The sequence below is a fragment of the Microvirga sp. VF16 genome (assembly GCF_016864375.1).
GTDB lineage: Bacteria > Pseudomonadota > Alphaproteobacteria > Rhizobiales > Beijerinckiaceae > Microvirga.
This window is the reverse complement of sequence record NZ_CP069358.1, coordinates 399,993-457,663: the sequence shown is the minus strand read 5'-3', so window position 1 is coordinate 457,663 and position 57,671 is coordinate 399,993. Positions and strand designations below refer to the sequence as shown.

The 57,671-nt window shown below is 61.1% G+C and carries 47 protein-coding genes and 5 pseudogenes (1 of these 52 only partly in view); 29 read left to right on the top strand and 23 right to left on the bottom strand.

Going from position 1 to position 57,671, the window contains the following annotated elements; genetic code table 11:
- Positions 1-252: 252 nt before the first annotated feature.
- The 4 genes from JO965_RS44985 to JO965_RS44970 all read left to right on the top strand — a co-directional run bounded on the left by JO965_RS44985 (position 253) and on the right by JO965_RS44970 (position 2,842).
- Positions 253-669, top strand: coding sequence for a hypothetical protein (locus JO965_RS44985; protein WP_203447604.1), 417 nt, complete (start codon positions 253-255; stop codon positions 667-669).
- 231 nt (positions 670-900) lie between these two features.
- Positions 901-1,677: a response regulator transcription factor gene (locus JO965_RS44980; RefSeq protein WP_203447603.1), complete on the top strand. Its 777-nt coding sequence runs from the start codon at positions 901-903 to the stop codon at positions 1,675-1,677.
- 167 nt (positions 1,678-1,844) lie between these two features.
- Positions 1,845-2,522, top strand: coding sequence for a hypothetical protein (locus JO965_RS44975; protein WP_203447602.1), 678 nt, complete (start codon positions 1,845-1,847; stop codon positions 2,520-2,522).
- A 56-nt stretch (positions 2,523-2,578) separates the two neighbouring features.
- Positions 2,579-2,842: a hypothetical protein gene (locus JO965_RS44970; RefSeq protein ID WP_203447601.1), complete on the top strand. Its 264-nt coding sequence runs from the start codon at positions 2,579-2,581 to the stop codon at positions 2,840-2,842.
- A 156-nt stretch (positions 2,843-2,998) separates the two neighbouring features.
- Here the strand turns inward: JO965_RS44970 and JO965_RS44965 are convergent, their stop codons facing one another.
- A complete protein-coding gene (locus tag JO965_RS44965) occupies positions 2,999-3,259 on the bottom strand; it encodes a PilZ domain-containing protein (protein ID WP_203447600.1) in 261 nt (86 codons plus the stop codon).
- Between the two features lie 1,354 nt (positions 3,260-4,613).
- On the opposite strand from JO965_RS44965, the gene JO965_RS49940 reads away from it, so the two are divergent.
- Complete coding sequence (locus tag JO965_RS49940) at positions 4,614-7,379, top strand: DNA translocase FtsK (RefSeq protein WP_371827037.1); 2,766 nt, start codon at positions 4,614-4,616, stop codon at positions 7,377-7,379.
- A 641-nt stretch (positions 7,380-8,020) separates the two neighbouring features.
- Complete coding sequence (locus tag JO965_RS44955) at positions 8,021-8,812, top strand: lytic transglycosylase domain-containing protein (protein WP_246777295.1); 792 nt, start codon at positions 8,021-8,023, stop codon at positions 8,810-8,812.
- 215 nt (positions 8,813-9,027) lie between these two features.
- Here the strand turns inward: JO965_RS44955 and JO965_RS44950 are convergent, their stop codons facing one another.
- The gene (locus tag JO965_RS44950) at positions 9,028-9,507 is read right to left on the bottom strand and encodes a hypothetical protein (RefSeq protein ID WP_203447598.1); all 480 of its coding nucleotides are present in this window, start codon (positions 9,505-9,507) and stop codon (positions 9,028-9,030) included.
- A gap of 400 nt (positions 9,508-9,907) precedes the next feature.
- A pseudogene (groEL, locus tag JO965_RS44945) lies at positions 9,908-10,714 on the bottom strand (chaperonin GroEL); the annotation flags it as partial.
- A 129-nt stretch (positions 10,715-10,843) separates the two neighbouring features.
- Between groEL and JO965_RS44940 the strand changes: the two are divergent.
- Together JO965_RS44940 and JO965_RS44935 are read left to right on the top strand one after the other, a co-directional pair.
- A complete protein-coding gene (locus tag JO965_RS44940; protein WP_371827035.1) occupies positions 10,844-11,491 on the top strand; it encodes a Crp/Fnr family transcriptional regulator in 648 nt (215 codons plus the stop codon).
- A 93-nt stretch (positions 11,492-11,584) separates the two neighbouring features.
- Positions 11,585-11,803: a dodecin gene (locus tag JO965_RS44935; protein ID WP_203447597.1), complete on the top strand. Its 219-nt coding sequence runs from the start codon at positions 11,585-11,587 to the stop codon at positions 11,801-11,803.
- 275 nt (positions 11,804-12,078) lie between these two features.
- Here JO965_RS44935 and JO965_RS44930 read toward each other — a convergent pair whose 3' ends face one another.
- Positions 12,079-12,690, bottom strand: coding sequence for a TetR/AcrR family transcriptional regulator (locus tag JO965_RS44930; RefSeq protein ID WP_203447596.1), 612 nt, complete (start codon positions 12,688-12,690; stop codon positions 12,079-12,081).
- A 275-nt stretch (positions 12,691-12,965) separates the two neighbouring features.
- Between JO965_RS44930 and queC the strand changes: the two genes are divergently transcribed.
- The 3 genes from queC to JO965_RS44915 all read left to right on the top strand — a co-directional run bounded on the left by queC (position 12,966) and on the right by JO965_RS44915 (position 15,493).
- Entirely contained in the window at positions 12,966-13,682 is a 717-nt protein-coding gene (gene queC, locus JO965_RS44925) for a 7-cyano-7-deazaguanine synthase QueC (RefSeq protein ID WP_203447595.1), read from the top strand.
- A gap of 46 nt (positions 13,683-13,728) precedes the next feature.
- Complete coding sequence (locus JO965_RS44920; protein WP_203447594.1) at positions 13,729-14,295, top strand: VUT family protein; 567 nt, start codon at positions 13,729-13,731, stop codon at positions 14,293-14,295.
- Between the two features lie 124 nt (positions 14,296-14,419).
- Positions 14,420-15,493, top strand: coding sequence for a DMT family transporter (locus tag JO965_RS44915; RefSeq protein WP_246777294.1), 1,074 nt, complete (start codon positions 14,420-14,422; stop codon positions 15,491-15,493).
- A 248-nt stretch (positions 15,494-15,741) separates the two neighbouring features.
- On the opposite strand, the gene JO965_RS44910 is transcribed toward JO965_RS44915, so the two are convergent.
- On the bottom strand, positions 15,742-15,948 hold the full coding sequence (locus JO965_RS44910) for a cold-shock protein (RefSeq protein ID WP_203447593.1): 207 nt from the start codon (positions 15,946-15,948) through the stop codon (positions 15,742-15,744).
- Between the two features lie 330 nt (positions 15,949-16,278).
- Between JO965_RS44910 and JO965_RS44905 the strand changes: the two genes are divergently transcribed.
- Both JO965_RS44905 and JO965_RS44900 read left to right on the top strand, forming a co-directional pair.
- On the top strand, positions 16,279-16,740 hold the full coding sequence (locus tag JO965_RS44905) for a MarR family winged helix-turn-helix transcriptional regulator (RefSeq protein ID WP_203447592.1): 462 nt from the start codon (positions 16,279-16,281) through the stop codon (positions 16,738-16,740).
- Positions 16,737-18,038 (top strand): multidrug effflux MFS transporter, encoded by a 1,302-nt coding sequence (locus tag JO965_RS44900; protein ID WP_203447591.1) that lies wholly within the window; start codon positions 16,737-16,739, stop codon positions 18,036-18,038. Before JO965_RS44905 ends, JO965_RS44900 begins: the two co-directional genes overlap by 4 nt.
- 228 nt (positions 18,039-18,266) lie before the next feature.
- On the opposite strand, the gene istB is transcribed toward JO965_RS44900, so the two are convergent.
- From istB to JO965_RS44885, 3 genes are all read right to left on the bottom strand, one after another.
- A complete protein-coding gene (gene istB, locus JO965_RS44895; RefSeq protein ID WP_203447590.1) occupies positions 18,267-19,073 on the bottom strand; it encodes an IS21-like element helper ATPase IstB in 807 nt (268 codons plus the stop codon).
- Complete coding sequence (istA, locus tag JO965_RS44890; RefSeq protein WP_246777293.1) at positions 19,070-20,551, bottom strand: IS21 family transposase; 1,482 nt, start codon at positions 20,549-20,551, stop codon at positions 19,070-19,072. The genes istB and istA overlap by 4 nt, the downstream gene beginning before the upstream one ends.
- A 111-nt stretch (positions 20,552-20,662) precedes the next feature.
- Positions 20,663-21,196, bottom strand: a complete 534-nt coding sequence (locus JO965_RS44885) for a hypothetical protein (protein WP_203447588.1) — start codon at positions 21,194-21,196, stop codon at positions 20,663-20,665.
- Between the two features lie 263 nt (positions 21,197-21,459).
- Between JO965_RS44885 and glgC the strand changes: the two genes are divergently transcribed.
- Positions 21,460-22,719 (top strand): glucose-1-phosphate adenylyltransferase, encoded by a 1,260-nt coding sequence (gene glgC, locus JO965_RS44880; RefSeq protein ID WP_203447587.1) that lies wholly within the window; start codon positions 21,460-21,462, stop codon positions 22,717-22,719.
- Between the two features lie 215 nt (positions 22,720-22,934).
- Here glgC and JO965_RS48825 read toward each other — a convergent pair.
- The 3 genes and pseudogenes from JO965_RS48825 to JO965_RS44865 form a co-directional block, all read right to left on the bottom strand.
- Positions 22,935-23,207: pseudogene (locus JO965_RS48825) on the bottom strand (HU family DNA-binding protein); the annotation flags it as partial.
- A 506-nt stretch (positions 23,208-23,713) separates the two neighbouring features.
- Complete coding sequence (locus JO965_RS44870; RefSeq protein WP_203447585.1) at positions 23,714-24,052, bottom strand: hypothetical protein; 339 nt, start codon at positions 24,050-24,052, stop codon at positions 23,714-23,716.
- A gap of 51 nt (positions 24,053-24,103) precedes the next feature.
- On the bottom strand, positions 24,104-25,096 hold the full coding sequence (locus JO965_RS44865) for a tyrosine recombinase (RefSeq protein WP_203447584.1): 993 nt from the start codon (positions 25,094-25,096) through the stop codon (positions 24,104-24,106).
- Between the two features lie 411 nt (positions 25,097-25,507).
- On the opposite strand from JO965_RS44865, the gene JO965_RS44860 reads away from it, so the two are divergent.
- The 5 genes from JO965_RS44860 to JO965_RS44840 all read left to right on the top strand — a co-directional run bounded on the left by JO965_RS44860 (position 25,508) and on the right by JO965_RS44840 (position 31,626).
- Positions 25,508-25,855, top strand: coding sequence for a hypothetical protein (locus JO965_RS44860; protein ID WP_203447583.1), 348 nt, complete (start codon positions 25,508-25,510; stop codon positions 25,853-25,855).
- Between the two features lie 378 nt (positions 25,856-26,233).
- Positions 26,234-27,529: an ISNCY family transposase gene (locus JO965_RS44855; RefSeq protein WP_203447582.1), complete on the top strand. Its 1,296-nt coding sequence runs from the start codon at positions 26,234-26,236 to the stop codon at positions 27,527-27,529.
- Positions 27,530-27,852: 323 nt separating this feature from the next.
- Positions 27,853-29,040: a tyrosine-type recombinase/integrase gene (locus JO965_RS44850; protein ID WP_203447581.1), complete on the top strand. Its 1,188-nt coding sequence runs from the start codon at positions 27,853-27,855 to the stop codon at positions 29,038-29,040.
- On the top strand, positions 29,031-31,277 hold the full coding sequence (locus tag JO965_RS44845; protein WP_203447580.1) for a tyrosine-type recombinase/integrase: 2,247 nt from the start codon (positions 29,031-29,033) through the stop codon (positions 31,275-31,277). Before JO965_RS44850 ends, JO965_RS44845 begins: the two co-directional genes overlap by 10 nt.
- Positions 31,168-31,626, top strand: a complete 459-nt coding sequence (locus JO965_RS44840; RefSeq protein ID WP_246777292.1) for a DUF6262 family protein — start codon at positions 31,168-31,170, stop codon at positions 31,624-31,626. The genes JO965_RS44845 and JO965_RS44840 overlap by 110 nt, the downstream gene beginning before the upstream one ends.
- A gap of 344 nt (positions 31,627-31,970) precedes the next feature.
- Here the strand turns inward: JO965_RS44840 and JO965_RS44835 are convergent, their stop codons facing one another.
- Positions 31,971-32,339, bottom strand: coding sequence for a hypothetical protein (locus JO965_RS44835; protein WP_203447578.1), 369 nt, complete (start codon positions 32,337-32,339; stop codon positions 31,971-31,973).
- A gap of 461 nt (positions 32,340-32,800) precedes the next feature.
- Between JO965_RS44835 and JO965_RS44830 the strand changes: the two genes are divergently transcribed.
- The gene (locus JO965_RS44830; RefSeq protein ID WP_203447577.1) at positions 32,801-33,721 is read left to right on the top strand and encodes a sensor domain-containing diguanylate cyclase; all 921 of its coding nucleotides are present in this window, start codon (positions 32,801-32,803) and stop codon (positions 33,719-33,721) included.
- Between the two features lie 68 nt (positions 33,722-33,789).
- Here the strand turns inward: JO965_RS44830 and JO965_RS44825 are convergent, their stop codons facing one another.
- On the bottom strand, positions 33,790-34,440 hold the full coding sequence (locus JO965_RS44825) for a hypothetical protein (protein ID WP_203447576.1): 651 nt from the start codon (positions 34,438-34,440) through the stop codon (positions 33,790-33,792).
- Positions 34,441-34,775: 335 nt separating this feature from the next.
- Here JO965_RS44825 and JO965_RS44820 point away from each other — a divergent pair, with 335 nt between their 5' ends.
- The 6 genes and pseudogenes from JO965_RS44820 to JO965_RS44795 all read left to right on the top strand — a co-directional run bounded on the left by JO965_RS44820 (position 34,776) and on the right by JO965_RS44795 (position 42,892).
- Complete coding sequence (locus JO965_RS44820; RefSeq protein ID WP_203447575.1) at positions 34,776-35,414, top strand: plasmid pRiA4b ORF-3 family protein; 639 nt, start codon at positions 34,776-34,778, stop codon at positions 35,412-35,414.
- A 63-nt stretch (positions 35,415-35,477) separates the two neighbouring features.
- Positions 35,478-36,881 carry an ISKra4 family transposase gene (locus tag JO965_RS44815; RefSeq protein WP_203447574.1) on the top strand — a complete coding sequence of 468 codons (1,404 nt, stop codon included), beginning with the start codon at positions 35,478-35,480 and terminating at the stop codon, positions 36,879-36,881.
- A gap of 297 nt (positions 36,882-37,178) precedes the next feature.
- Positions 37,179-38,801: pseudogene (locus tag JO965_RS44810) on the top strand (AAA domain-containing protein); the annotation flags it as partial.
- Positions 38,798-40,180: a hypothetical protein gene (locus tag JO965_RS44805; RefSeq protein ID WP_203447572.1), complete on the top strand. Its 1,383-nt coding sequence runs from the start codon at positions 38,798-38,800 to the stop codon at positions 40,178-40,180. The pseudogene JO965_RS44810 and the gene JO965_RS44805, both read left to right, overlap by 4 nt.
- Positions 40,181-40,423: 243 nt before the next feature.
- Positions 40,424-41,479 (top strand): type I restriction endonuclease, encoded by a 1,056-nt coding sequence (locus tag JO965_RS44800; RefSeq protein ID WP_203447571.1) that lies wholly within the window; start codon positions 40,424-40,426, stop codon positions 41,477-41,479.
- A 408-nt stretch (positions 41,480-41,887) separates the two neighbouring features.
- On the top strand, positions 41,888-42,892 hold the full coding sequence (locus JO965_RS44795) for an SIR2 family protein (RefSeq protein ID WP_203447570.1): 1,005 nt from the start codon (positions 41,888-41,890) through the stop codon (positions 42,890-42,892).
- A gap of 93 nt (positions 42,893-42,985) precedes the next feature.
- Here the strand turns inward: JO965_RS44795 and JO965_RS44790 are convergent, their stop codons facing one another.
- The 5 genes from JO965_RS44790 to JO965_RS44770 all read right to left on the bottom strand — a co-directional run bounded on the left by JO965_RS44790 (position 42,986) and on the right by JO965_RS44770 (position 47,774).
- Positions 42,986-43,624, bottom strand: a complete 639-nt coding sequence (locus JO965_RS44790; RefSeq protein WP_203447569.1) for a hypothetical protein — start codon at positions 43,622-43,624, stop codon at positions 42,986-42,988.
- A 547-nt stretch (positions 43,625-44,171) separates the two neighbouring features.
- The gene (locus JO965_RS44785) at positions 44,172-44,810 is read right to left on the bottom strand and encodes a hypothetical protein (protein WP_203447568.1); all 639 of its coding nucleotides are present in this window, start codon (positions 44,808-44,810) and stop codon (positions 44,172-44,174) included.
- Between the two features lie 146 nt (positions 44,811-44,956).
- Positions 44,957-46,024, bottom strand: coding sequence for a competence protein ComEC (locus JO965_RS44780; RefSeq protein ID WP_203447567.1), 1,068 nt, complete (start codon positions 46,022-46,024; stop codon positions 44,957-44,959).
- Between the two features lie 444 nt (positions 46,025-46,468).
- Positions 46,469-46,705 carry a hypothetical protein gene (locus JO965_RS48820; protein ID WP_246777291.1) on the bottom strand — a complete coding sequence of 79 codons (237 nt, stop codon included), beginning with the start codon at positions 46,703-46,705 and terminating at the stop codon, positions 46,469-46,471.
- 781 nt (positions 46,706-47,486) lie between these two features.
- Entirely contained in the window at positions 47,487-47,774 is a 288-nt protein-coding gene (locus tag JO965_RS44770) for a hypothetical protein (RefSeq protein WP_203447566.1), read from the bottom strand.
- Positions 47,775-48,724: 950 nt separating this feature from the next.
- Here JO965_RS44770 and JO965_RS44765 point away from each other — a divergent pair.
- The 3 genes and pseudogenes from JO965_RS44765 to JO965_RS44755 form a co-directional block, all read left to right on the top strand.
- Positions 48,725-48,862 (top strand): annotated as a pseudogene (locus JO965_RS44765) (IS6 family transposase); the annotation flags it as partial.
- Positions 48,863-49,023: 161 nt separating this feature from the next.
- Entirely contained in the window at positions 49,024-50,499 is a 1,476-nt protein-coding gene (locus JO965_RS44760; protein WP_203447565.1) for an IS1182 family transposase, read from the top strand.
- 155 nt (positions 50,500-50,654) lie between these two features.
- Positions 50,655-51,221: pseudogene (locus JO965_RS44755) on the top strand (IS6 family transposase); the annotation flags it as partial.
- 216 nt (positions 51,222-51,437) lie between these two features.
- Here JO965_RS44755 and JO965_RS44750 read toward each other — a convergent pair.
- The 5 genes in view from JO965_RS44750 to JO965_RS44730 are tightly spaced (at most 40 nt apart) and all read right to left on the bottom strand, a layout consistent with a single transcriptional unit that may run on beyond the window.
- Positions 51,438-52,130, bottom strand: coding sequence for a thermonuclease family protein (locus JO965_RS44750; RefSeq protein ID WP_203447564.1), 693 nt, complete (start codon positions 52,128-52,130; stop codon positions 51,438-51,440).
- Positions 52,131-52,170: 40 nt separating this feature from the next.
- Positions 52,171-53,574: a hypothetical protein gene (locus JO965_RS44745; protein WP_203447563.1), complete on the bottom strand. Its 1,404-nt coding sequence runs from the start codon at positions 53,572-53,574 to the stop codon at positions 52,171-52,173.
- Positions 53,571-55,466, bottom strand: a complete 1,896-nt coding sequence (locus tag JO965_RS44740; RefSeq protein ID WP_203447562.1) for a hypothetical protein — start codon at positions 55,464-55,466, stop codon at positions 53,571-53,573. The genes JO965_RS44745 and JO965_RS44740 overlap by 4 nt, the downstream gene beginning before the upstream one ends.
- On the bottom strand, positions 55,466-56,311 hold the full coding sequence (locus JO965_RS44735) for a hypothetical protein (RefSeq protein WP_203447561.1): 846 nt from the start codon (positions 56,309-56,311) through the stop codon (positions 55,466-55,468). The genes JO965_RS44740 and JO965_RS44735 overlap by 1 nt, the downstream gene beginning before the upstream one ends.
- Positions 56,274-57,671 carry the 3' portion of a hypothetical protein gene (locus JO965_RS44730; protein ID WP_203447560.1) on the bottom strand. The gene runs 72 nt beyond the window's last position, so 1,398 of the gene's 1,470 nt are visible here — the last part of the coding sequence; the start codon falls outside the window, past its right edge — the gene reads right to left on this strand; it ends in the stop codon at positions 56,274-56,276. The genes JO965_RS44735 and JO965_RS44730 overlap by 38 nt, the downstream gene beginning before the upstream one ends.

Below are 57,671 nucleotides of genomic sequence, written 5' to 3'. Positions count from 1 at the left end.
GAGAACGCTCCCGAAGCCCGAGCACCGGACCTCCCAAGGCGCCTGCGATAGGTACCGATATCGCCGGAGGAATATGATCGTAGGATCAGGAAAACGGCAGTGTGGCTGATCACATCGCGGTGGAATGATGGCAGGCCATTGTTGTGTTGCCTTCCTCCGCTGATCGAAACTGTTGGTTAACCATGCAAGCGCATGCTTTCACCTGCGAACGCAGAGCTGGGCGGGCTTCCTCTTACCTGGAGACGGTTGCTCATGGCGGAGAAAAGTTTCACCGATACGCTTGAAGAAAAGTTGGCCTTCATCTCCCCGACTGTGAAAGCCATCGAGTTCGGGGGAGACCAGCCCTATCTTCGTGACTTGCAGACGCTGCTCAGACAACACCTGGCAAGCCTTGTCGTTCTGTTCGAGCGAGATCCCGGGTTAGATGCCGCAACCGCCGATTTGTACGCGGCAGCTGCCGCCGTTGTGAACGACACCTCAATGGCCTCTCAACCCCTTGCCCGAAAACGCCGTCTGCTTAAGGAGGCCCAAACACGCTTCCACGAGCGCATTTCGACAGCACGCCCAAACGGAAGACGAGCTTGCGGAGTGGCGACAGAGCGAACTCTTCCTTGCAAGTTGGATTCGAGATCGGGTTCCGCATCAGCACCGCTGCATGGCTGGCCCTAAACCCTGTCCTTCTCGGCAAAGAGATTAGCACCCCTGTGTCTATGCGAACTTTCGACAGAGGCCTCACCAATAACCGTCCTCAGACGAGTCTAACGCTTCAGCATTCTTACGGAGTAACGTTTACTCCTTAGTGGCTAAACCGGGCAGCCTACCTCTTGATCCGGTCCCGGTTCTTCATCTTCATAGATGAACGTGCCGCGCGTGCGCGAGGTGGGCTTCAGGGGGCGGGGAATGTTGAGAGATGAATACGGCTGCGCCGCGGATCCGGTTGTGGAAACAGCCGCCGCTTCCGGCGCGTCAAATCCCGTTATTGAAACTATGTTGCTCGGCGGCAGTTCGTTGCTGCGCGCAGGTCTCACCCATCTGCTAGCCGGTACACGCTTTGCCGTGGTTGATCGCCACGAGGATGCCGCTCTGTCGGATGAGATTGGCGCAAAACTGGCGCTGTTTATTGTTGATGCCAGCGGATCGTCTGACCAGACGCTGGCGTTTCTTGACGCAGCCAAGCGCCAGAATCCGACGGCCCGTGTTGTGCTGATCGCCAACAGCTTTGATCTTGGCCTGATCCGTCTTGCGGTCTCGAGGGAGGTCGATAGTTTCTGCGCCGCGACCGGAGAGCGCGAGGTCCTGATAAACATCCTTGAACTGACAATGTTGGGCGAACAGGTTTTGCCTGGGGCAACGCTTCAGGCGCTTCTCAATCAGGTACCTGCGACTTCAAGTGCGGCTCAGGGCTCATCGGCAACGGAGTTAACCTCTTCTGATCCGAGAGCAGGCAAACTCTCACCGAGAGAGATGGTGATCCTCCAGTCTCTCATGGGGGGTGAGGCGAATAAGGTCATCGCACGAAAGCTCGACATCACGGAGGCCACCATCAAGGTCCACGTGAAATCCATCCTCCGCAAGATTGGAGCGGCCAATCGAACTCAGGCTGCCATGTGGGCAAGCGAGAACCTCCGGACCGCCGATCGCCCCCTCATCAACGCCCAACACCTGATCAGAGGCTGACTCAGGAGGCATCCAAGGTAATCAGGGGCGCTCATCGAAGCGCTCTGTTAATCGCCAGCGTGTGTCGGACGCAGATCGGGATGAACTGTCTATCCCTGCCCGACGTTGCACCCTAACCTGGTATCCGCTGGATCGACCAGCAGCACCCTTTGTGGAGGGCTGACCCGATGAGCGCCACTCGTGTCTTTCTGCTCGCCTCCGCCCTGGCTCGACTGATCGAGAGGGAGAGGGGAGGTCAGCTCGTCCGGCAGGGCTACTTCCCCGAAGGACCAAGCCGCAGCACCCACGTCCTGCTGGAAGGCGATGCAGGGCATCTCGTCTTAGTCTCCCAGCCGTCAACCGAACCGCTCAAGGACCTGGCTGCGATCTCCCGTCTGCAGGCCGAAGCTCTGCTCGAGCTGGCCACCGGACAGGTCGAACTCCAGAATGTTAGTGTGGACATTGGTTCCCACACCGCCGCCATTCATCGCTTCATCAGTCCGGGACCGCTTGATCTGATCACCATTGTGTTCAAGCAAGACAAGGCAGCGCGAAAGTTCCAGCCCCCGGCTTGGTTCGGGCCTGAGGTCACCACTGATCCCAGCTACAAGTCCCGCGTCATCGCCCTCGCTGGTCTGCCATCACTTCCAGAAGTGGAGGTCACGGATGCGGCCCTCAACAGCCTGCTCGATACCTTGGATAACCGCGCTGGCGAGCCCCAGCCGCGTCCATCTCCGGCGGCGCGTGCGCCCGAGACATTCGAGCCGGCCCTAGATCCTGAGGCCGAACAGGAATTCGACCGGCTTAACATTGAGGACAGTGTGATCCGGGAACTCGCCCGTTCGTTGCAGCCACAAGGGCGCTGATATCGCAAGAGCCTATGAGTGGATTGATTGACAGCCTGCCTCTGATATGAATCCGGATGACCTACAGCCTGATCCAGCTGGCGCCCGGCGCCTATGACCTCCTCCTGAACGGAGAGGTTGTGGGCAGTGTGGTGCGCAATAGCTCCTACCAGCCTTACACCTGGACAGCCGAACTGCTTGAGGATGTCCCTCCAGCCCGCAGGCCAACACCCTTCGCTGAGCTCGAACATGTCTTCGCCTCGTTGGAGGATCTTTGTGCTTGGCTCGGCGATCCACCGATAAAAACCAACAATCGGCATGGCGACGCCTGGGAGCGCTGACACCCCCTTCACTGAACTCCGCACGGGATGCTGATCGGCATTCACAGATGGTTCAGTCGTCGCCCTGCACCTTAGAACACCGGTTGCCCGACCGTACTCCCGGCCAAGCCCAGGACCCTCAACCCTCTCATCGTTGGACTTGGTCGGGTTCTCCCCTCAATCCGTGAATGTCGCCCCATAATGGACCCCGTCTGTCCAGACCAAGCGCACCCGAGCGGTTGCCTCGTGGTCTGGGATCTGTAGCTGAAACTCCAAGGGAATGGCGGCTGGCTCAGACACCACGAGACGCACGCCAGTCGTCGACAGGTCCCAAATGGCGCATTCAATTGGTGCCGGAGTCGTCTTGTCCGCGATCCATCCTTTCAGGTGGGTGGGGAAGCGCTCACTCGAACGACGCTCGGGCGGTCCAAAGGGCATGCACACGATCCTACTACGGCGGAAGGCCTTTTGTAGGAGAGCAGGCTGGCTTGGGGCTTTGCGGCTGAGAAAGCCGGCAAATCCGGTATCGCGCCAAGTCGACGAGGAGCCCGGGAGGGCAGTCCATCCGTGCCAACTCCCGGGGCTCGTCGATAGCTGTCGCCGATAGGCAGCTGTGATCAGACTGAGCTGATTTGCCGGAGTGACAAGCGCTTCGAGCGAGGCGTGGCAGCATGGCGCACTGCTCGGCAGGTCGAGCCTAAAATGAAACGCCCCAGCCGAGAGAGGTTCGCCTTAACTCTCAGCTGGAGCGCCGTAACTCCCGTAGGGGCAACTACTTGAGCCACGTCTCATAGACTAAGCGGTCCCTGCCCATCCGCAACTGAGCAAGAGGGGAGGGTCGTTGGTCCTGAACCGCGCCCTCTCTGCTTTCAGGAGTAGCCCCGAAATAGAAACGCCCCGGCGATAGGTCGCTCGATCCATCAGCCAGGGCGTCTGCGTGCCAAGGGAATGACATCACGCTTTGGATCTAGGCCTGCCAACCAGAGCGTCAACGCCGCCCGATGAGGCGACTTTCCAGCTGAGGGATGGTCACAGGCTTTTGCTCATTCTCGAGCGAACGCTCCGAAGGCTGTCGATCCCAAGGGCAAAAGCCACCGCAAATCCAGCAGTGAGTACAGCGATAGCAAGAGCGACGGACAGGGACAGCATTGGACAGAAACTGGAATTCGAGCGATGCATAGGCGCAGACCGGCTCGGGCAGATCAAGTCTGATTCAGCACGCGCATTAACGCAGCGCCGGGCTGAGACTTTCCTGCATCACCTGACTTGCAAGAGATCGCTTGCAAGCGTCGAGCACAGCCACTTCAAGTGCCGCTTTGGCGCTGTACCATACTCCTCAAGCCCTTGATGCTTCAGCCGATGATTTTTGAAAGCTGTTGCAGCCGATTAACGAAACGCGAGTTCGCAACGGATCCAGTTCGCTAGGCCCCTTGTGCCGGTCGCGTCGTATGCGATCAGGACGCGTGACAGATTGAGCTGCCTCACTCTCCCGATCCCGTACAGGACGAGACCAATGGCAGATCTCGAAGTGAAGCACCGACCCGGGAGTGCGATCAAACAAAGGTGACAGGCCTAAAAGCGCTTGGCCTCAATCCGCCCGATCGAGAACTGCCGTAGTCCCCATTTCCTAGATTTCAATCCAATTGGGATCCCGAGACAATTTCTTCAGCAAGACCGACCGGCAGGATGGGTCGCCGCAAAGCCTAACCCTCTGTTTAGAGTTTCCCCCCAGAGTCATGCCAATGCCGGAATCATCACGGCTGATCATCTCTCAGTAGCAGCGTTCGAGATCATGCATTCGACCCGTAAGCCGCCCTTCTGCCCGCCACCTCTGCCCGGAGAGGAAGATGCCCCCGAGATGACCAACATCGTGCGGCTGAGGCAAGCTCGAAGGGATGCTGAAACTGATCCGATCTCGGAAGGTGACGAGCCGCCATGGCGTCAGGCCTTTGTTCTTGCCGAGGGCGTGAAGGCCACGCGTACGCCGGACAAGGTCATCCGGGCCCGCAACGGCCACGGCGAACCCGCGTCCCCGGAGCCGGGGCACGCAGCTCCTGCCGTCAACTCACCTGGCGAGCACGTCCGCTCCGTTATCGGCGAGGAGTCGATCGGGGCTCCCGAGCCGGCAATCAGAAGCCAGATCGCGGAATTGCGGTCGGCGCTGGCGTCCAAGGATCCGGTTTCAGAACGGCTGGCATCGCTCGCCGACAGGGAAGCTGCCTTGGCTGACGCAGCAGACCGTGGAGAGACGACTGGTTCCGCACGTCGGACGATCGAAACGGCGACACGGCTTCCGTTGCCACAGCAGGTCCCTGCCGCGGATGAGGCGCCTCACGAGAAACAACACCTGGAGCTTCATCTCGAACCGGCCGCCACGCCCTTCAGCTTGACGTCCGCGGCCGTTTCGTTCTCGTGGCAGGGCCTTGCATATGGCATGACTGGAGTCCGCCCGGTGGAGGATCTGCAAGCCCTGGCAGCCGCCCCTGCTGAGGGGCAGATGCTGGAGACCACCGTCGTCGCCGCCGAGCTCCCCAACGAAGGCCGAGTCAATCCGGATGGGGCTTCCGCAGTGGAGAATGCCGTCATCGAAGCGGCACCGCCATCCGAGCAAATCCAGGAAGCGGCCATCGAGACCAGGATCACCGCCGCAGCGGACGAGGAAGCGGCTCCTGCGGTTCCGGGTGCCAGCGTGTCGGATCCTATCGAGGAGGAGGTCGATTTCGGATACCTCGCTCTCTACGAGGAATTTCGGCCGACGGCGAGCAAGAAACCGCAGACGGAGGAGGTTGCCCTTCCACCCCAACCCGCATCGTCAGTCGCCCCTGTCCCTGTTCCGGCACCGGATCAGGCGGCTATCCTGGCTCAGGAGCAGATGGAGGAGGTGCCCATGCCAGACGCTGCGACAGGGCCGGGCCAGACCGAGATTGCCCTGATCCAACCGCTTCAGGTGGACGGTCCCATCGTGGACCTTCCCAAGATCGCTCCGTCGACCTGGGGGCATCCGATCTCCCACGCCGGTGCACCAGAGGGTTGGTCGTACCAGAAGCCGGACATTGCGTTGCTGGCTGAGCCGCCGGAACGCGAAGGACCGGAGCTGACCGAGGACATCCTGGAAGAGACGGCGGGACGGTTGGAGAAGGTGATCCGCGACTTTGGCGTCAAAGGCGAAGTCATCCATGTCCATCCAGGCCCGGTGGTCACGCTCTACGAATTCGAGCCGGCCCCCGGCATCAAGTCATCTCGCGTCATTGCGCTCTCGGAGGATATCGCGCGCTCCATGAGCGCCGTGTCCGCGCGCGTGGCGGTGATCCCAGGCCGCAACGCCATTGGCATCGAGCTGCCGAACGAGACCCGCGAAACGGTGTACCTGCGCGAGCTGCTTGCCTCAGAAGATTTCGAGGTCTCGAAACACAAACTACCCCTCTGCCTTGGCAAGACCATCGGCGGAGAATCCGTCATCACTGATCTCGCCCGCATGCCGCACCTCCTGGTCGCCGGCACCACCGGCTCGGGCAAGTCGGTGGCGATCAACACCATGATCCTGTCGCTGCTCTACCGCTTTACGCCGGAAGAATGCCGCCTGATCATGGTCGATCCCAAGATGCTCGAATTGAGCGTTTACGACGGCATCCCGCATCTGCTCACGCCGGTGGTCACCGATCCCAAGAAGGCGATCATCGCCTTGCGTTGGGCGGTGCGCGAGATGGAAGATCGCTACAAGAAGATGGCGAAGCTCGGGGTCCGCAACATCGACGGCTTCAATGCCCGTGTGAGCGAGGCCAGGGAAAAGGGTGAAGTCATTACGCGAACGGTCCAGACCGGTTTCGACAAGGCCACAGGCGAACTGACGTACACGGAAGAGGTCATGGATCTCACGTCGCTGCCCTACATCGTGGTGATCGTAGACGAGATGGCCGACCTGATGATGGTGGCCGGTAAGGAGATCGAGGGCGCGATCCAGCGCCTGGCCCAGATGGCGCGCGCCGCCGGCATCCACGTCATCCTGGCGACGCAGCGCCCGTCGGTGGACGTGATCACCGGCACGATCAAGGCGAACTTCCCGACCCGGATCTCGTTCCAGGTGACGTCGAAGATCGACAGCCGCACGATCTTAGGGGAAATGGGCGCCGAGCAGCTCCTGGGCCAGGGCGACATGCTTCATATGCAGGGTGGCGGACGCATCGCTCGCGTGCACGGCCCCTTCGTCTCGGACGTGGAGGTGGAGAAGGTAGTGGCGCACCTGAAACGTCAGGCCAAGCCCGTTTATGTGGAGGCGGTTACGGCTGACGATGAGGAGCAAGAGGAGCCTGTGGAGGCGCCGGTCTTCGACGAGAGCGAGATGGGTCTGGGATCGGGCGAGCTGTTCGATCAGGCGGTGTCGATCGTGCTGCGTCACAAGAAGGCGTCGACGAGCTACATCCAGCGTAGGCTGCAGATCGGCTACAACCGCGCCGCCTCGCTGATGGAGCGGATGGAGAACGAGGGCATCGTCGGACCTGCGAACCATGCGGGCAAGCGCGAGATCCTCATTGGAACGGGTGGAGCAGACGAGGACTGAGGCTGGCAGCTAGCCAGACTGGCACACGCAAACGAGCATCGGCTCAGCCTCTAGCAGTTGGTGCAGCCTGTCGGCCTCATCTCATCTCCACACCGTGCCCCCGGGGAGCGCCTCGTGCTCCCCGGGGGCTTCCATTTCAGGGCTCCCTTCACAGGCCATCCGGTGCTTGCGTCACGTGCACACTGCGCAAAGCCCGTTTCTCTGGGACATAGAGGTAAGGGCCATACGTGGTTGCCCCAAGTGAGGCGACGCAGCTAAGCCGACCTCACAGTCTGGACGATGTTGCAGAGTGACGAAGCCGTTCCCACAAACTCGGAGACAGGCGGGACGAAGATAAGACGGTCGGGCAACGGAACCGACGTGAGCCGCGAATCACACGTCGTTCGCCGACAGCTTGACGATGCCATCAGGGGCCTGTCGTGTGCCGAGTTCTCGTCGAACTCAGCCTGTTTGCCTCTACGGTTCGGAATACCACTATAAACGATCCCTCAACACATTTGCGAAAAGCTGAGTAGAGCGCCACCCTCAAGGGATCATGGCCTATGTTCAGTTTGTGTCTTGTCGCCTGCACGACAGTGCTCCTCGTGCTATTTCCAAATTCAGGATCAGCCGAGCCTGACTTTAATGTCCTTGAGATTGATGTGGATTGGCAGCTTGCGTCGCTTCCCCTGCCTCCCGATCTTGAGCCGATCGAAACACCCACCGTACTGGAGATTTCTTCTCCTTCCCCTGCACTCAAAGATCGCTCCGCGTACTTGCCTGCGATTGCCGAGGAGGCTGCAGCCAACAGGGTGCCGCCGGCTCTTGTCGATGCAGTGGTGCGGATCGAGAGCCGGTACGATTCGACCGCCGTTGGCAGCATCGGCGAGATCGGGCTCATGCAGGTGAGACCCAAGACCGCCGCGTTGCTGGGCTTTCAGGGAACCTCCGCCGAATTGGCCGAGCCGAGAACCAATCTCCGCTACGGCGTGGGGTACTTGGCGAAAGCGTGGCGCCTCGCTGGAGGCGGCCTATGTCGCGCGCTGATGAAGTACCGCGCGGGGCACGCCTCGGAGCAGATGAGCGCCCTCAGCATCGAGTACTGCAGAAGGGCCCGCCTGCATCTTGCCGCTATTGGAATAGAGATTGAAAATCCAACTAGGATACTTGCACAGCCAGTGATCCAGACGCGCGGCCAAGACGTTGAACGCAAGCGCCTGGCGAAGCGTACAAGCGCGCCTGCCACGGTCCCTCGGCTCCGCTCCCACAGGCGGATCGGTTTCAGCAGGCTGCAACAGGATGTGGGAAGAGCCAACAAGACATGGCATATGCAGGATCGCGCCGGCGGATCGGCGCGTCAGAAAGCTCGCCTCGCCCAGATTGGATCCCGAACGCCATCTCGAGCAATCCGTCAGAAACTGGCAACGCCGAAACATTGGATCGCCTTCCGTTAGTGCAGTGGCGATCTCAAGCGGTGGCCTGCTCCTTCATAGGTTGTACCAACACAGATCATCGGCAGCGCAACGGAGCTCGCATGCCTCGCACCATCGGCAGTTCCAAGGCGCTCCTGCATGATTCTGTTTGAAGTCAGAGTTCGTGACGCGAGCAATAGAAGAGCGCTGCCTAATCATGGCAGCGCTCGCTTTGATTTGTCCGACCCGGACTCAGGCTATTGAACTGACCCCTTCATCAGCTCAGGAATTTCTTCGGCAAGCGGTTCAGCTCCTGGAGGAGGGGAAGTGTCCTTCGCGGCTTTCAGGAGGCCAGATGTCTCAAGCGAGCGGCTGAGAGCGACAATGACGTCGTCAGCAGCAGACCCATTGTTTGCCTTCGTGACTGGCTGGGATTGATCCAGCAGATCGAGCACCGCCTCGACCTGCTGGCTTGAGAGCGGCACCTCGTGATGCGTCTGCAGGCCATTCAGCGCGATATAGCGCCATTCGTACGTGTACTCGGCGGTCACCTCGGGGCCGAACCAAGTCGGAACCTCAAAGGCTTCTGCCTGCTGAGCGTCGGCGAACTCGATGGTGATAAGATCAAAGGGGCTCGGATACACGACACGGTCAAGCTGTATCGCATGGCTGAGGCCGCTTTGAAGGGACAGGTGGAGGCGGTCGTAGGAGATCTGCCCGATGCAGAGACCAAACAAGGCTTCGGCATGATCGCGCGGAAGGGGAGCAAGCTTTTCCTCCAGGTCCCCTGACTAATCCTGCCCTGACAAGACAAAATGAGCTTGATCAGCCTCCAGCCGAATCAATTGGTCTTTGCCGGGCTGGGACGAGAGATAACTCTCAACGATCTGACGGTCGACTCCGCGCTCTCTCGCAATAAGACGAGCGATGCATGGAGACACAAGGAAGCGTCGAACATTCTTCATGAAAGCACCTGGGAACAACATGACTCTGGGAACACATGACGCATCGTCTGCTCCAAACGGTTTACAAAGAATGAGCGCATCGTTTTCCGGGGATCAGCGCCGTGTGATCCAACGCAAATGAAAAGCCCCGGATCGCTCCGGGGCCCTTCTTGTGTCGTGCTGGAGACGAGGCTTAGAAACCGCCCATGCCACCCATGCCGCCGCCCATACCACCGGGCATGGCCGGAGCAGCGTCATTCTTCGGCGTCTCGGCAACCATGGCCTCGGTGGTGACCAGAAGACCAGCCACCGACGCTGCATTCTGCAGAGCCGTGCGGACGACCTTGGCCGGGTCCACGATGCCGGCCTGAAGCAGATCCACGAACTCTTCCGTCTGGGCGTTGAAGCCGAAGGTGTCGGACTTCGTGTTGTCGTTGATCTTGCCGACGACGACCGATCCTTCGACACCGGCGTTCTCGGCAATCTGGCGGATCGGGGCCTCAAGGGCGCGCAGAACGATGCTGATGCCCGCTTTCACGTCGGCATTGTCGGAGGTCAGCTTCTGAACGGCAGCCTTGGCGCGCAACAGAGCCGTGCCGCCGCCGGGAACGATGCCCTCTTCCACCGCAGCGCGGGTCGCATGCAGCGCATCGTCAACGCGGTCCTTCTTCTCCTTCACCTCGATCTCGGTCGCGCCGCCGACGCGGATCACCGCGACGCCGCCTGCGAGCTTGGCCAGACGCTCCTGCAGCTTCTCACGGTCGTAGTCCGAGGTGGTCTCCTCGATCTGCGCCTTGATCTGCTGCACGCGGGCTTCGATGTCCTGCGTAGACCCAGCACCATCGATGATCGTGGTGTTCTCCTTCTCGATGCGGACGCGCTTCGCGCGGCCGAGCATGTCGAGGGTGACGTTCTCGAGCTTGATGCCGAGGTCTTCGGAGATCGTCTGGCCGGCGGTCAGGATCGCGATGTCCTCGAGCATGGCCTTGCGGCGGTCGCCGATATCTGCGCCATTGCTCCCGCTCCAAAGGTCGATTACCGGGCCAACCGGCTCCTGGCGGCGCTGGAGCCGGACGACTTTGCAGCGCTCGAGCCCCACCTGCACGGGATCAGCCTGCGCCAGGATCAGGTGCTGTACGAGGCCGGCGATCCCCTGCGCCATGCCACCTTTCCTCATAACACGGTGGTGTCGCTGGTGGCCGTGTTGAAGGATGGCCGCTCGGCCGAGATGGCGGTCTATGGCCGGGAAGGGGCCTTGGGTCTCGTCAGCTCCATGACAGCCCGCCAATCCTTTGGGCGCTACATCGTACAAGCCGGCGGCACCGCCTCGCAGATTGAGTTAGATCGCCTGCACGAGGTGATCGGCACCCGTCCGAAGGTGCGCCAGCTTGTGCTGCACTTTGCCGAAGCGATGATGGCCCGGGTGCTGCAGAATGTGGCCTGCAACGCGGTCCACAGCGTCGAGGCCCGGTGCTGCCGTTGGATCCTGAGCATGCACGACCGGCTGGATCGGGACACCGTGCCGCTCACGCACGAGTTCCTGGCCGATATGCTGGGGGTGCAGCGCTCCACCGTCAGCAGCATCACGCGAGCACTGCAGGCGGCGGGGCTGATCCGGCAGGGCCGGGGCGTGATCACCGTGATAGATCGGGCCGGCCTCGAGCAAACCTCCTGCGAGTGCTACGGTACGGTGCGCCGCAGCTTCGAGCGACTGCTGCCTCACACCTACAGGAACACCTCGACCCCTGACCTGCGCCAGCCGCGCCGGTGCTCCTGATCATCATGGTACCTTGATTGTTGGGAGCCGGCAGGCCTCGCAGGCGACGGTGTCTGCGCTACCTGGGATCTGGATAGGAGAGGGGAGCGTGTGATGTCCGATCACGTCTACAAGATTGTTGAACTCGTGGGCTCGTCGCCGAATAGCATCGAGGATGCGATCCAAACCGCGATCAAGCGTGCCGATCAGACCTTGCGCAACCTGCGCTGGTTTGAGGTGGTACAAACCCGCGGGCACGTGGAGAACGGCGAGGTTCACCATTATCAGGTCGTGCTCAAGGCCGGTTTTACGCTGGAAGGCGAAGGGCCATAGCGGGGTGCAGCGAGCGAATGCTTTTCGCCTATTAAAGCGATGGCGCTCGGCGGGTTTTTTTACCGTCGATAATCAGTGGGTTTGCGTTTATCGATGATGTTGGAGGACTCTGGTGTATTGAGAGCCACAACTCCTCTTCCGCCAAAGCGCATTGACATGATCGGGACCTGGCGCAGCCCCTGCAAGCGTAGGCTCATGGATGTGCTACCTCGAGCAGCACGAAGGATGGATTCCGCGCCTCCAAATCCGGCTCGTCCGCCCTGCGCCTGGAGGCTCTACTCAGCGATTCCTCTGAGGAGCAGGCGCTTGACCGCCTGGACGATCCGCTCGTGCTCCTCCTCCGAAAAAGGGCTGAGGTCATGCATCTCGAGGCTGTTCATACCCTCAATGGCCAGCCAGCCCAGAAGCGCCGCATCCAAATCGTCCGATGTGGCTTTCAGGTTCTCCAGGGTCGCCTTGATGACCTCGCGCACGGGATCGAGCAGGTGCGGGTTCTCGGCCGAGGCGGCCAGCATGCCATTCGCGACCTCCTTCGTCCTGCCCTGACGTAGCTTGAGCAGCGCCGCCGTGCACGGGCGGGCTTCCAGGTTGCGCCCGGGCTCGGCCTGAGCGCGGAGGGACTCCCGCTCCGCCGACACCTCATCCACGAGGCGCTGGACCATGGCCTGAAGCAGCGCCTCCTTGGTGGGAAAGTTGTAGAGAAGCCCACCCTTGCTGAGCCCGGCCCGTTCGGCCACGGTGTCGAGCGTCAGCCGCCCCGAACCCATCTCGCTTACCAGCTCCGCAGCCGCGTCGAGAATTTTCTCACGGGAGCTCTTTCGGCCTCGAACCCGTCCCGCCATGCACCACTCTTGCCCTGAAGCGTCCAGCCGAAAATCCTTCGCCATATCGGTGTCCCTCCTGCCAGCGTCAAGACGAGAGCATGACTCCGCGGCGGAGGGTCTCGGCGCGGTCCTGTCGTGCAATCGAGGTCAGGCTTTTGGAAGAGCGTATGCCGGAATGTATTCTCGTTGACACGTGCACCCGCCTCGGTCCTTATGCCGTGACGCAGATGGGGTGAGAGCTTGGTGAAGCCACGCATTCACGTCTTCCCTCTGCTCAACGTTCGTCGGCACGTGAGCCGACCCGGTCGCAGCCTACCCGGTCAAAACAAGGAGTTCTGGTGAAGACCCTCGTCGTCTGTTCCGGCGGATTGGACTCCGTCACGCTCGCGCACAAAGTCGCGGCTGAGCACACGCTCACGCGCCTGGTATCCTTCGACTATGGCCAGCGCCACAAAAAGGAACTCGACGCCGCGCGGGCCTGCGCGGTTTGCCTCGCTGTGCCGCACGACACCGTCGACATTACCGCAGTCGGGCACCGATTAACGGGATCGGCCCTCACCAGCGGGGAGCCTGTTCCAGAGGGGCATTATGCCGAAGAGACGATGCGGATCACGGTCGTGCCGAACCGCAACGCCATCATGCTGGCGATTGCCTTCGGCGTCGCTGCTGCCGACCAGGTCGAGGCGGTGGCGGCCGCGGTCCATGGTGGCGACCACTTCATCTACCCGGATTGTCGCCCGGACTTCATCGAGAGCTTCGAGACCATGCAGCGCCATGCGCTGGAGGGGATCGCTCGCATCGCGCTCTACACTCCCTTCGTGCGGCTCAACAAAGCCGACATCGTGCGTGAAGGCGCCCGGTTGGGCGTGTCCTTTGCCGATACCTGGTCCTGCTACCAGGGTGGCGAGCGTCATTGCGGGCGTTGCGGCACCTGTGTCGAGCGGCGCGAGGCCTTTCATCTCGCCGGTATCGAGGATCCAACCTCGTATGAGGATCCGGACTACTGGATCGAAGCCTGTCGCGAGCACCAAGCCGGGCAGCCGCCTCAGGCTTAGCCAGAGCAACCACACTGGTGACATGAATTCTGTGGAGGACACGACCATGACGCCTGCTCAACGGCGCCGGATTGAGGGGATCGCATTTCTCGCGGGCTTTACGGCCTGCATCCCGGCGGCCAACTGGCTCGTCGGCCATGTCGGAACGGCCTGCGTTCCGGACGGCCCATGTCTCATCCCCATCGCCCCTGGCCTGGCAGCCCCCAGTGGTGTGCTCGTGGTTGGCCTGGCCCTCGTACTGCGCGACCTCGTGCAGCGGCGTCTGGGGCGGTACTGGGCGCTGGCGGCCATCGGCGTTGGTGCAATTCTCTCAGCTGTTCTTGCGCCTCCATCCCTTATTCTCGCATCGACAGCGGCGTTTCTGTTGTCCGAATTGGCGGATTTGGGTGTCTACACGCCGTTGCAGCAGCGGGGCCTGATCCTGGCAGTGGTCGCGAGCAGTGTCGTGGGGCTGATCATCGACAGTGCCGTTTTCCTGTACTTGGCATTCGGCAGCCTCGAGTTCCTGCTGCCGCAGATCCTTGGCAAAGTCTGGATGGTGCTGCTGAGCATTCCGATGATGGCTTGGCTGCGCGAGCACGACGCGCGGATCGGCATGCCCGTGCGGACCTGATTGGGCATGGCAGGAACCTTTGCCACGTCATGCGGCTGGCGCAGGTGTGCCCCGCGCGAGGCTAGAAGCCCAGTTCACGCAAGATTCAGCAGCGTCGGTCCATCGTGCCGGCGCAACAGAGCGCGTGAAGCCCCATGCTCTCGCCGAGATCTTCCACGCACCCATGAGCCCTCCTTCCTCAGTCTCCGCCGTCGCCGACTGTCCCGCCATCACTGAGGTCGTCCCCGCGAGACCGAGCACGAAGAGCAGCGCTCCTGCCAGGGACGCGACCTTCGCCGCCATCGGCCTGGCCCTTCTATCGACCGTCTTCTTCGCCATGGGCGATGTTGCTGCGAAGGTGCTGACAGGCACGCTGCCTGCGATCGAAGTCGCCTGGCTGCGCTACCTCATTTTCGGCTTGGTGGTCGTTCCAACGGTGTTCGTCGCACGCGGCACGGGGGCGATGCACACGCCGCGCCTGCGCCTCCAGATCATTCGGGCGCTGGCGGTCGCAGGCTCAGCCGTGCTCTTCATCCTCGGACTGAGCTACCTCCAGGTGGCCGAGGCAACGGCGATCAACTTCATCTCGCCGATCTTCATCACCGCCCTGTCGATCCCGCTTCTTGGCGAGAAGGTGGGTATCCGGCGCTGGGCCGCGGTGGCAGTGGGCTTCCTTGGCGTGATGCTCGTCGTGCAGCCTGGCGGCTCGGCCTTCCAGGTGGCTGCCCTGCTGCCGATTGGCGCAGCGCTCGCCTGGGCTTTGGCCGCCATTGCCACCCGCCTGATGAGCTCTGAACGGCCTGAGGCGACCCTGGCGTGGTCGGCTGTGATCGGGCTAGTTGCTCTGACAGCCTTTGTGCCGTTCCACTGGCGCACACCCACTGCTGGTGAGATCGGCTTGGCCGTCCTGATGGGCAGCTGCTCGACCATGGGCCACTGGCTCATCATCCTGGCCTATCGCAAGGCCGCGGCGTCTATCATCGCGCCCTTCTCCTATGTACAGCTCCTATTCGCCGGGCTGCTCGGCTTCGCCGTCTTCGGCACAATCCCGGGGGTCATGACCCTCGCCGGCGGGCTCGTCATCGCGGCGAGCGGTCTCTACACGGCCCACCGGGAGCGCATCCGGGCCAGGGAGGCAAGGCTTGCGGCTGCCGGGATCCGCCGCCCCTACGTTGCTCACAAGACTCCGTCCAAGAGCTTGCCCAAGGATGCTGCTTGAGACTGCTGGTACCGATCTCACTTCTCTGATTGCGAGGACACGATGCTCGGCCGCTCCTCGTCTCGACTCCGGATCGTTGCACCGTCGGCATTCTTGGCTGCGCGCGCTCAGCATCGCCGATCAGTTCAGGCTGTTTGTGCCTGTCAAGTAACCAAGTATAGCAACAGGGTCGGGCGCAGCAAAAAAGCCGCCCCCAAAACAGGAGCGGCTGATCAGCAAGCGGGGCGGCCCACTCCATATGGGAGGCCTTAGACCTTCAGGTCGACAGCCGATTCCTTGCCGGTCCGGCGGTCCGCCTGAACCTCGTAGGAGACCTTCTGCCCGTCATTGAGGCCTCGAAGGCCGGCGCGCTCGACAGCGCTGATGTGAACGAAGACATCCTTGCCGCCCGTATCAGGCGTAATGAAGCCGTAGCCCTTGCTCTCGTTGAACCATTTAACAGTGCCAGTCGCCATTCTCGTCTCGAGTCCCTCGTGTTTCCCTCTGGTGGAACAGCATGCGCCACCCTTCGATGATCGATCATCACGTGAGGAAGGCTAGTTGGGCAAGGGAACCGTGGCAATAAAGTGGCGAGCTCCGGATTAATGAGAGGCAGCGCAGCGTCCCGGAGCGCCGCCGAAGAGGCTGCACGTTCAAATCAGATCAGGTAGGGCCAACCGAGTGCCGCTGGCCCGAACACCCATCCGGATTTGGTTGGCTCGGAGCATACAATCATACTGGTGGCGCAGGTCAGGGTTGTGCGCCGGCAGCCTTCTCGATTTAGTAAGGATCCTCGATAATAAGAGATGCTTACTAAATATACTGAAGAGACGATCGGCCTCCTGCTGGTGGACGGGGCACGGCTTCTGCGCCTCCAGATCGATCGGGCCTTTGAGGAGGCTGGTCTGGGACTGACGGCCGGCGAAGCCCGTACCTTGGCGTATGTTGCCCTCTATCCAGCCTCACGCCAGACCGCTCTCGCGGCTCAGATGAATGTCGAGCCCATGACGCTCGTCATCTTTCTCGACAGATTGGAAAGCCGGGGCCTGATCGCGCGGGAGCCGGATCCCACAGATCGACGCGCCAAAATCGTGCAGCTTGCCCCGGATGCACAATCGACCCTCAAGCAGATTCAGAGGATCACGAGGCAGGTCCAGGATGGGGCTCTGCAGGACTTCCATCCCGAAGAGGTTGAGATGCTCCGGACCCTGCTGAAGCGCATGCGGGCGAATCTTGCTAGCCGCGAGCCGGGGAGGGGGCAGGCATGAAGCCCCTCATGTCCGAGACCCGTACCGCTGTAATTGGGGCGCTCATCGTGGCCCTCGGCTCCGTCAGCATGGCGCTCTACACACCCGCGATGCCCACGCTTGTTGAGGTGCTGCACACCACACCGGCGGCCATCAAGATGTCGTTGTCGGTCTATCTGTTTGGCTTTGCCTTTGCCCAGCTGGTCTGCGGGCCCCTCTCTGATGCCTTTGGCCGGCGGCCGGTCGCCCTCGGATTCTTCTCCGTCTATGTCGTGGGCAGTGTCATTGCCGTCTTTTCGCCTTCGATCACCTGGCTGCTGATCGGGCGAGCCCTGCAAGGCATCGGCGTCGCCGCGGGCGTGGCGATCTCACGCGCGATCGTGCGCGACCAGTTCACCGGTCAGAGCTCAGCGCGCATCATGAACCTGATCGGTTTGATGCTGGCGGTTGGACCCGCAGTCTCGCCGACCATCGGTGGCGTGCTCCTGAGCACCCTGGGCTGGCATGCGATCTTTCTCATCATGGTGGTCTACGGCCTCGTCGCCCTGCTGGTGATGGGCTTGTGGTGCGTCGAGACCAATGCCGCCCCTGATCCCACACAAGCCTATCCGGGCCAGGTCCTGCGGAACTATGCCATGCTCCTGATGGACAAAGGCTTCATGCGCGGGAGCCTCGTCCTCGGGTGCGCGGTCGGCGCGTTCTATACCATGGCGGTCATTCTTCCCTTCGTGCTGATGGAGAAGATCGGACTGACACCAACCCAGTTCGGTCTGGTGATGCTGATGCAGACCGGCTCCTATGCTCTGGGGGCAACGGTCACGGGCCGACTGCTGCGTCGGATTGAGGTGATGCGCCTGGTCCCAATCGGGCTGATGCTCGTTGCGGTGTCAGCCTTGGGGTTTGGCCTTGGCCTGCGCCTTCTGCCGCTCTCCCTGTATACGGCCATGGGCCCAGTTCTGATCTGGGCCTTCGGCAGCGCGCTGGTGATCCCAGGTGCGACCACGGGCGCCCTGGCGGGCTTTCCGAAGGTGGCCGGTGCGGCCTCGGCTCTGGCCGGCTTTCTGCAGATTGGCGTTGGGCTCTCTGGCACTGCCGTTGCGGCTCTGCTCTTCAGCGATCCCCTGACGGCGTTGGCGACGGTGATGCCCGGCATGGCTCTCCTCGCGCTGCTGGCGCACTTTGCGCTCGCCTCAAAGCGCAAAAGCCCATTGTTCGCGGTTGCCGCAGAGGAACTGGAAACGGCAGTCGATCCGGCGGGAGTTGTCGGCGCTGGCGGTGAGGAGATCGAACGGGTGGTGCACCGGGGCAGGCGGGGATGAAAGTCTCGGAAAACAGAAACATGCCCTCACAAGCGGTCTCGGGACTGGCACAAGCCACCCGTTTGTCAATCCAGTGAACTTTGACGTTCGCGTCGCAACTATTGCGCGACAATCTGGATTGGGAGCGCGCGGCGATCAGGATGGTGATTGGCTGTCGCGGCGGGCATGATGATTGTCGCGCCGCGACACAGATGCAAGCGCTTTCTTGATTGTCGCTGCGAGCGTCAATCAGGATGAGGTCTTGATTGTCGCGCGCGTCGGCGGGCGTCCCGGTCCCCGTTTACGCTCGATGGCGGTTCGGCGGCGATAGCTCTCGACATTCATCTCAAAGATCGTCGCGTGGTGCACCAAACGATCGACCGCGGCGAGTGTCATCGCCTGATCCGGAAAGATCTTTCCCCATTCGCCGAAGGGCTGATTGGCCGTAATCAAGAGCGAGCGACGCTCGTACCGGGCGCCGATGAGTTCAAAGATGACGCTGGTTTCTGCCTGATCCTTGCTGACATAGGCGAGGTCATCGAGGATCAGCAGATGGTACTTGTCGAGTTTGGCAATCGCCGCCTCGAGCTGAAGATCCCGCCGTGCTGTCTGGAGCTTCTGCACCAGGTCGGTGGTGCGGGTGAACAGCACCCGCCAGCCGTTCTCCACCAGAGCCAAGCCCAGCGCGGCCGCCAGGTGCGATTTGCCGCCGCCGGGCGGGCCGAACATCAACAGATTGGCGCCCTTCTCGAGCCAACTGTCCCCGGCCGCCAGCGCCATCACCTGGGCCTTGCTGATCATTGGTACCGCGGAGAAGTCGAAGCCGTCGAGGGTCTTGCCGGGAGGAAGACGGGCCTCGTCGAGATGGCGCTGGATGCGCCGGCTGGCGCGCTCGGCCATCTCGTGCTCGGCCAGAGCCGCCAGGAAGCGGGCCGCCGGCCAGCCTTCCTTGTCGGCGCGGGCGGCGAAGTCCGGCCAGATCGTCTTGATGGCCGGAAGCCGCAGGTCGTTGAGCGCCAGGCTCAGGCGGCCGGCATCAATATCGGGGCTCGTCATGCGATCTCTCCCTGATGCCCGCCGGCAAGCTCCTCGTAGGCGCTGAGCGGGGCATAGGAGACCACAATGTCGGGCACGGCACCGGCATCCGGACTGAACAGCACGCGCAAGCTCTTGAGATCCGGCAGCCGGCCGGCCGTCAGATCCGCATCGAGGCGCGCGGCGAGTTCGGCCTCGCAGGCGCGCTCGTGCGCCAGGGCGAGCAGATCCACCATGGTGCGGCAGGCGACCCGGGCAGGCAGTTTGGCGCACATCGCCTCGAAGGCACGGACGTAGACCTGTCGGGGGAAGAGCTGGTCACGATAGACCAGCCCCATCAAGGCCATGGGCTTGCGTCTGAGCGAGTGGATCACGTGCCGGTAATCGACCACATGCCCGTGCCGGCCGTTGGGATGGGCCCGCCCGCGCGGCAGCGTCATCTGGTGCGTGCCACCGAGATAGACCTCGAGGCGATCGTCAAAGAGCCTCACGCGTAGCCGATGGCCGATCAGGCGCGAGGGCACGCTGTAGAACACCTTGCGCAGGACAAAGCCGCTGGTCGAGGTCACCGTGACGATGGCATCCTCGTAATCGGCGGTGCGCCGGTCCGGCAGGTCCTGAAGGGCAGCGCGCTCGACCTCGATGCGCGGAGTATTGCGGGCATTGCGGCGCCCGACCACCTCGTCGACGAAGCGGCGGTAGGCACAAAGATCGGCGAAGTCGCGTGAGCCGCGCAGCAGCAGGGCGTCCTCGATCACCTTCTTGAGATGGCCGTGCACGCTCTCGATGGCGCCGTTCTCGTGCGCGATGCCCGTATTGTTGCGGCTCGGCTCCATGCCGTAATGGCTGCACAGGGCATCGTAGCGCCGGGTCAGGTCGTCGCGGGCGTCACGATCGAGATTGCGGAAGGCCGCCGAGAGGCTGTCGCTGCGGTGCTCGCGTAGAGCGCCGCCGAGTGCCCAGAGGGCATTCTGCAGCCCCTCGGCCAGCGCGACATAGCTCTCACCGCCGAGCACCACGTGGGCATGCTCGAAGCCGGAATAGGCGAGCCGGAAGTGATAGAGCCGGTGATCGAGGGGCTGGCCGGCGACCGCGACGGCCAGATCGGCCATGTCGGTAAAGTCGGACAGGCCCATGCGTCCGGGCTCGTGCACCTGGCGGAAGATGACTTCCTGCTCGGGGCCATGCAGGGCGCGCCAGGAACGGACGCGGCGCTCCAGAGTGCGGCGGATACCGGTGCCGAGCTCGGGATGGCGGCGGATGATCTCCTCGAAGAGAGCCACGGGGCGCAGGCTCGGGGCTGATTGGAGCAGAGGAACGATCTCGCTGTCCCAGACGCGTGCGAGCGGGTCGGGGCGCCGGCGCCCGCGTGGGGCTTTCCTGTGCGAGGGCAGGCGCGGGTCCTTGTCGATGCGAGAGGCGGTGGAGGGACTGAAGCCGGCTTTGGCAGCGGCGATCGGGGCGGTGTTGGTTTGGCGAAACTTCATGTACAGCCTCATCTGGCAGTCGGTGATATGGCGGCCGGGCAAAGGGTGGATTCCTCATTGGCGTGAAGACATCCAATCCTTAGCCGGTCGGCCACGACTGCCAGACGGTGTGGTCCTGACGGATCACACCGTCGCCGCTCTCGCTCCCCTGAAGAAGCGACAGCGGCCTCGCACCTCATCCTGATTGCCGATCAACTGCCATCCTGATCGCCGCGCGGCACGCAACGCCGCTATGACGTCCACCGGCGGTACGCCGCGATGCCACAGGACATAGACGGTGCGGTAGCGCGGTGGTGCAAGGCCAGCAGCGCGGCACGCAGCAACAGCCTGATCATGCGCGTTGCGAATGCTGCCAAATGGCGCTGCATCGCCCTGCTTCCAACCCGAGGGGCGATGGCTCAGGATGGCCCGCCAGATAACCACCAGTTTCAGGTGCGGAAAGCTGCGGCCTTTGCGTGTGGTCTTTGGTCTGGAGGCGAGTCTCGACCCATGCTTTGCGCGTCCTCGGGCCAGCACGAAGCGACGCTGCAGGGCACGGTGGGTGAGATCGTGACCCTCATCATCCGGGGTTGCGCCACGCTGTTCCGCATCGCGCAAGGCCGCCCTTAACCGTGCGATCCGCCACGCCGGAATGATGTCGAAGGGTGCTGCGTTCATCTCATTCCGCCCTTGGCTCGTTCCTCTCCTACCATGCCGGGTCGAAAGTCGCTCCACTCCGTTTTTCGATTATCGACAACTCCATCCAGAGGAGTTCCGCAAACGGCTTTGGCATGTCTGGGTGGAACTCACAATGAACCCCTGATGGCGTAAGGCGCCGGCTCTGGCGGATATCCTCCCTTGCTCCTGAGGAACTTCCGCTCATTTCTGAGCATAGAAGCTGAGCGGGCCAGAAGAGCCCTGCTTGAATGGGAGGAATGCTGATGCCGACGAGCCTTGCCTCTGTCCCGCTCGCACGCCGTACCATGGCCTATGTTCTGGCCGGCGGGCGCGGTAGCCGCCTCCTTGAGCTCACCGACAAGCGGGTCAAGCCGGCCGTGTACTTCGGAGCCAAGTCCCGCATCATCGACTTTGCCCTCTCAAACGCGCTGAACTCCGGCATCCGTCACATCGCGGTGGCCACCCAGTACAAGGCCCACAGCCTGATCCGCCACCTGCAGCGCGGCTGGAATTTCTTCCGCTCCGAGCGCAATGAGAGCTTCGATATCCTGCCGGCCAGCCAGCGCGTGTCAGAGACGATGTGGTATGAAGGCACGGCCGATGCGGTCTACCAGAACATCGACATCATCGAGAGCTATGCCCCCGAGTACATCGTGATCCTGGCCGGCGATCACATCTACAAGATGGACTATGAAGTCATGCTCCAGCAGCATGTGAGCCAGGGCGCCGATGTGACCGTCGGCTGTCTCGAGGTGCCACGCATGGAAGCGACCGGTTTCGGCGTGATGGCCATCGACGAGACCGACCGCATCATCTCGTTCCTGGAAAAGCCCGCCGATCCGCCGGGCATGCCGGACAAGCCCGACATGGCGCTGGCCAGCATGGGCATCTATGTCTTCTCCACCCGGTTTCTGCTGGACCAACTCCAGCGAGATGCCGCCGAGCCGGGCTCCAGCCGCGACTTCGGCAAGGACATCATTCCGTACCTGGTGGAGCATGGCAAAGCGGTCGCGCACCGGTTTACGCACTCGTGTGTTCGGTCGTCCGCTGAGGCGGAGGCCTACTGGCGGGATGTCGGCACGCTCGATGCCTACTGGGCGGCCAACATCGATCTGACTCAGGCGGCTCCGGGCTTGGATCTGTACGACACGGACTGGCCGATCTGGACCTATGCCGAGATTACCCCACCGGCCAAGCTGACGCGGAATGGGTCCGGCCAAGGGGAGGCGATCGACAGCATCCTATCCGGCGGCTGCATCGTATCAGGAGCAGTCTTGCGGCGGTCGCTCCTGTTTACCGGAGCCCGTGTTCATTCAGGCGCCCATCTGGAGGAAACGGTGGTGCTGCCCGGGGCTGAGATCGCCCACTCGGCCCGGCTGTCCAAGGTCATCGTTGATCGTGGCGTGCGCATCCCAGAAGGGCTTGTGGTGGGAGAGGCTCCGGATCGTGACGCGCGACGCTTCCGGCGCACGGACAGTGGTGTCTGCTTGATCACCCAACCCATGCTCGATCGGCTCGAATAGCAATCCTGGGCTTACCCTCTGTCTGTTGATCGGCCGCAGGCGCTATCGGGCCCAGAATCTCGTATGAGCTGCAGCCTGACAATTCCATCGTCATGGCTCGCACTCGCTGTTGTGGCGACGAAAGTGACAGAGACTTGAGCGTCGACGTGACGAACATTGTCAGCAGCAGTCGATGACCTTGCTTCTTTTATGTTCTGCCGCCGGAGCGATATGGGATTGAGTCGCTGATGCATCTCCTTGGCAGCCTTGAACGCAGGGACGAGTTTCTCTGAAACAGAAACTGGATTTTTGGTGCGCGGGTTGCAGCCTATTCGAGCCGCATGCTTGCGCAACGCGAACGTTCCGAAGCCACGCAGCTCAACCCGGTCGCCTCGGGCAAGCCCATCGCGAATGGCGTGAAGGATGGCATCCACAATCTTTTCGAAATCATGGCGAGACAAATGTGGATCGTGCTCGGCGAGCTTCTGGACCAGTTCGGACTTGATCATGGTGGCGGACTTCTTCGTTGTGGCGTCGCCCTTTCGAAAGGCTGTCAGCACACTGAGGGGCCGTCAAGTCATCTTCCGTAGCCATCAGATCTCATACCACCCAGCATTAGCCCGGTTGATGTGTCTGATCTCCGTGCCATGAGGCTTCATCCCTACGCATGTCTTCTGTCAGGATTTTTGACTCAGTCTAAGCTTCGTGAAACATGCCACGCGGCTGACTCGGTAAACTAAAGACCCTGTCTGGCGCCGGCAGCTAACGTCAAACGGGAAGCAATGCTGATGGCATTATCGGCATGCCTCGATACTAAAACGGTGAAAGACGAGAATGGGCAGCGTGTCGACAAGCATCTTCTCCTCGCCCGCTCATGTCCAGCTGTGGGCGCGACGCGGTGAGATCACGGAGATGGAGGACATGCTCGAAATCCCTTTCATTCAGGTGACAAGCCCTGTGTGTTCCGTTGGGTGTTGAGCCGCAGAGGCACATAGACCTGTCTACCTGCAGCGGATCACCGTTGCGCGTGTTGGCCTTGGATCATCGCCGCAATCTCCGGCCTGTTCTCAGCCAACCAGTGCATCGCGTCAGACTGGTTGACGCTGCAATCCAGCGCAGCCCAGGTGGGGTCCTCCAGTGACTCCTCCCGCAGCCGCGTGGCTGCATATTTTACAAGCTGATGCAGACCCTCATAGCCGGGGTGCGCTTCAAGACCGTCCGCAACCCACGCACTGGACCAACCGTCCTTAGCAAGGTGCAGGATGCTCTGCCGGTCAGCCTCAGCAAACCATGGTGTCGCGTCAAACTCGAGAGCCAGAGCGTTGTCGGCGGTGTGGCACGAGGCTCGGATCATCACGCACCTCCTGGATCAGCTATCTGGCACCTATTCTACCACAGGCCAGCGTCAGGACTGCACTGACGCAGCTGTGTTCCCAAGCCGGGGTGGGGGATCGTCCTGCTCCTGCTCATTGAGCGGGTGGAGGTCGCGGACCATGTGGTGGAGGCGGGCGGTGTCAAGATGGGTGTAGATCTGGGTGGTCTCGATGCCGGCGTGTCCCAGCAGTTCCTGCAGCACGCGCAGGTCGGTACCGCCGGAATGCATATGGGTGGCAAAGGCATGCCGCAGCACGTGAGGGGAGACCCGCTCGGGGCTGGCCAGCCCTGCCGCCACACCGGCCTCCTTGATCTCGAGCAGGGCCGCCTGGCGTGTCAGCGCCTTGGCGCCGTTGCGCACCGGGTGGAATAGCCAGGGGGAGGGGGCTTCCCCGGAATAGGTGCGGGCCAGCCTCTGCCACTGGGCAAGGGCCTCGATCGCCCGCTCATGCAGCGGCACCAGCCGCTGTTTGTCGCCCTTGCCACGTACCACCAGCATGCGGGTGCCCGCCGGTGCGGCATCGGCGGGCAAGGACAGGGCCTCGCTGATGCGCATGCCGGAGGCATAGAGGGTCTCGAACAGGGCAGCCCTGCGGGCATAGCCGGCCTGCCGGTACAACCCGACCGAGGAATCGGCCGCCAGCCGGTGCGCCGTCTCCAGGAGCGCTTCGGTCTCAGCCACAGACAGGACGAAGGGCAGCTTCCGCGCCCGCTTCATGGTCGACAGATGAGCTGTCGGGTCTCGGGAGCCGAGTTCCTCGGCGATCAGGAACTTGTGCAGGCCGCGCGCCACCGTGATCCTGCGGGCCACGGTCGAGCCGGCGTAGCCGCGCCCATCGAGAGCAGCGATGTAGTCCCGGATCTGCTCCAGGCCGACCTCGTCCAGGCCAAGGCTGTTCTCATCAAGCCAGGCAAGGTAGCAGTTCAGATCATCGGTGTAGGTGGCGATGGTACCCGCCGAAGCCCCGAGCTCCGTGGCCAAGGCATCGAGCCAGAGTTGGGCCAGCCGTCGATTGGTGCGCATCCTGTCCTCCTGAAGAGGCGCACCATGCCACAGCACCGGTTACAGACTTCTTGTCAAAATCAATGTCGACGAAATTTTCGGCCCAATCAGGCGCATGATCGGTGGCATCATGCCCGGTGGCAACGTCGCTGATCTGGACAGCGGGGAGCCGCGCCCCTCTATCCACATGCCCGCTGGGCCTCATGCTTGACGCTGATCGTATCCGATGTGAAGTTGAAGCAACTGCAGGACATCAACGGGGCCGATGCCGAGGCAGAAGGGGTCGAATGTGAGACCGCCGACCCGCCGTTCTGGTATGTGCCCTAGAGTCAATCGCACAGCCTGACCGCAGTTGGTATCGAAGAACCCAACGATCATCGCGGTCACCGTCACTGTCTACCAGTGCAACATCGACCAGATGGAGCAGGCGGCATGACGCCGGAGCGCTTCGCCTTGATGCAGCAACTGCTGTACAATGCGAAATTCGACTGGACCGATGGCGACACGGCGTATCTGCATGAGCCGGTCGATTTCATTCCGCGCTATCCCAAGAACAGCGTCGTGGCGGATCTGCCGCGGATCAGAAAGATCGCTTTCACCTTGCATAAGGACCGTGTCGCAATGGTCGACCGCTCCGGCTCCCCGCTGACACCCTCGTTCATGATCGCCTGGGTGGAAGCGGAAGGCTACGTGATCCAGGCTTCCGCCTTCGATGACGATGGGAATGGCGTGGCGCAAGATATGATCGGTTGCCCATGCCCAAAGTGCCGGGATCGATGAGCAAATATGTCCCTGAAATCATTACAGCGCCCGATCTTCCTTAAGAGGAATGGACTGCCGAGCCATATCTGCTCAAAACCGATATCGTCCAAGCAGAGGCTATTCTCGTCGAGAAAAACCAGCCAGATCGTCGATGTAGATATCGATGGTACCGGCAGAGGCTCCGAACTCGGTTGCCAGAGCTGAGCCAGCCGCTGGTTGGTCCGCATGAAATCCTCCCGATCGGGAGCAACATGGCACGGCATCCGTTACGGACTTCTTGTCAAAACAGATGTTATGCGATTAGCTCTTGTAGAACACCGTTAGAAAGGTCACCACCTTCCCCGTTACAAATGTCACTCATCCTGTGTGGCGAGGTTCCGCGGAGTTTGGCGAGTGATGACGGTGTTGACGATGAGTCGACCAGAGATCGACCGGGTTCATGTTCTCAAGGATTTGGTGGCGGAACGAATTACGGTACGGGAGGCAGCCCAGTTGCTCCGGATCACACGACGGCAGGTTTTTCGGCTCCTGAAGGCTTACCGTGACCAAGGGCCGGCAGCTCTCATCTCGAAGAAGCGTGGCAAGCCGAGCAACCGCTCCTACCCGCCGGTCCTGCGCAGCGAGGCTCTGGCGCTGATCAAAGCGAACTACGCCGACTTCGGGCCAACGCTGGCCGCCGAGAAGCTCTCCGAGCGGCACGGCCTGCATCTAGGCGTCGAGACGGTGCGGCGCTGGATGATCACCGATGGCATCTGGCAGGATCGGCGCCAGCGGCTCAAGCCCGTGCACCAGCCGCGCTACCGCCGGGAATGCGTGGGTGAGCTCGTTCAGATCGACGGCTCCGAGCACTGGTGGTTCGAGGACCGCGGTCCGCAATGCACCCTGATCGTCTTCATCGACGATGCCACGAGCCGGCTGATGTACCTGCGCTTCGTCGAGACGGAATCGACCTTCGACTATTTCCATGCCGCCCGCACCTATCTGGAGCAGTACGGCAAGCCGGTGGCGTTCTACTCGGACAAGCATGCCACGTTCCGGGTCAACAAGGTCGGCGCCACCCAGGGCGATGGCATGACGCAGTTCGGGCGAGCCCTGCATCAGCTCAACATCGACATCATCTGCGCCAATGCTCCGCAGGCCAAAGGGCGCGTCGAGCGTGCCAACGGCACCCTGCAGGACCGGCTGGTCAAGGAGATGCGCCTGGAGGGGATCTCGACCATGGAGGCGGCCAATGCGTTCCTGCCGGCCTTCATAGAGGATTACAACCGCCGCTTTGCCAAGGCGCCGTTCAGCGACAGGGATCTGCACCGTCCGCTCAACGAGCATGACGATCTCGACGACGTGTTCGCCTGGAAGGAGGAGCGCACGGTGACCTACAACCTGACGCTCCAGTACGACAAGGTGATGTTCATCCTCGAGCCCAACGAGATCACGCGGCCTCTGGCCCGCCAGCGGGTGACGGTCTACGACTATCCAGACGGACGGTTTGAGATCAAGCACAAGGGCATCTGCCTGCCCTACCGGATTTACGACAAGCTGCGCCAGGTCGACCAGGCGGCGATTGTCGAGAATAAGCGGCTCGGGCCGATCTTGGCCTATGTCGCCGAGCGGCAGAAGGAACTCGACATGAAGCGCAGCCAGAAAGCACCGCGCCGGCAGGGGCAGGGCAAGAGCATCTTCAAGGTCGGCTGAAGCCTCCTGCAGCCCTCCTGTTTACAGCAACAAACTCGAGCAGATTTAATCCTTTTCCGAGTTAAGCTGGATGTTCTCAGAACCCTGCCCTGCAAACCTGACCAGCTGTGCAGGGTTCTGAGAACACCGTTAGCGCCATACGACAATGACTATACTGGTGATATCTCTAACGGGGCCAAGCAGAGACTTGTCTAACGAGTTCTGACAGCTCTAGGATCTTTCTTCATGTCAACGACGTAATCCACGCACCACCTTAGGGCATTTGCTGCCCGTTGTGGACGAGATTAGCTTCAGGCTGTCCACAACGTGGTTGGAGCGCGCTCATGCATCTCCAGCGCATCGTTCTGCCCAGTGGCCGGATCACCTGGACCGCCTATGACGGCGACGCGGTTGTCGCCGAGATCCGCGACTTCGTCATCTATCTCGAAGCCCGGCACTACGCGCCTCGCTCCGTCAGCCATTACGCCCGGCACGCTGTCAGGCTCGGCAACTATCTCGCGGCCCTCGGCAAGAGCTTCCGCGAGATCACGGCCACGGATCTCGACCGCTTCATTCCAGCCGTCGCCAAGGCTGGCCGGAAGCTCGATGCCCGAACCGCCATGACGATCATTCCACTGCGGCCAGAGCATGTGGAGGTCTCGGCCAGCCTGCACAATCAGATCCTGTTTGGCATCAAGGCCTTCTACGCCTTTCTGAAGCTCCGGGATGCAACGGTGCTCTTCGACACGATCGCGAAGCCACGTGCCTATGCTCCCGAGGCTTATCAGCCGTTTCTGGCGCATGTGGCCGCCCGCAAGGCCCGTCGCAAGGCAGAGAGCCGCTCCGATGCTGACGCTATGGCGGCTGCCGCCAAGCGGGCCGCCGACCACCGTTTGAAGCCGGAGCAGGTCGTGCGGATCATCCAGGCGGCTGCGTTGATGCGCGATGCGTTCCTCGTAGTCGTCCTTTACACAACCGGCATGCGGATCGGCGAGGCGCGGGGTTTGCTGCATGAGGATATCCGCCTCGATGAGAACCTGATCTGGGTCACGCCGCGCGCTCTCGAGAACCGCGCCAGGGTCAAGAGCGGCCATCCCCGGCCGATCCCGGTGCCGGACTTCCTCATGCGGATGTACGAGGACTACGTCGCCAGCGACGAGTACCTGCCCGCTTTTGAGGCCGGAACGGACTACGTGTTCTGCAATCTGGCCGGCGGGTTGATCGGGCGCGGGCTGTCCGAGAGCAATGTCTACGACATTCAGGGGCGGCTGGCGAAGGCCTCGGGCGTTGCATTCACTTGGCACATGTTCCGGCATTCCCATGCCAGCGAAGCCATCGCCCAAGGCTACAGCCTGCTCGATGTCGCCGACCGGCTCGGCCATGCCAGTCCGCAGACCACGAACGCGATCTACAAACACCTGTTCAACGCCGAGTACCGCAAGATGCGCCTCAGGAGCCATGAGGAACTCGAGGGACGGCTCAGCGATCTGCGGCGTCGAACGCTGACGCAGGAGCAGGTCAAATGGCTATGAAGATCGTCGTCACGAACGAGCCGCAGGACGCTTACCTCGGCGGCCTTCAGGCCTTCATTGCCAGCGTCAGCCCCCTCCTCCTCAAGCGCGATCGCTGGGGCTATCACACCCTGGAAAAGTGCTTCGGCATTGACGGCGTCTCAGCGCTCTACACGCCACCCAAGTTCCCGCCACGGACGCGGCAGAGACTGCGTCAGGAGGCTCTGGCGCTGGCCGCCGATCCGCGCTCGGACGATCGCTTCCTGGGCGGCGTCGGCTTCGACTTCACGAGTGTTCCCGAACCGTATCGGACCGAGCTCAAGGCTTATTTTACATGGCGGCTGGCCCGCTCGCAGAGCCGGCACTACGACTGGTACGCCCGGGCCGTGCGCCTCATCCCGTTCTGTGCCGATCTGGCCGATCCAACCCGACGGCCCGCAACAGTGAATGTGCGCCCGTGCCTGATCGACTTCGGGGATCCGCTTGAGGATGGTGACGGCAACGGCAGCACGCGGCTGGCGCAGGTGATGCGGGAGTGGTTCCAGTCTCAAGGATACAGCACACGAGAGTACATCGGGGAATGGCGCCTCCGGGGCGGCGAGGGCACGTTGGCTAAGAACGTCTATCGCAACTTCACGCCAGCAAACTCCCTGGTGCGGACGCTCCTGATCCTGCGGGAGAAGGCCAAGCCCCTCGAGACCAGGGATCTCATCCTGTTCGAAGATGTGTATCCGGCCGACGAGGTTCCGGAGAGCAAACGGACGGAGCCCTACTTCCACTTCTACAAGCTTCGCTCTCTCTGGCTGCGCGATGCCGCGCGGCGCTATATTTTGAGCAAGATCGCGTACAAAGAACTCTCTGCCACGACCCTGGTGAGCTATGTCAAAAGGTTGTCGCAACTCGACGAGTGCTTGCATGAGCTGCACTCTGCGCCGAAGCCAAAGCATGTGACGCAGGAGTTTGTCGATCACACCTTCCTGGCCTGGGGCAAGGAGAGGGGCTTCGTCGGGCAGAACTGGTACGCCGATCCGATCAACCTGCTCAAATGGGCGTCAGCCCACCTGCCCGCTTTGGGCTGGTCACGTCTCTCCTTCGATCCACGCAACATTCGCCGGGTGCATAGCTACCATCCGAAGGGCCGCCACTACGAGCGCAAGTTCGAAGAAGCGTTGGTTCCGGAGGAGGTGGTGGAGCAGATGTTTGCCCGGTTCGACACCCTGCCCCCAGTCTGCAAGCGGCTGCTGATCATCGTCCGCTACACCGGCATGCGCTGCCATGATCTTCACCATCTTGGCCTCAGTTGTCTGAAGCCCGATCCGGACGATGACCGCTTCATGCTGCTGACATTCTATCAATCGAAGGTGAAGCAGTGGAACACCAAGCCACTGCACAAGGACGACGCGGCCCATGCCTTGGTCATCCAGGCAATCGAGGAGCAGCGCGCAGAAGGTCGCCGGCAATGGGGCCGGGCCACTGAGTATCTGTTCCCGCACCGGCTCGGCGATAAGGAAGTCGCTCTCGACAGCAACCGGACCCGCGAGATCATCGGTCGATGGTGCATCGACAACGGCATCCGCGACACGACGGGAAAGCTGTACGACTTCGGCTGGCATGACTTCCGGCACTTCTACGGTACCGAAATGGCGCTGGCCGGCTATGACATCCACCTGATCCAGATGGAACTGGGCCATGCCTCGGCCGACATGAGCCTCGTGTATGTGAACCGCCGCCTCAAGTTGCGCAAGAAGGCTCTTCTGGAAAAGGGCGGCGGCAAGTTCGTCACCATCAAGGGCGAGGTGGATGACAAGATTGCCGAACTCGCGATCCGGAAAGATGCGGCCCTGGCAGTCGATATTCCCGGCGGTCTGTGCTCCCTCCCCGGCCAGATTGGCGAATGGTGCGAGCACAATGGGGCGTGCTTCACCTGCGTCTACTTCCGGGCCGATGTGGAGCAGTTACCCTTTTTTGAGCGGGAGAAGCGTTCAATGGCGTCAAGCTTGAAACGCCTGCAGGCAGAGGTGACCGACTTCGAGCAGAAGGGGCAGCTGCGCATGGCCGAGATCGGCCGCAGGCGGATCGGGCGCACTGAGGATGGCATGGCGAACCTCGCCACGATCATCAGCACGATCAAAACGGAAGGGGTGTACGGTGGGAGCCATCGGAAGTATCGGGGGGCTGCTTGCGGCAGCGGAGCAGCGCAGTGTGGGAAAACGGCGCCTGGTCGAGGAGACCATCACGGAGATGCGTCGCCGCGGTGAGGTGATCACCTTTAAAACGGTGGCCGAGCAGGCGAGGGTGAGCCGCCAGTATCTCTACACCCACTTCAAGGACACCATCGAGCAGCTCCGCACCGATGGGCAGCATCAGGCGGTCGTGGTGGAAGGCGAGACGGTCCCTGCCCGCTCCGCCGGCCGGGCGGCCACGATCGAGCTGGCGCTGCGCAACAAGATCAGTCGCCTGGAGCAGGAATTGACGGAGCTTCGCAAGGAGAAGACGGCGCTGGAGCGGCGCTTCGAAAAGGCTCTTGGCGAAGCGGAAGAATGGCGCAGCCGGCATCAGGCTGCCGTCACGGAGTTACTGGAGACGCGCAGCCATTCGAAGGGTTGAGTGTGAGATCGTCATAGCCGATGACGGAGAGACCCGTCATCGGCTATGCGAGACTCAAGGCCGGAGGCACGCGCAGCGGTCAAGAATGCGCAGCACCGCCAGAGGCGGCGGGCCGAAGGCCCGTTCTTGACGGCGAGCATGCCGAAGGCACTTCCACCCTGCCCTCACTCTGGACATGTCCACGACGTCTAAGCTCCTGAATCCAAAGCTGTATCAGGCTGGGCCTAAAGCTAAATGGAACCTAAACCGGCGTCGAAATCTGCGGTTACGTCGGGTCTGAGAACAATCGCATCGAACAGATGCTGCTTGAACACGATTTCTCGGCAGAGATCTTCTGCTCGCGGTTACTCGCGTCTCAAGAACTCCAGTTCGGGTGGAAGGTCATGCTCCTGCCGTGCCGGTCGCATGGCCTTGATGGACGATCTGGCTCTCGGTGGCGCGGCGTCAGCGATCCAGACGGCTTTCCCATCGCGTGTCTCGAGCGGACATGCCGCTTCGACGTGGAGCATCGCTTCCTGCAGCCATTCGGCCAGTTGCTCGGCAGAGAACTGTGAGAGGTAGCGTCGGTCTTTCTCGTCAAACGCGATCTCCAGGTTCCCGCCGCCCTTGTCGGTGACCTGGATCATGATGTGATCAAGAAGCCGTTCCTCGATGAGGTACCCATCCATCTGGGCGGCTGTGACAGGACCCGTGACTGTGACCAACCTCTTCATGCCCAAACCCCATTTTAGAAGGCTCAGGTGAGTGTAGGCAGCAGCATCGGCAGAGCGGTATCGGATTCTATCAACATCCTTAATTGTGCGAGCCACCGCGCTCGCCGCATGGCCGGCGAAGAAAAAGCGCCACATGGCGGGCCTGATCGGCGGGGTAACAGCCGACAACCTGTCGGATTCTGACGCGCCTGTTGCGTCGCGTGCCCACAGAATAGCCTCATGATCTTCGAAGCCGAGCCGCATTCCCGCCAAGGTTAACTTTAGATTAACAGCTTCCCGTAGGGGCGACTGCGGGCCGGTGGACCACGTCTTGGTTCATCATTAGAACCAAGACGCGGCCTTTCACATTGAATAAAACCGGAGGTACAGCTCTCGGAGCGGCTGAAATACGGACTTCTGCGGATGGACCAGCGCGTAGGATTTGCTATTGATCTGACACGATGTCTGTGACGGTTGCTTGAATGCCTGGGTTTGTTGCTGATCTCAATGATGAGACGCTTCTCTGCCTCGTAAAAGCGCTTTCGGAAAGCGGGCAAGCCATTTCGATCTATGATGCCGATGATCGGCTCCGCTTTGCCAATAAGACTTACCAGAATCTGTTCTTAGGTGACTTTGAGGGTCCCTTCACCTTTACGGAGATTCTGCGATACGGAGCCAGAAATGGGATGGGCGTGAGGATCGATGACAACGTCGAGGCTCTCATCGCCAGAACCCTCCCTCGCCGCCGGAGTATCCCGCGCAAGTCGTTTGTCACCGATTTTGTTGATGGCCGCTGGTTCTGGATGGACCACACTATCCTCCCGAACGGGTGGGTTCTGACGGTCGGCGCCGATATTACGGCGCTGAAGCACGACGAGCGCTCCCTGCGACAAGCGCATGACGCGGCGCTCCTGGCCTCCCGGACCGACGTGCTCACCGGTCTGCCGAACCGGCGCTATATCCTCGAGATCCTCGACGAGCGTCTCAGACGGTACAAGCCCGAAGGCGCCAGCCTGTGTATCGCGCTGATCGACATCGACTGGTTCAAAGCCATCAATGACCGCTATGGCCACGAGGTCGGCGATGCGGTGCTGCAGCATTTTGCATCGGTCTGCCGCGAGAGGCTGAGCCCCGACGTCGTCGTCGGCAGAACCGGAGGCGAGGAGTTTCTCATCCTGCTGCCATCCGTCAGTCTTGAGACGGCTGTTCAAACCATCGGCGAGCTCAGGGCAGACTTTCCTGCCGCAGTCATCGGCGAGTGTGCCGCTGAACTCGCCTACACGTTCAGCGCCGGGCTCACGGAGGTCCTGCTCCAGGATACCAGAACCTCCCTGCTGCAGCGCGCCGATCGGGCCTTGTATGCCGCCAAGGCAGAGGGCCGGAACTGCACCAGAGTCAGGTAGACTGAACAAAGCAGTCGCCATGCTGTTGAAATGGCAGCTTCATCAGTGGTGCCTTGGGTGCGGTTGGCTCACCAAGTCGCCGGATGCAGGCGCCGCTTCCAGCGTTCGGATCGCGGGAGTTGACCAGCGGCGGCCAGACGCTTGGTCAGCCTACGCTCGCTTGACCTCGACGGGACTTCCATCGACGGTTCAATCATCTCTGCATAGGGTGCAGGCTCCACGTCTGGCGCTGGTTCGGGCGCTTGTGCCGGTTCGACAACTGCAGAGGTCTTTTTCCTGACTTTCCGGGGCTGAGACGTCGCACTCTTTTCCGAAGCAGGCTGGGTGTCATGCGTCAACGTTGGGACCTTTTCAACAGCGGTGGCCGATAGCAAGTCGGCTTCAGCACGCACTGGCGGTTCCGCAGGTTCATCATTCACGTCTTCAGATGCAGCGCTCAAATCGAACTTCATCTGTTCGCGCGCCGTCTCTCCTGATGAGCCCTTGCGGCGGGCAGGCTCAGCAGAAACCGATCGACTCCACGTGGGTTCGACAATACTCGGCAGAATGCGCGGGGCTGTCACTGGTTCGGTAGCTGTTTGAGGTTCCGCGGTCTGGATCACGGCGGAGGTCTCGTCCAGCGGCACTGCGAACAGGCGCCGTGGCGGAAGGTGGGGACGCTGGCCTTGAGTGCGGGACTTCTTGATTTCGACGGAAAAGGATTGCTGGGGACGCTTCATTTGATCAATGGCTTTGGACTGGATATGATTTTGATCTGGGTGCCGGGTTGGTGAATGGCAGGAAAGCCTCGCCTCGTGGGGTCGATCTGCCCTCCCCCCCACCTCCGACCATATCCGGGGATATATGATCTCTCGCCTGTCCTGGCCAAGAGAAGCGCCCGTGCCTGGCAGAGGCGCTTCCCTTCGAGAGCATGAGGAAGTGTGGGGCAGTTCGGTAACGGATTAGCTGCACAAAGTCTCCAGTCAGACGAACCAAAGCTGCTGGATACCTCTTTTTGCCAAGGCGCACGCCATCCGAACCCGATGCACCCGACACTTCCAGGGCGCCGGAGATCATGCAGTTTAAGGTCTGGCTGCTCGGGATCAGTCCCATGGTCTGGCGCCGGGTTCAGGTCCCAGCCACTATGACCCTGCGCGAACTGCACGGTGTCTTTCAGGTGGTGATGGGCTGGGAGGGCATTCACCTGTTCCAGTTCATGCTCAGGGCCAGACGGCTCGGCTCCCTGGAACTGGTGGCCCGGTCTCCGGATGTCCTGCTCTCCGAGCTTCGCCTCCGCCGACGAACCCGTTTCCACTACGAGTATGACCTCAATGCTCCCTGGGAGCACGAGGTACGCCTCGAGAGCCGGCATGAGGCTGGGCCTGGGAGAAGCTATCCCATTTGCCTGGACGGAGATGGATCCTGTCCGCCGGAGGACTGCGGCGGGGTGCGCGGCTTTCTGGCCCGGCGTGAGGCCTGGACCGTTCCGGAGGCCGGTCATGACTTCGCCGTCCTGGCCGATTTCGTGGATCAACTCGCTCTGAAGCGAAGCACAGGCGTCTCCATCAACACTGAGGAGATCCATGACGTACGGGAGGCTCTGGAGCGCCTCGAGGTGCGCCAAAGGCGGCAGGGCAAGCCGTTCTCCCGCAAGGCCGTCAACGAGCGGCTAAGCAAGTCCGAGTATCTCGACCTCATACATCAACAGTGGTGAGACCGTGGCCCCGGTGAACTGATAACGGCGTGGCGGCTCTCCGGAAAGCGCACAGAAGGTCCCATGCAGGTCAGGATCATGCTTCAGATCGTCGGAGACGACGGTACCGTTGGCGACGCGGAGGAGGTCGCATCCCTGACCAAGATCACCGAACGAGCCGAGGATCTGGGCCTGTCGTTGGTCGAGAGCAAAGGCCTGCTGGCCGCCGCTCAGCAGCGGATCGTCGAGGCGCAGGTCAATGGCTGGCTCGAGAACCACCGGCACTGCGAGGTCAGCGGTCGCAAGCTCCGGTGCAAGGGCAGCTATCCGATCACCTTCCGGACCCTATTCGGCGATGTTCAGCTCAAGAGCCCGCGCTACTACCTTCCCAAGGAGCAGCATACCAATGGACCGGCGACCATCTCGCCACTGATGCAGTTGCTCCCCGACCATATTGCGCCGGAGCGTCTATACCTTGAGACCCGCTGGGCCTCGCTTGTGCCCTATGCGGCAGCCGCCGATCCCCTGGCCGACGTGCTTCCTGTCGGGAGCGGCGTCAACGCAACGACGGTACGTCAACATGTCCTGCGAGCCGCTGAGCGGATGGAGAGCGATCTCGCTGAGCAGCGGACCTCGTTTTCGGAGGGCACAGACCCTCGCGATTGGGAGGATCTGCCGATTCCCGATGGACGGATGGTCGTCGGCCTGGACGGCGGCTACATCCGCGACTGGCGCGACAGAAAGAAGAACTTCGAGCTAATCGTCGGCCGATCCATGCCTGAAGAGGGCGAGGCCCGGTATATCGGCTTCGTTCATGGCTATGATCGCAAGCCGCAGCGCCGCGTTATTGATCACCTGCGCCGACAGGGCTTCCAGGTCGATCAGGATCTGACCTTTATCACGGATGGTGGGGACGAGGTCCGCGCCCTCGCTGAACGGATCAGCCCGTGCAGCGAGCATGTGCTCGACTGGTTCCACATCACGATGCGGATTACGGTCCTGCGCCAGTTTGCTCAGGGACTGGTGCACCACGACAAGGACGCCGGGATGGCGGCTCTGGATGAGCTGCGCCGGATCAAGTGGTTTCTGTGGCACGGCAACACCTATCAGGCTCGCGAGACCATCGATGATCTGCTGCTCGACCTCGAAAGGCTCGACAGTCGCTACCCCAACCTACGCAAGTTCAAGACAGCCATGCGAGAGTTCCAGGTCTACATCGCCAGCAACGAGGCCAGCTTGATCAACTATGGTGAGCGCTACCGGTCCGGTGAGCGAATCTCCTCGGCTTTTGTTGAGGCGACGGTCAATGCCGTGATCAGCAAGCGCTTTGCCAAGAAGCAGCAGATGCAGTGGAGCCGACGCGGGGCTCATCTGCTCTTGCAGACGCGGACCAGAACCTTGGACGGCTCGCTGCGTGCCGCGTTCGAGCATTGGTATCCCGGCATGATGAACGACAATAGCAGCGGCCACAGGAGGGAAGCTGCCTAAATGCCCCACACTTCCTCATGCTCTCCTGTTGAGATGCTGCAGGGCGTCATCGGCGCGATCCGGACTTTGGCTCCGTATCAGCGCTTTCGCATTCGCGCGGCGACGATCAGCCCTGAAGCCATGAGGGTTTTCGCCGCCCTGCGCGCTCGGGAGGCGGCACTTCGGGCAGTTCCCGCGGAGGCGCTCGAAGATCTCGTGCGCCGGACACTGCGCCGCGAGGCGCTTCTCGCGTGGAAGGGGCGGGTTGAGGCCGCCCGCCCCGAACTGCTGCTCGAACGGGAGGAGATCGAGCGGAAGGTCAAGAGCTTGGCCGAACTCGACCGCGAGATGCGTGCTCTCAACAAGCGGCTGCTGGCCGGGGACATAGATCGGGATCAACTGGGCACACAGGCCGCCTGGGAAGAGATCACACGCCTGCGTGGCCCACGCATGAAGCGCCTGCGCGAGATCCTTGATCAGGGTGCGGATCTCGGCCTGATGCGCATGCGTCCGGTATGGCTCATGAACCCTGACGTGGCGAGCCGCGTCCTCCCTCTCAAGGCCGGTCTTTTCAACCTCGTGATTTACGACGAGGCATCACAGATGCCGGTCGAGCATGCCGTTCCGACCCTGTTCCGCGCTCAGCGCGTCGTGATTTCAGGGGACGAAAAACAAATGCCGCCCACTTCGTTCTTCGCGAGCCGCATCGACGGCGACGAGGACGACGAGTTGGACGGCGACATGCTCGATGATGCCGCAACGGAGGCTGAGCGCACGGCGCACGAGGAAACATGGAACCGCCGCGAGGTGAAGGACTGCCCGGATCTGCTGCAGCTTGGCCGAGGCACGCTGCCTGCCACGACACTGGAGATCCATTACAGGTCGAAGTACCGCGAACTGATCGGTTACTCGAACGCCGCCTTCTATTCCGGCGCCCTGAGCGTTCCAGCCCAACACCCGGAGGTCGAAATCAGGCGCGTGTGCCCCATCGAGGTCATCCGGGCCGACGGCATCTATGAGGGCCAGACAAACGCCACCGAGGCGCAATGCGTGGTCGACGTCCTCGCCAAGATCTGGAGCGCCGCGCCAGAGGCCCGCCCAAGCATCGGCGTCGTCACGTTCAACCGGAAGCAGGCCGATCTCGTGGAGGATGCGATCCAGAGACGCGCCCTCGAAGATCCTGCCTTCATGCGGGCCTACCAGCAGGAGCGTGATCGGACGCAGGGCGGCGAGGATATGGGATTCTTCGTGAAGAACGTCGAGAACGTCCAAGGCGACGAGCGGGACGTGATCGTCTTCTCAACAACGTTTGGACGGGACAAGCACGGTGGATTCCGGCGCAACTTTGGTGTTCTCGGGCAGACGGGTGGCGAACGCCGGCTGAATGTTGCGGTGACGCGAGCCAGAGAGAAGGTCATTCTCGTCACTTCTATGCCGATCAACGACGTGTCTGACTGGCTGGCGAGTGGACGCGGGCCCAACAAGCCGCGTGATTACCTCCAAGCGTATCTTGACTACGCTTCGAAGATGAGCATCGGAGAACTCGGCGTGGCCCGAGGCACAGCGGTGCGTTTGGGTACCCAGTCGGCATCCCGCGAGGTGCGCCATGAGACCGATGGATTTGCCGCATCGGTGGAGCGGTTCCTCAAGGACCACGGCTACCGTCCGGCGGCTTCGCTCGCGGGCGACGCCTTCAGCCTTGACTTCGCCATCGAGGATCCGACCACAGGGCTCTTCGGGATTGGGATCGAATGTGACGCCCCCCGGCATCTGTTTCTCGACCGCGCCCGCGCTCGCGAGATCTGGCGACCGGCCGTGATGTCCCGCGCTGTCCCCGCGGTTCACCGGGTATCCTCCCACGCTTGGTATCACCGCCCGCAGGACGAACGGAGGCGGTTGCATGCGGCCGTCCAGGCGGCATTGGGCAAGGAGCGGAAATGAGCGGACCGAAGGTTGTCCGGGTCGTCACCCGGGAGGAGATCGAGGCGATCTGCCGTCGGCAGATCCATTTGTTCGAGGAGGCCGCGGAGGAGCTTCGACGGGTCGCCAAACGCCACGAGGTCTACAACGAGGCGTTCGAGGCGGATCTGCAGCGGCGACGTGCAGACCTGCAACAGCTGCTGTTGCAGGGCCGTCTTGAGACCCTGCAGCGTCAAGCGCCGCAAGAGACGGCGTTCGTCCAGGCCGAACGGGGTCGTGTGCAGGCTGAGGCCATCGCAGCCAGAGAGGCTGCCCGCACCAAGGGCCGGCGCCTGGTGGACGGAGCCCGAAGCCTCGCCGCCGCCTTGGAGGCCGCGGGGCAGGAAGTGCCAGCAGGCGCCAGGGACATTGCCTCAGGCAGCACGCTCACCGCCGGAGCCGACCTGCAGCATGCCCAAGGCGTGCTGAACGAGGCGTTTGGCCGATTGGCCCGACCGGCGCCGTCCGGGCCGACGGTGGCACAGCAGGATTTGGCACAGCGTCTGGCTGCGGGGATTTCGGGATTGAGCTTCGGGGAGTGGCTTGTCGCCAGCGCCGCGCCGGCGAACCCAAAGGACGGTCGCCTTGACCAGGTGCTGGCGGAACTTGAGGTGTTAGTCGACACCGTGGAGGTGAATGCCTTCGCAGAGAGAGCCCGGCACATCGCCGCAGAAGAATCCCCAGATCGGCGGGCTCTTCTCACGGATTCCCTTGTGCTCGATGCTTCCGAGCACATCCGCCTCAGGCGTGAACGGGAGAGGGCCGAGGCGAGCCTGCGTGAGGCACGTGCGGCCCTTGTAGCCCTAGAATCTCCTCGCGCCCGCGAACTGGCGGCAAAGGTGACAGCCGCCTTAGAGACCAAGGCTGCATCAGGGTGGGAAGAGCTTCTGTGGCAGTCGAACGAGTTGATTGAGACGGAGACCCGCGCCCTGGCCGCTACCAAGCGCCGTCAGGCCGTTCTGAAGGGGCTTGCGGCCTTAGGCTATGAGGTCGGTGAGACAATGGCGACGGCTTGGGCCCGCGACGGGCGCATTGTTGTCCACAAGCCTGGCTTGGAGGACTATGGAGTGGAACTCGGGAGCCCGGCCGACGTCGCCCGCCTGCAGGTCCGGCTTGTGGGAGCTGCCAATCCAGTAACCCCGCGGGATGCGAGCCGCGATCGTGATCAGGAAACGATCTGGTGCTCCGACTTCGAATGGCTGAAGGCAGTATTGGCTGGGAATGACACGACGACTGTGGTCGAGCGGGCGGTCGACGCCGGCGCACAAGCTATGAAAGCCGTTCATTTTGATCGACCTAAGGCCACGGAGCGGCAAGATGTGCAGCGTCCCGTGACGCCAAAAGCCCTCCGTAAGGAGTGAATTGTCGTAACAAAGCTGATGCGCGGTGGCCTATTGTTAGTCATTGAAGCCCACGGAACTGCAACGAAGGGTTCGGTTGGGCATGGTCGCAAGAATACTTCCGCCGGGGTCTGCCTGCCAAAAAATCCGGATGAATGCTGTACGATCTCGGCTGATCCGGTGTCTCCCTAACTTAGGGCGCTCTTGGCTTGACGATTTCCGCAGCAAATGATCGTGTTATTCGATCGAAGCCTGGGGGCCACTATGAGCGTTGAAGAAAAGCTCCGCATACTTGCGGAAAGGGTTAAATCTCATTCAAGCGCGATGATCACTGAGGAGGCTGTTAAGACGGCGGTGATTCTGCCATTCTTGACCGCCTTAGATTACGACGTCTTCAATCCGCATGAGGTCGTTCCTGAGTACACAGCGGACGCTGTCGGGAAGAAAGGTGAAAAGGTCGATTATGCTATCAAGGTCGACGGTGCCATCCGTATACTAATCGAGTGTAAGCCGATCACAACGAATCTGGATAAGGTCCACCTAGCACAGCTTTACAGATACTTTTCTGTGACGGAGGCTAGGTTCGCGATCTTGACGAACGGTCGCACCTTCCATTTTCACACGGACCTCGAGGCACCAAACAAACTTGATGAACGACCGTTCCTGACTTTCGATCTCTCTGATCTGCAAGGGCAGTTAACCCATGAGCTGAAAAAGTTTGCTAAGAGCGAATTCAGCATCGACAATATACTGCAAACCGCTCACCAACTGAAATACACTTCGGCAATCAAGAAAGAGATTGTCGCGCAGATGGAAACGCCTTCCGAAGACTTCGTTCGTCTCGTCACGGCGAATTTGCAGCTTGGACGTTTCACGGCTGCTATTCGCGAACAGTTCACGCCAATGGTGAAAACGGCTTTCAGAGAGATTATTCGTGACTCCGTGCAGGCTCGGCTTTCAACTGCCCTAGCGGATACGGAAGCGGCCGACGTAGCTGCTGAGCCACCACCTGTCGAGGCTGATGAAGTCGTCGCGACGACGGAGGAAGAGCGGGAAGGCTTTATGATCGTGCGTGCGATTGTACGCGATATCCTTAAGCCAGCTCGGGTCGCGATGCGGGATCAAAAGAGCTACTGCGGGATCTTGGTCGACGATAACAACAGACGGCCGCTCGCCCGCCTGCACTTTAATCGCAGTGTCAAGTATATTGGCTTGTTCGATGGAGAGAAGGAAGAGCGAGTCAAGATCGACACGTTAGACGAAATCTACGAGTGTGCCGAACGCCTCAGAGCGACGGCTCAGGTCTATAGCCAGTCCTAAGAGCGAAAGCCTGCTTAAGCCCGCTCGCTTCGGCTGGCGGGCATGTTATACTCCGAGGTGACCTTCATAGGGCGCCTCCTGCTTTCGGCGGTTGTTCATGTCGCTCCAGACCTTGCCGACATGTTTCTTCCATCCCGGCCCCAATCAAACGACGGCAACACGCCTCAGCGATTTTTCTGTGCCGGTGCGCTAAAAGCAGCAGTCGTCCCGCCACTCCGGTTTCCTGGCCGCATTTCATCAGCATAGATCATGACCCGAGCTGTAATCCTCCTGGGTGCCGGAGCATCCATCGACTACAAGGCACCCTCCACGTCCAGGATCACGGACGAGATCGAACAGTACGTCTTAGGTGACGAGTGGATGAAGTACACAGGTGGCGACAGAGCGTACGCGACGATCAAGGAGGGATTGGAGAACTACCTCAACAAGCCAGCGAGTCCGAACTTCGAGCAGATCTACCACTGTGCTCATGAGCTGATTTTCACCTCTCCCCCGACGGATGGCTCCGTCGACGAGTTCCGCCCTATCCTCAGCCCATTTATTTCCAACGCATCTGGTCTCACTGAGAACGCCGTACGCACGCTGTGCGACAGAATTGTCAAAGTCATTTACAAGCGCTTCTCCGCTTCCTGCGATGCGCCCGGAGCTAGCCTTGCTCCATTGGCAGCCTTCCTCGCAAAAGTTCGAAGCGAGCACGTCACCCGAATCTACACGACGAACTATGACGACTTCGTCCTTCAAGCAGTACCTGATCTCTATACAGGGTTTGATCCGCGTCTGAGCTCGGAACCGAAGCGCTTTGAGCTCGAACGATTCTGGACACAAGAGGACGCCAACTCCGTTTTCCACCTTCACGGATCCGTTCACCTAGGCTTTCCACACCCGATCCCACATGGAGGGGACATCGGAGAGCTATACTGGTTCGACGAACGCTCAGAGGCTCTGAGACATTGCGAGTTCCATGGAAGCTCCTTCCTCCGGACCGCTGTCATAACGGGTTTGGAGAAGCTCTCACGGCTCCAGCAACGCCCCATGTCTCACTATTACGTGGCCTTAGCGCGGGACATAATGCAGGCCGACATCATCTACGTGATCGGCTCAGGCCTGACCGACCTGCATCTTAACACATGGCTGAAGGAAGCTCGATCAAAAAGTCGAGCGGCCCCGATCGTGATCGTCGACCTTTGGAAGCGTCCGTTCCTTGAGCACACCATGTACGACCTCGGCCGCAAGGAACTGAAACTACTCCACACGCTGCGCGTAAATGCCCGCGGTCCATTCGGCGGTACGAGGATCGGAAGTGGGTGGACGTTGTCGCTGGACGGGACTGCAGCCATTTGGGACAAGGGCTTCACTCAATTTCTGGAAGCTCCTGACGAGCTCGATGATATCTTACGACGGCTCAAACCCTGAAGGCTGCCGAGCCCTGAGAAGGTAACAGTCAGCCGGCTGGATCAACGTAGATTGTCGCTGGCGCTTTCCGCTGGGGGTCAGCTCAGCACCGGGTCAGTTCGTAGCGTCCATGGAAGACTGATAGCCAGACCAATGCCGCTCGATTTTCCAGAGCTCCCCAGATGTGAAGTCCCGAACGGCTTCGATCACAGCCTCATAATCTGCGCTGCTGAAGGTCGACCATCCTGTCTCCTTTGCCTTCCGCCAAATGACCCTGCGGGGGCCTGTATCTGCAGCAATGAGGCTAGTGAGGAGTAGTCTGTCGATAGGCGGATGGACTGCATTCAACTTCTCCTGCTGGGCCTCAGGCATCGCTTGTGGATCAGAAGGACCAACGACGTACAACGGCTTGAGATAGCAGTTGATCAGTTTAGCGGCGACACCATGAGTGAACTCTCGGCAGGGTCCGCTTCCAACAATGAAAGGCGCTAGTGCAACCAGCCGCTCCCGCATGCCTCGGTGGTATGCATCGAACTCCTCGGGATCCGGGAGCATGTTCCAGCCAGCCGCCATTTGGCTGAGGCCCGATTGCTCAATTAGTTTCACGCCGGCCAATACAGAAAACCGGCACTTCTTCGAAGCACTGGCTGCAGTGGCCGCGCACCAAGCAGCAAATCGGTGGCTATGAAGTGAGAAACTGTAGTCTGGTGCAACCAACATGAGCTCCTTTCCATTGGCCTTCGACTCAACCATGGAGCTCGGGGCGAGCGCCCATATCCAGTGACTCCGGAATCGCCTTGGTTAACGGTTTTCGGGAGCATCCACATTTTGGGGCTCGGCCTCAAGTCCGCACTTATGACAAATGCTGCCGATCGTAGCGGCCACTTCAACAGCGTAGGCCCCTATCTCGTCTGCTGATGCATAGAGCAGCTGACGGTCAACCCTCTTGGCCCGGCGGGTGGACATGTTCTCGAGCCATCGGCGTGAGGGATGTTCAAGGCCCAAGTCAGCTTCCCCAATTGAAACGATATGGCGCGCGGACTAGCTGGAAACTACTGCGGCTCGACGACGCGCGGGTCTGCAAATTCTTGGCGAGCCGTCAGAGGCGCCGCGCCCTCAGTACAAGAGGAGCGGCCGCGCTATGGGTCGGATCTTAGCCCAGATCTACATAGCAAGGCGCCTTGTCGAGCGTGGTGGGCCTGCCTGGACTCGAACCGTGAACCAGACCGTTATGAGCGGCTGGCTCTAGCCGTTGAGCTCCAGGCCTCATTCATGACCTCTGACCAACGGCGCCCGCCAATTATTTCTTCTCTACCTTCGGCCTACTCTGGCGGGGTTTAGGAACTGGCGCCGATTGCATGAGCGGCTCGCAGCTGAGGAAGAGCTGCCTGGAATATTGCTTAGATGCCTCGACGACAGACGCTTCTGTCACAACAAAGATCAAGTAAACGGCGTGAAACAGCGCGATGACGAGGACCGGCAGCAGCTTGGACCCGCTGAGGCTTGTCAGCGTTAGAGGCCACTCGGTAGCCGCGATGATGCCGACACACGCAATCACCGTCAGGATGTTCAGAACAAGGGCAATAGGCTTCATGCCGAGCAAGTTATGCCTGAAGCCGTAGGTGATGTTCTCCCCGAAGAGGATGTGGAACTTCTTGGTGTCGCGGGTATGTTCCCGTAACCAGGCTCCGCAGCATACATAGAAGGCGTCCGCAGCTTCTGGGTTGGCTCTCTGCTGCCCCTTGGTGGGTGCCTTCTCATTCAGCTTTCCCGCCAAGAACATCACATAACGGTCTCTCGTTTTTGGATCCATTTGGCCACTGTCGTGACGAAGCATCGTAATGCTCGGTCGCCCTCCCATCCGCGCTTCAATCTCGGGCTCGATCTTCTTGCCCCGGCGGCGCGCCACGTCCGAGAGCACAAATAGCATGACGGCCATCGCGAGACCGACGAGCGCCGTTGAGAGCCCCAGGTTGCCCCACGTGACTGATGTTGCTCCCAAGGCAAAAGCAGGGGCCGCGGAGATTACCGCCGGAAAGATCCGAGCGCGGATGGAATATACATCGAAGAGGCTTGAGAGAGACATCAGTCTTCAACGTCCACGGAGAATGGCTCAGGTGTTGAGGCTATCCAACCGTCACGTGCAGCCATGTTGCGGGTATAGCGCTTGGTGATCCCTCTTGTTGCATGAACCGTGTAGCCGCGTCGGATAAACGCATTCTTCACCCTTTTCCGAGGATAGATGTCCGCGTCCTTGCCTACAGACACGTAAGCGTACCCTCGGATATTCCCTTCCTGCTCCAATGGGCGCCCGAGCCACCAATTCAGGACTTTCGGGGTTACATTCCTCCGGCTTCCATGGTGAGGCACCTGTACGAAGTTAGGCGATTTCAGAAGACCTAGTGAATACGCATAGCGAGCCGCTTCCTCCAGACCGGCAGGACCGACGTCGGCAGTCAAAAGGATGGTCTCACCGTCGATCGCCCCAAGTTGCACAATGCTTGTCTCGTTGGACGCAGAAGTAGGATCGGGATTGTCCTGGAGCGTCTCAATACCCCAGGCCTCTTGGACCTTCTGAACAACGGACTTCGCAACCTCGGCGACATAACCGAACACACCCTTCGTTTCTGCGTAGGATGCCGGAGTCTTATCCAGATCGGGAATGAGGCTAACATATCGCTGCCGGCTCGGCGCCATCACCCGAAACGGTCCGATAAGGCTTCCTTGAAAGGCTTCGTGAATAGGGATTTTCTTTCTGGCAGCAATCTTCTCGATCTCGACCAGATAAGGGTGCATCTGCCTCATCTTATCTATAAGGCCTGGAACGCTGTAGTTGCCGTGAAAGCTGTCCACCACCTCATCGGCGTAGAGCCACGGCCTATTCATCCAAATGTTTCTGACGTCAAAGTGCTCAATGACTTTGATCAGTCCACACGCGTGATCATTGTCCGCGTGCGAGAGAACCACATTCGCGATAACCGTTCCGGGGCCATAATAATGCTGCTCAATATGCTCGATTATGGTCTGCCCAGTGTCAACGAAACCTCCGTCGACGACGTGTACCCAGTATCCCTGCTCGTCGTCGCCATACCTGATACAGATGGCATCGCCATTGCTATCCCCAACGGGAAGAAACTCGATCTCAAATCCCATACCCAACCCCTAGCCACGGGCGAGAAAGTTGAGGATGGGAATGTCGTAAGTCAAGGTCGATTAGACACTGGCATTAGCGGCAATCGCACGGCCACGTGTGCGGTGGAGGCCAGCATCAGGTCTACAGCCCTGGGGGTGACCTTGAGCAGCTTGGTGCCCAGCAGCACCGTTACCAATGGCCGCGACAGAACAGGTCAACCAGTTCCGGCAGCTTGGAGTTGGAGTGGGTCATCACCGTCACCCGGCTCATCAACTCACGGGCAAGGATCAGCCTCTCCAGAGCCTTCTCAACGACACTGCAAAAGACATCGAGTTTCTCCTTCGTCCCTGCCCTGCTCTGCCCTGCGGACGGGACTTCGACTTCTTAATGGCTGCCGCCAGCAGTAAAAGATGGTTCGTCAGCCCTCGCGCTCGCAGGATAGAGGCGGCCATCGTCAGCCCCAACTACGGCAACCGGGTATAGAGGCTGAGATCCAGCCACGCATTCCAGGCGACTGCCGACGCTGCGACAGCAGGCCAATGGGAGGTCCATTTGACGAGATCGAGCCACAAGTCCTCGGCCTCATCCCGATCCGGGTCATAGACCAGATGCGACCGGCTCTTGGGCAGCGGAGATTCACCCGCTAGGACCCTAGTGGTGCGATCCAACGCGGCATCGATTTCGGCAATATGCACCTCCACGGGTCCGCATCATTGGCATAGGCCGGATATGCCTCGTCATCATCCGGATCAGGCCTCTTGCGTTTCGATGCCGTCGGCGCTTCGGCCCCAATCCCGCCGACACCTCTAAGCGCGGCTAGCTCATCGAAAGAAACTGGCCAGAGGGCCTTTCGAGCCATCGCGATCCTCCGAGCTTTAAGAGCTGCGCGCGTCCGGTCGAGTTCATCGGTTGGGCTGCGAACGTCCACGCTGGCGTCATGAAGGACGAAATTGCCGACGTCGACCAGATAGCCATCGAGCAATAGCGCTCGAACAGCCTCGGTCATATCGCAGCGGGACTGCCACCCGGCGGCCAGGCCCGACGCCGCCAACCGGGCATTGAAGCGGAGAATGGTTATCGTGAGCTGCTCTGAACAACCCGCAAGGCTCTCCCACGGCAGATCCGAGAGCGCTATAAATCGCTCAACATTGATCCCCTGACCCAAAATACGGTCGCATCGAGTTTAAAAGCGACTACACATTACCCGAACTTGGTGTTCCGGCCACGCTTACTAAACCATTACGATCTGAACTATCTCTGCCTCTTTCAGCTTACCGCGTTCTTCCAAAGCCTTAGCCAACGCTACGGTCTGAGTCCAATGTTGGTTCAAAATGCTTCGCGCGAACTGCTCGGCTGGCTCTTCGACAGAGGGATACCTTGTCAGGATAAGAGACAACTTGGCTTTATCCGTCTCTGGGCTATCGTCCTCCACCCCTCTCCACAGGCAAAATCCCTCATTCTCATTAACCTCAGGGGCAACAATCACCTTTTCCTTGCCAATGGCGACAGCGAGCTTCCAGCTATCAGATAGGCCGCGCAACGCATGGCCTTATCGGTATCCCGAATTTCTCCGATAGTGGTCGAGACTGCACCGCCGGGCGACGATTGCTCCAGACTAATTTCGATTGTCTCTGGAAAGTAAGACTTTCCAAGGCCAAGCCCCAACACAACTGCATGCCCGGCTTCGTGCACACAGACAACAACTCTGACGATCTGTGCCTTGGCATGCGTTTCACGCGCTGTGATAATCGGATCGTTTCGAACGACCATTCACATTCCGCTTATGACACGGCATAAGCTTGATGGATCGATTTAGCCCAGCCGTTTCCCAGACCAACAGATGGCGATCACCCTTCGACCGGTTCTGTCACCCGACTATGTCTTTGCCTTCGATCTCTATGTTGAAACCACCAGACCCCTCGTAACCGCCTGGACTGGGTCGATGACGAGCAGGAGTCGCAGTCGAGTCCTGCGGTTGCTGAACGAGCAGGACCAAAAGGTCAGGTCGATGGCGCTGTTCGTGCTGAAGAACGACCCTGCTTTAGCTTCTACGCGCGGCATGGCTTTGAAGTCGTCCGAGAAACCCAGTACCTTCGTAATGCGGCGCAGGTTGGATCGTGCAGCCTGAAGTCTGAATTGTAACCCATCCGAATAGACATGCAGTAGCAGCAAACTCGCCCACTTTCCTGTTCGAGCTATGATCATTTTCGTTCTGACTGGGGCTGGACTGTCAGCCGCGAGCGGGCTGAGTCCGTCCGCGACAACGGCGGGACTTGGTCCTGGTTCGATCCAGCGCCACCCTCTGTGCAGAATCCTTCCGTGCCACTCGGGTGTGGCCCCGACGGAACGCCAGTGTCCTGCACAACTCGCACGCTGGTATTGGTGCGACCACTTGGCTTCCGAGACGGCTTTATACCCTTGCTCCTCCATAGTCCCTTGCCCCCTCTACCAACCCGAACCACTTCGCTCATGCCAGCAATCCACACTGGAGATTGTGCGCGTCCAGTTCTGCAAAGCGGAGCGAAAGGACAGTATGCCTTCACATCTCTGCCTCGCGCACTACGAGCCTGGGCTGATGGGCTACCAGAGGGGCGCTCGCATCGTCAGGTAAGCGCATGAACAGGCTTCGCCGGAGTACATTCGTCCTGGCAGGATGTGTCGCAAACGTTTTGTTTCAGAGTTTCAGCTATACCCTCCTCGGTTTCAGGGAAGAGGGCGGCATGTTCAAGGGCAGGCATTTTGATCGCTCGGTGATCCTGCTCTGTGTTCGGTGGTATTTGGCTTACAATCTCAGCCTCCGGAATTTGGAAGAGATGATGGCCGAGCGGGGCATCGGCGTTGACCATGCCACCGTGCACGACGTGTGAGAAAATCCTCTGGGAGCTCCAACGTGCTACAATAGCCGGAGCCTTTCCAGGGAGGTCAGGTAATGGACCCTGTCGATCCGCAGGCCTCACGTGAGACGGTTCAATCTTGCTGTTCCCGCTCAGATCCATCACGGCTAAGGCGCGTTCGGCTGGTGCATGTTGATCGCCGGCAGCTGTGCTGGACCATGCTCGATGTCGAGCGACTGGTCGACGAGGACCATCCGGTTCGGGCAATCTGGGAGTTGGTGGGCCGGCTTGATCTGTCCGCCTTTGTAGACCGGATCGGTTCGCTTGAAGGTGGAGCTGGACGCCCCGCCTACGATCCTCAGCTTTTGGTGAGCTTATGGATCTACGCCTACAGCCGCGGCATCGGCTCGGCGCGAGAGGTCGAGCGTCGCTGCGAGCACGATCCCGGCTTCCGCTGGCTGACAGGGCTCCTCACGATTAATCATCATACCTTGTCCGACTTTCGCTTGGCCCACCATGACGCGTTGGACGAGGTCTTCACGCAGGTTCTCGGGATCTTGAGTGCGGAGGGGCTGATTGCCCTGAAGACCGTCATGCATGACGGCACGAAGATCACCGCGCAGGCAGGACCGAGCTCGTTCAAGCAAGAGGAGCAGATCAGGAAGCACCTGGCAGCGGCTCGCGAGCACGTTGCCGCCATGGGAGATCCGCGCCGTGAGGAGGAAACACCCCGGCAGGCCGCGGCCCGTGAGCGAGCCCGGCGGGAGCGGGTTGAACGGCTCGAGCAGGCCTTGGTCAATGTCCAGCAGATCACTCAGGCCAAGCGCCCCGGCTATGCTCGTGCCAGGCAGCGGCAGATTGGGGCGAGCGCAACCGATCCGGAGGCGCGGATCATGCGCCACGGTGATGGTCATTATGCCCTGAGCTACAACGTCCAGATCTCGACCGATGCAGCCCATGGCATTGCAGTTGGTTTGGATGTCGGTCAAGCGGCCCCTGATTACGAGTATCTTGCTCCTGCTGTCGAACAGATCGAAGAGCGACTGGGCCAGACACCTGATCAGATGGTGGTGGATGCCGGCTATACCAGCCGCGAGAACATCCTGGCGGCGCACGAGAAGGATGTCGAACTGATCGGCCCGTGGGTTGAGACCGATGGCCGGGTCCAGCAGCGGTTTGCGCGGGTGGGCGTGACCGATGCCTTTCTGCCCGACAAGTTCCCGTACGATCCAGCATCGGATACGTACACTTGCCCGGAAGGTAAGCGTCTGACGGCCCGCGACGGTCATGACCGGCCGGGACGAAGGCTGGTGCGCTACCAGGCCAGCAAGACCGATTGTCGGGTCTGTCCCAGCCGCCGGCAGTGCTGCTCGGGCAATGGCACCTATGTGCGCTCGATTGTCGTCACGCATGAGAACCCAGTGGTGAGCGCTTTCCGGAGCCGTCACACAAGTCCAGAAACACGGAGCTTGCTGCGTGAGCGCGGACGCGTGGCGGAGTTGGTCAACGCATGGCTGAAGGAGAAGCTCGATCTCCGGCGCTTTCACGTGCGCGGGCTGGCGAAGGTTGGCACGGAGGCGCTCTGGGCAGTATTGACCTACAATGTCCAGCAGTGGATCCGACTGCGGTGGCGGCCGCGTTTTGGAGCACACATAGCCTGAAGAAGGCAAATCGGCAGGTGCTGACGTCGCAAGCTGGGCCCCTTACCGAGTAGATCTCCTGCATAACGACTGCTCGTCCGCTCACAGACATCGTGGAGGAGTGACCACTGTGAAGGGAATCCACCTGGCCTGCCAAAGGGATTTTCTCACACGTCGTGCATCGCTGGGTCGTTCGTTACTCTCCCGAGCTGCTGGAGCGGTTCAATTGCCGAAAGCGAGCTGTCACCGGCAGGTGGCATATGGATGAAACCTACATCAAAGTCCGAGGGTGCTGGATGTATTTGTACCGGGCCATCGACAGCAACGGCGACACGGTCGAGTTCTGGCTCAGCGAACGGCGCGATCTGACGGCCGCCAAGCGGTTCCTGCGCAAGACATTCAAGCGATATGGCCGACCCGAGTGGATCGTCATCGACGGTAGTCAGACCAATCGTGAAGCGATCATGTCCTGCGATACGGAATGCCGGCTCCAGGATCAGTCAGGACGCCAGTTGAAGCCAATCCTGATCCGGCGGAGCCAATTTCTCAATAACCGCATTGAACAGGATCATCGCGGTATCAAACGGCGGGTTCGGCCGATGCTCGGCTTCAAGTTCGCTGTCTCTGCCCGAGTGATCCTGGGCGGCATTGAATTGATCCATATGATGCGGAAGGGACAGGCGAAGTATGCCTGCCATCCGCAGCGTTCATTGGCAGAGCAGTTCGATCTCCTCGCTGCCTGAACTTCTGACGAAATCTCAGCCGTCTTCGTGTTCTAGCTCCAAATTTGCGACGCATCCGTCTCCCATCAGACCCCCCGATCCCGCACGATCTCTAAAATACAATTACGCTCTCGCCGTCAACGGGACGCGATATCTCGTGCGGAACAGAAGTTTGCGTTTATAGGACATCGTCCCCGAAACCTCGGGAAACCCAGTGAACCGGGGATACGTTGGCCTTCAACGATACGCCCTGCGCCATCCCGCCTTCTCGGCGTCCGCCTCGTCGCAGAACCAACGTTCGCCCTTGGTCGTGTCGATCTTGGTCGCAGCGTAGTAACGGTCCCAAGGCATGTGATAGATGTGCTCACCCGACGCCGAGACGTTTCCTTTGATCGGGCATCCCTTGGAGGCTCCCGTCTGGGTCTCGGCCGTCGACTTGTGCCACCTTTCGGCCCGGTAGTCCCATGCGGTGACGTTTTTGGCAGCGAAGATCCCCTTGCGCTCGGCACGGGCCTGGCGCTCGGTCACCAAGTAAACATCGCTGTACCTGACGAAAGCCCACGCGAGTCCTTCGGCGACGAGGATCCCGTTGATGTCGCGCCCGGCCACCTTGCAGGAGCCGAGAAGCCTGCCCGTGGCATCCGCTTCCTCGTAGGTGCAGGTGACTACCTTGCCCTGGGTCAACTCCATCAGCCTGCCCCGCGCCTCTTGCCCGCACTGCCAGGAGCGGCCGGCTGCATCGACGCAGCTCTGGGACAGTTCAGGGGCGTCGATGCCGAAGAAGCGAACCCTCTTGCCGTCGATGTCGGCCGTATCCCCGTCGAGGACGTGGGCGTATCCGATGACCACGTTGCCTTTGGCATAGCCCGAGATCGCCGCGTTCGTGACGAAGACCAGCAAGGCCAGCCAGAAACCCGCATACCGCATCATGTGTATTTTTTCGTCCTTGGATCATGCGTTGGGTGATCGTCTAGCCCTTGTTGGCGTTCGCCACGTCGCCACCTGCCTTAGGCTGCTCCGGAGGCACGGATTTCCTCAGCCTGATCTCGATACGGCGTCGTTCCTTCACGTCGCCCTGCACGTCAGTTCCGTTCGCCAGCGTTTCGTCCGTCTTGACGAGTTGGGCACCGGACAGCGGCAGGATTCGTAACCCGGTCAGTCGACCGTCCTGCAACAGGCTCCTGACGACCGATACGGACCGCGTGATGCCGAGGCCGGCGTTGTCTCCAGGTCTGAGAGAGGCGATGGGCTTGTTGCCCTTGAGCACCTCGACCATGTCGCGGTCGAGATTGGAATTCTTGGCACCGATCGGCAGCTCGTCCGTGTGTCCCACGACCTCGATCACGTCGACGTCGAAGTCTTGCGCCGTCTTGAGCAGGGTCGGGACGACGACCTCATGGAGCCGCTTTTCGAAGTTGGTGTCGAGTTCCGCGCTCCCGAGCTTGAAGAAGTAGCCTCCGGCCTCGCTCAGGCTGATCATTGGCGGCCACTTGTGCCCGTTGGGATCGTCGCCCTTGCCATTGCCCTCATCGGCCTTCAGCGCCTTGATCCCTCGGTCCAGCGCGTCCAACGTCCTCGACAGATCGGAGGTAGAAGGGTCGATGCCGTTGGCAGACAGTGTCCTGCGCACGCTATCGGCAAGTTCGGCCTGACGCCGCAACGTGTTAGGATCGGCAAGGAGATTTCCATTCTCCCTGATAACGGCGAGGGTCACCCCGCTTACCTCTAGCTCGCGCATGGTCTCGGCGACTTCCGATTGCCTGCGCAGGGATTCTCCATCGGCCCCATTCCGGCGCAGCTCGTTCGCCTGGGCAAAGAACTCGGCATTGTCCCTGAGTTCCGCGACGCTTATTCCCCGCTCGATGACCGCCCGGACCGCGTCCCGGCTCTCCACGATCTCGTCCCACAGGTCGGTGATCATGGCGCCATTCGGCCCGGCCTGGTTCAAGGCATCGGCAACACGGGCGTCATTCATGATGACCGCCCTGAAGGCCTCTGCGATGGGTTCCATCTCCCTGAGGATCGCCAACTCGACCTCGGCCCTACGGCGTCGCTCCGCCTCTGCCTTGAGGTCGTCGGACAGGACTGCCGCCTGACGTTCGGCCTTCCGCCTTCCCTCTATCTCGAGGTTGAGGGTGAGCCGTAGGCTGGACAGCTCCTTCTGCATAGCGTCGAGGTCCGGGCGCGCGTCCCGAAGGATGGCGACATCCCGTTCCGCGCTCTCTCTCGCCATCCGCTCGCGCCTGAGTGTCGCCCCGGCCGCGAGGAGGAGGCAGAACACGAGGAGGAGCATGATCTCGGCCATGGTCAGGCCGAGGACGAGCCCCTGTCTGTAGGAGAACGACTGGCGTTCGATCTGGCCGGCTTCCTTCATCGGCTGACCTCAATCCCCTGGCCGTTCGCGGCCCCGATGCCATGGAACGGCATCGTCGCCTCAGGCGCCGGGCTGGTAATTATAGCTGACGGCAGCTTCTCGGCGGCAACGCTGATCGCGTTTGCTCCCTGCTGAATTGCGGGGACGAGACGGGCCAACGTTTCCATCCCGTCCGTAAGCCGATCCGATGCGAGCGAGACCGCCGAGGACAGTCCCTCGATCCTGGCCGAATGACGCTCGGATGCCTCGGTCACTGCCCGCGACACGCCGTCTGCATGGCCGATCTGCCTGTCGGCCGATGCTGACACGAGCCTGGCCATCTCCTCGACGTGGCCGACCTGCTTCTTGGCGGACGCGGACAGCAACCTCGTCATCTCCTCGACGTGTCCGGCCTGTCTTTCGGATGCATCCGAGGCAACCTTCATCAGGCTCTCGATCCGGCTTTCTTGCCTGCCGGACGCGTCGATGATGGACCTGGAGAAGTCGTCGATCCGCTTCGTCTGCATCGCCGTCGCGTCGCCGATCAGCTTTCGCAGGTCCTCGAGATGCGCGCGATTGCGGTCGGACGACTCCGAAACGACCTTGCCCAGCTTCTCGGACTGGGATGCCTGCTGCTCCGTAGCGTCCTTCACCATCTTGCCGATCGCCTCCACGTGGCCGACCTGCCGCTCCGATGCATCCGTGACGACACCTGCCAGGGTTTCCACCTGGGATGCCTGACGCTCGAATGCTCCCGTCGCTGCCTGCTGGAGTTCGCGCAGAGTCTCTGCGGTCCTCGCCAACACGGATTCCGCCCGCTGTGCCTGCGCCCCGGAGGCCGAGCCGAAAGCATCGATAACGGCCGAAAGACCCTTGATGGCGTCGAGGCATGAGGCGACTGCATCGCGCACGGCGACTTCAGACGCAGCGGATGCCTTCATGCCCACGCCTACGGCTTCCGATGCAGTGACGGTGCTTTCCCTGATGCTTTCGATCGCGGTATCGATGCCCTTTGCGTGGTCGTCGAGACGCTTGCCCAGGCGATCGACCGCATTCGACACGCCCTTGATCGTCGGGTCGAGCTTGATCCGGATCACCTCGTCCGGGGTCTGCATGGACGCGAGCTTCCCGCTGACCCCGTCAAGCGTCCCTGCGATGTTCGCCGCACTGACGGAAAGGCGTTCCGTCTCCTTCGAGAGTTCCTTGGCACTGACCTCCAAGGCGGCCGTCATCGTCGCTGTGAGCGTTCCGATCGTATCGCTCGACCGCTTCGAAGCGGCCTCCAGCGGCGCGGCGGACTTCTCGGTCACTTCCTCGAGACCAGCGAGCAGCCGCTTGCCGACTTTGTCGACGTGGGCGCTGACCTCGTGGAGGCTCTCCTCGATCGATTGCAGCATCGACCGCCTGAAGTGGTTGAACTCAAGTACGGTCGTATCGAGTTCGGCACGCACTCGTTTCGCCGCACCAGCCAGTTCGAGGCGCGCGACCCGCTCCACCTCCGCCGGATCGCGGCGCATCTGGTTGAACACGACGCGGGCTGCGATCCCGGTGATCGTCGATGCGATGGCAATGCCGAAGTTCTGGACGATGTATTCCGCGTCCCCGCCGGCATCGAAGTGGTAGAGCGAGGCACCGAGGCTCGTCAGGGTAAAGAGGAAGCCCATGTAGTAGAGGTTGTCGCCCGCCTGGTCGTCACGCAGGCGGACGTAGCGGGCGAGTGCCATGAGGGCCGCGTAGCCCAGCATGAACGCGACCGGCACGAAGGTGACGAGAACCTGCCCAAGCCCATATTGCTTCGCGAGGACGATGTATGCGCAGCCGGCGAGGACGAACGAGATGAAGAGGGCCGGAGGACCCCAGATCTCGTAGGGAGTCCGGTCGGATCCCACGTCGGGGATGGCTTTCATGCTCATCAACCTGCTCCCTGTAGCTTCTTCGCGCTCTTGAACCGACCGTTGCTGTCATCCACCCAATCCTTCCAGAACTTGATGTGCTCCGCGGAATTGATCGGCTTCTGCGTCACCCGCTGGACGTAGCGGAAGTTGACCTCCGCCCCGTTAAGGTCAGTCTTGACCCGCTTGTAGGCGTTCGACCTCTGGAAACGTCCATACGAGAGGTCGCCCTGATACTGCGAGTAATCGGACCCGTGCTCGATCAGGTCCGAGACGACGATAAGGGTCTTCGGCATAGCCGCCGCCCTGTTCCCGCCGAAGCGCTCCACGGCAATGCCCTGCAACGTCGCCAGAATCGGCGAGGTCTTTGACTCGGCCGGCGACAGGCCTGCCTCGAGTTCACGCTTCAACGGCTCGAGGTAGCGTTCCCGCCAGCGCTTGCGCCGGAGTTCAGGGTTGGTCGTAATGACGCTATCCCCATCGCCGGTGCCCGGACTGCACTTAGAGAAAACGGTGCTTCCTCCAGGGGCATCCTGGCTCAGGCGCCTGATCTCCAACAGCCCGTGCTCGGGCATCGCCTCGGCCGTATCGACCAGGTAGGTGAGGAGTTCCTGTCTCGTAACTCCTGGAAGGGCATCGGATGAATCCAGCAGGATGACCGTCGCGGAATGCGGTCCTTCAGGCGGGCAGAGGGTCGCGCTGTCAAGAATTGGCGGGGTCTTTGAGGTCATCCAGATGTATACGAGGATGCCGCACCCCAGCAGCGTCAGCGCGAAGATGCCGATGCCAACCGCGTGCAGGCCGCCGCCCTCGTCGCCACGCCTCCGGCTACGCGACGACCTTGAGTTTCGGCTGTTGCGCCGCATCCTCCACCCCCGTGAACATGTCCTCGATTTCCTTGTAGGAGCGAAGAGCCTTCTGGAACTCCGCGTGCATCTGCTTCTGGTGCTCCTCCAGCACCGATTGCGCCTGATCGATTTTGTTTTTCAACTCCTCGAAATCCTGTGCCTCGGCCGGGTTCACCGGGGGAGGCACCCGGTCCATCGTGTAAGGGCGCCTGAACCGTTCCGGCACCGTCTCCTTGGCGCGGTGGCGGCCATTGGTCTCGCGATAGGTGGCGAGCAGGGTGTTGGCGGCGCGTTCGAGGTTGTTCTGGTGCGAGGCAAAGAGCTGGAAGAGGCGCGACCTGCCTTGCAGAATGGCATCGTACTCACTCCGACGCAGGGCGAGGTCATGGGAGGCTTCGGACATGCTGTCGATCGCCCTGTCCCGGATCACCTCAAGGTTCCCCACCAGCCTCTCGTAGAGCCTCCTGTAGTCGGCGTGCGCGGCCTTCATCCGCTTCTCCAGGGGTCCGAAGCCTGGATAGGGATCGAAGGTCAGGAGCGCGTCGACCACCGCCCCGAGGGAGAACACCACACCCATCGCGCCGAAGAGCCACGACTTCATATCGGCCAGCCCGAACGGGTTCGTCATCATGCGGGTGACCACCTCGCGGCCTCCCTCCTCGAGAAGGGAGCCGGAGACCTCGCGGTAGTGTGCGAGGGCAAGGTTGAGGATCAGGACGAAGCCGACATAGAAGATGATCGAGGCCAGCCCGAACAGCTTGGAAAACCAGTGGCGGTGGTTGATCCGGCGCATCCCACCCCAGGCGATCCCGTAGCTGCCGACGACGTTGAGGAGCGCGAACCCGATCGCTTCGACGATGCCGCCGATGAGGCCGCCCGCGTTGCCCTTCTGGAGGAACGAGCCGTTCATCACGACTTCGATGAACGCCAGCATGAACAGTACGGAGATCTTGAACGTGAGCAGTCCGCCTTCCGCCTGTTGGGACACCCGCTTTATCCGGTGAGTGGCCTTGAAGTCGTCCCTCTCCACCTCGCATTCCCAGACGTGGCGGCGCCGGACGAAGAGCTCGTTCCTCCCCTGCATCGCCTCGGCCATGAACTCGTCCACCGCGGCGGGGGCTGCCGTGCGGATGGTGTTGAAGCGTTCCTGGAAGTCGAGCGCGCCGAGCCTCTGGTCGTAGACGCGGAGCTCCTCCGACATGCTGTCGTGGGCGGAGTTCCTGTGGGTTTCGATCCGGTCGACGACTCTCAGCTCGATCTCGTCCATCGAGTCGGACTCGAATGGCGGCTCGTTGCGCTCGCCGCGTGTCCGGGCCTCCCTGCCGAGGTCGAGGTCCCTGGCTATGCGGTCGGGATTGATGTCGGGGAAGGCCTGAAG

What these genes read in the sequence shown, in the direction of transcription:
- JO965_RS44985 (WP_203447604.1), top strand. Translation starts at nt 253, where the DNA reads ATGGCGGAGAAAAGTTTCACCGATACGCTTGAAGAAAAGTTGGCCTTC.
- JO965_RS44980 (WP_203447603.1), top strand. Translation starts at nt 901, where the DNA reads ATGTTGAGAGATGAATACGGCTGCGCCGCGGATCCGGTTGTGGAAACA.
- JO965_RS44975 (WP_203447602.1), top strand. Translation starts at nt 1,845, where the DNA reads ATGAGCGCCACTCGTGTCTTTCTGCTCGCCTCCGCCCTGGCTCGACTG.
- JO965_RS44970 (WP_203447601.1), top strand. Translation starts at nt 2,579, where the DNA reads ATGACCTACAGCCTGATCCAGCTGGCGCCCGGCGCCTATGACCTCCTC.
- JO965_RS44965 (WP_203447600.1), bottom strand. Translation starts at nt 3,259, where the DNA reads ATGCCCTTTGGACCGCCCGAGCGTCGTTCGAGTGAGCGCTTCCCCACC.
- JO965_RS49940 (WP_371827037.1), top strand. Translation starts at nt 4,614, where the DNA reads ATGCATTCGACCCGTAAGCCGCCCTTCTGCCCGCCACCTCTGCCCGGA.
- JO965_RS44935 (WP_203447597.1), top strand. Translation starts at nt 11,585, where the DNA reads ATGTCCGATCACGTCTACAAGATTGTTGAACTCGTGGGCTCGTCGCCG.
- JO965_RS44930 (WP_203447596.1), bottom strand. Translation starts at nt 12,690, where the DNA reads ATGGCGAAGGATTTTCGGCTGGACGCTTCAGGGCAAGAGTGGTGCATG.
- JO965_RS44920 (WP_203447594.1), top strand. Translation starts at nt 13,729, where the DNA reads ATGACGCCTGCTCAACGGCGCCGGATTGAGGGGATCGCATTTCTCGCG.
- JO965_RS44910 (WP_203447593.1), bottom strand. Translation starts at nt 15,948, where the DNA reads ATGGCGACTGGCACTGTTAAATGGTTCAACGAGAGCAAGGGCTACGGC.
- JO965_RS44905 (WP_203447592.1), top strand. Translation starts at nt 16,279, where the DNA reads ATGCTTACTAAATATACTGAAGAGACGATCGGCCTCCTGCTGGTGGAC.
- JO965_RS44900 (WP_203447591.1), top strand. Translation starts at nt 16,737, where the DNA reads ATGAAGCCCCTCATGTCCGAGACCCGTACCGCTGTAATTGGGGCGCTC.
- istB (WP_203447590.1), bottom strand. Translation starts at nt 19,073, where the DNA reads ATGACGAGCCCCGATATTGATGCCGGCCGCCTGAGCCTGGCGCTCAAC.
- istA (WP_246777293.1), bottom strand. Translation starts at nt 20,551, where the DNA reads ATGAGGCTGTACATGAAGTTTCGCCAAACCAACACCGCCCCGATCGCC.
- JO965_RS44885 (WP_203447588.1), bottom strand. Translation starts at nt 21,196, where the DNA reads ATGAACGCAGCACCCTTCGACATCATTCCGGCGTGGCGGATCGCACGG.
- glgC (WP_203447587.1), top strand. Translation starts at nt 21,460, where the DNA reads ATGCCGACGAGCCTTGCCTCTGTCCCGCTCGCACGCCGTACCATGGCC.
- JO965_RS44870 (WP_203447585.1), bottom strand. Translation starts at nt 24,052, where the DNA reads ATGATCCGAGCCTCGTGCCACACCGCCGACAACGCTCTGGCTCTCGAG.
- JO965_RS44865 (WP_203447584.1), bottom strand. Translation starts at nt 25,096, where the DNA reads ATGCGCACCAATCGACGGCTGGCCCAACTCTGGCTCGATGCCTTGGCC.
- JO965_RS44860 (WP_203447583.1), top strand. Translation starts at nt 25,508, where the DNA reads ATGACGCCGGAGCGCTTCGCCTTGATGCAGCAACTGCTGTACAATGCG.
- JO965_RS44855 (WP_203447582.1), top strand. Translation starts at nt 26,234, where the DNA reads ATGACGGTGTTGACGATGAGTCGACCAGAGATCGACCGGGTTCATGTT.
- JO965_RS44850 (WP_203447581.1), top strand. Translation starts at nt 27,853, where the DNA reads ATGCATCTCCAGCGCATCGTTCTGCCCAGTGGCCGGATCACCTGGACC.
- JO965_RS44845 (WP_203447580.1), top strand. Translation starts at nt 29,031, where the DNA reads ATGGCTATGAAGATCGTCGTCACGAACGAGCCGCAGGACGCTTACCTC.
- JO965_RS44835 (WP_203447578.1), bottom strand. Translation starts at nt 32,339, where the DNA reads ATGAAGAGGTTGGTCACAGTCACGGGTCCTGTCACAGCCGCCCAGATG.
- JO965_RS44830 (WP_203447577.1), top strand. Translation starts at nt 32,801, where the DNA reads ATGCCTGGGTTTGTTGCTGATCTCAATGATGAGACGCTTCTCTGCCTC.
- JO965_RS44825 (WP_203447576.1), bottom strand. Translation starts at nt 34,440, where the DNA reads ATGAAGCGTCCCCAGCAATCCTTTTCCGTCGAAATCAAGAAGTCCCGC.
- JO965_RS44820 (WP_203447575.1), top strand. Translation starts at nt 34,776, where the DNA reads ATGCAGTTTAAGGTCTGGCTGCTCGGGATCAGTCCCATGGTCTGGCGC.
- JO965_RS44815 (WP_203447574.1), top strand. Translation starts at nt 35,478, where the DNA reads ATGCAGGTCAGGATCATGCTTCAGATCGTCGGAGACGACGGTACCGTT.
- JO965_RS44805 (WP_203447572.1), top strand. Translation starts at nt 38,798, where the DNA reads ATGAGCGGACCGAAGGTTGTCCGGGTCGTCACCCGGGAGGAGATCGAG.
- JO965_RS44800 (WP_203447571.1), top strand. Translation starts at nt 40,424, where the DNA reads ATGAGCGTTGAAGAAAAGCTCCGCATACTTGCGGAAAGGGTTAAATCT.
- JO965_RS44790 (WP_203447569.1), bottom strand. Translation starts at nt 43,624, where the DNA reads ATGGTTGAGTCGAAGGCCAATGGAAAGGAGCTCATGTTGGTTGCACCA.
- JO965_RS44785 (WP_203447568.1), bottom strand. Translation starts at nt 44,810, where the DNA reads ATGGCCGTCATGCTATTTGTGCTCTCGGACGTGGCGCGCCGCCGGGGC.
- JO965_RS44780 (WP_203447567.1), bottom strand. Translation starts at nt 46,024, where the DNA reads ATGGGATTTGAGATCGAGTTTCTTCCCGTTGGGGATAGCAATGGCGAT.
- JO965_RS44770 (WP_203447566.1), bottom strand. Translation starts at nt 47,774, where the DNA reads ATGGTCGTTCGAAACGATCCGATTATCACAGCGCGTGAAACGCATGCC.
- JO965_RS44750 (WP_203447564.1), bottom strand. Translation starts at nt 52,130, where the DNA reads ATGATGCGGTATGCGGGTTTCTGGCTGGCCTTGCTGGTCTTCGTCACG.
- JO965_RS44745 (WP_203447563.1), bottom strand. Translation starts at nt 53,574, where the DNA reads ATGAAGGAAGCCGGCCAGATCGAACGCCAGTCGTTCTCCTACAGACAG.
- JO965_RS44740 (WP_203447562.1), bottom strand. Translation starts at nt 55,466, where the DNA reads ATGAGCATGAAAGCCATCCCCGACGTGGGATCCGACCGGACTCCCTAC.
- JO965_RS44735 (WP_203447561.1), bottom strand. Translation starts at nt 56,311, where the DNA reads ATGCGGCGCAACAGCCGAAACTCAAGGTCGTCGCGTAGCCGGAGGCGT.